The following is a 57,671-nucleotide window of genomic DNA, read 5'->3' as shown; positions in this document are numbered from 1 at the left end:
TTGAAGCTGTGGATTTTGATCTCCTTGAGCAAGCCTGCCATTTCTATGCCTTATTTGATCTTTGTGATGCTTCGCGTTCCTACACAGATTGGCAGACTACGCTTCAAGGAATGCTGACGAATCCAACCCATCCGATTCAGCCGGACCAGGTTGCAGCGCAGCTAACCGCCTATGCGGACGCCTATCTGGAGGAGGGAGTTACCGGCGACGGGACTGCCGAAGCCAGTTCTAACTTCAAGATCTACGCCAACGCCCTGCCGATCAGCAGAATCCGGTTCAGCCTGTTCCTGCAGCTGCTTGACGATGGTGCCCATGTGCCTGCACTCTCCCGGGCCGCCGAGGGCTACCGGCATGCAGGAGAGCAGTGGGATCTGATTAATCAATTTATAATCAAGGTGATGTGTTCCGGCAATAAGCCGGCTGCGCGTGTGAAGATTCATAAGAAGATGAGTGAGATCATCAGCTTGGAAGAGCAGCTTCTGGATGAATTGGTAGAGTTAACAATGATCATCAACAACCATTATTAACTCTCCTTAATTCTGCACAAGCACAAAAAAAGAAGACGCACAGGAATTAGGAGTTTCCTGCGTCTTCTTTTCATTGGTGATGCCACAGGGTGGAATCACGTAATCTAATTCTCTCTCCGAAGACCATCTACAATATTTACTTTATTTATCCTATACATCGGCCAAATCGCGGCGGCGAGCGACGTAATCATCGCACCCGCGAAGGCAATGCCGATACTGGCCCACGGGAATACCCAGGCTGTATCCAAAATGCCTGCGAAGAGTACATGTAGTCCATAATTCAGAGCCGTCCCTAGCAGAATACCGATCAAGGAGGCCAATAAACCATAGAATATCCCTTCTAAAATAATCATTTTCCTCACTTCATTCTGCATCATGCCGATGGCCTTCAGCACTGCAAACTCTTACGTACGAAGGATCAGATTCGTACTTACGGTATTCATAATGTTCAAGAAACCAATGAGCACAATGACACCGATGAAGCCATACAGCAAGATACTGAACGTCATGGCGTCATTTTTGGCCTGAGCGATTTCCGTCACCCGATCCGTATAATTAAATCCGGCATCCTTTTCATTTAATGATTTGAGATAGTCTGTTATAGGCAGGCTCGATAGCTCCGGATTAGCCAGGATGAAGATTCTGGAATAAGTATCGGTTCCCATGATCCTGGAATAGACTTCCGGGGAAGTAAAGAATGAAAGAACTTGACTGCTATTATATTCGTTCGACAGCAAATCCTGATCGACAATCCCCGCTACTGTCACGGTTAGATTTCCTTTAGCTTCCCGTCCATGGCTCGAATGGTGATGTGGTCTCCAAGGCCCGAAATAAAAAAGATTCGGGCAGTGAGGTGATGCTCTTTATTTTATTTGAACAACGGCATTGAGCGGAGATCAGATAGATCAAAACCATTTGCCATCTGCACCCCTCAAAAAAAAGCTGCTCTGCCAATACGCCAATAGTTGCAGATCCGGCTGCCGCCGCAAGCCTTCTCGGCATTTCCCCCAGAAACAGCATGACAAAAGAAAGAAGAGTTAATAATATCTCGACAGTCGAAAGTTGTCATGATTCCTCCCTTATATAAGCTGTTCGTGGTCTTGTACATAAGGACTAGCTCCAATCGAATACTCTTTTTCATTTCAATAAATGCCTCAGCTTATCTGGGTTCCTAATAAAGTACAGGTTGCAAATCGCATTTCTCTCAACGTGTATCAGCACAACAACTTCGATGCCCTCGCCTGAACGGACAACAAGCCCTGTTTGACCATTTATATCCGTCATCTCTACATGCACGCCTCCTTCGTAATGAGGAGCCTTACGAATTAGACCGAGAAGGAACCGGGCGACGGGATCGCGCGATTCAATAGGACGGACGGCGGCGAACGCTTTGCCCCCTCCATCAGAGACCAACACGACATCTTCGGCGAGTATGGATACAACCGTGTCCACGTTTCCCAGTTCGAGAGCCTTCAGGAATCGACGGACCCACTCTTCGCTCGCCGCTTCTGAGTGGACCTGCTCATCACGGGTAATCCCCATCTTCCCTCTCGCACGGCTGAACAGTTTGCGGCAATTTGCTTCACTTTTGTCAACAAGTTCAGCAATATCTGAATATTCAAAGCCGAGCGCTTCACGAAGCACGAACACCGCCCGTTCCGTATGGGATAGCCTTTCAAGCAACACGAGCATAGCGTAAGACAACAGCTCATCACGAACAACCGCTTCAAACGATTCATCATTGGGCGTAAGAATGGGCTCGGGAAGCCATTGTCCGAAATACAGTTCCCGCCGTTTACGCGCCGATTTGAATAAATCCCGACAGCGATTAGTCACCATTTTGCACAGATATGCTCTGGGTTTAACCAGACGCGCCAGATCTACGTCATTGATCTTCAGGAATACGTCCTGCACAACATCCTCCGCATCGGAAGCCGACCCGGTCAGTTGGTAGGCAAGCGTAAACAGCAGCGCTTTATACTGCTCATATAACTCTTGCATCTTCCCACTTCCAATCTTAGCCTCGAATCCTCTACTTAGTTACATTATTTTAACAGACTTGGCGCATCCCATGTAAATTTCCTCAGTCGCCAACCCAGCTTTCCCGTAAAAACAATATCTACCCCCAATATACGTGTCCATGCCATTCCATGCCCCGGACCTAAGCCAAAGCAGAAAAAGTCTATAAACCCCTTATGCGAAGGTGCAGGGCGCCCTTCAAGATCCGCCGACAAAATCTTCCCAAGCCTTGCCGCTTGAGCGGTCGCTTCCTTACACGTCTTCCCGTCCGCCCGTCCGCTAGCAGGGTCTACGATTCGGGCGCAGTCGCCAATGCTGTATACACCCTGAGTACCCTGAACCCGGTAACTTGCATCTACGATCACGTATCCTTCCGGAGTGACCGGTAACCCGATGTTTCGCAGCGTTGGATTGGGTAGAAGCCCCAGCGTCCAAACACATAGACCGACAGACATCGTTTCTCCGCTAGATAAGGTAAGCGTTCCCTCTTTCTCCTGTAAAACTCTGCTCCCTTGTAAGACGGTTACTCCGCAAGCTTCAAGTGAACGTTCCAGTTTAAGTCCTACCTTGGTCGGGCCATCCGGGAATAGCCTCTTGTTCGTGTTAAATAGTTTTATCCGCACAGCGCCCGGATCAAGTCCCCATTGCTGCGCATCTTCTCGAACGAAATGAGCCAGTTCGGCAGATGTCTCGATGCCGCTTATACCTGCTCCCGCAACGGCAATGGTCATTAATCTCTGACGCTCTTTCGCGTTTGTTTCCTTAACGGCTTTTTGCATATTCGTGCGCCACGCTTCTCTGATCTTCCACGCGGCATCCAAGCTCGCCAATGCCATCCCCCCCTGATCAAGGTCGGGTTGCCGTACGATGCTGCCTACCGTCAAAACGAGAATGTCATATTCCATCGAATTCTCAATTCCTTCGGCATCCTGATAAAGCAGCCTTCTCTTCTCTGATTCGATTTTGGTTACGGTAGCCTGAACGAATTCGACCCCCACGGGAAACAACCTTGTCAGTGGGACAATTATATCTTCGTTTCCAGCCGCAGGCTTAAAAAGCAAAACTTTACGAAGGTGATAGGGATTCTTATCGATTAGAATGAGTCGAAGCGGACGCTGGCTTGACTCACCCTTTAACGTTTTTCGAATCGCATTAACCGCATTGATGCCCGCATATCCTCCGCCAACGATGATGCATATCAATTCTTTCATTGCAACCACTCCTTATTTTGTTTTGCTTATAAAACGAGATAAGGGGTCGTGTTGTGACAACAGCGATAAGTTGACGACTGCTGATTATTCGTACTCACGGATATTAAACGGTATAAAACATGCCTTACCTTTGTCGGTAATTATTTTCGATTGAGAATTGAATCTTTATCATTTTTCCCTTTGTTTGCTGGATTTACAGGTGTAAAGACTTGAAGCATCTCAAAATGATTAGGTTTCAATCCAAAATCTTTTTACGACATTGCCATCTTCCTCTGTAAAGCTTGTGTCCGGTATTCCACCGTTGTTAAGAATCGTTTTCTCAGAAGCTATATTCCCTTCATCACATACAACCAGGGCTTTCTTGATACCAAGTCCTTTGGTTTCATCCAATGCCATAGCAAGTAATTTTGTAGCATACCCTTTTTGTCTCTCGGTAGGACGAATTCCGTATCCAATATGACCGCCACAATTAAATAATTTTTCAGTTAAGTCATGTCTGATATTTACTGCCCCTATGACCCTCTTGTCATCGGATACTAACCAGTATGTAGAACTAGGAACCCAATTTTCAGGGATATGCTCTCGATTTTCATTTTCAAGCAGAAATTGAATCATACCCTCAAAGTCAGACGGGTCTCTGCTCACAACCCACGGTACAATAGATTCTCCACTAGACCTCCATTCCTCGTAGAAAGCTATGTATTCGTTTTGATATTCAATACTCGGCTTTGCTAAAAATACGGTTCTCAAGAACAATCCACCCCTATCAACTATTTGCCAGTAGTCAAAAACAAATATAATCAACCATTACATTTTTCCCCAAAAATAGATGTGATATTGTGATTTTATACAATGATAACGAGGAGAGATCTGCGATTGGATAAAAACTTAAGTATAGCAAAGGAAGCATTAAGTAACTACTCCATAACATGTAAATCGATTGATTTCATTGCACAAAGCGGGAATACGATCTATAAAATCACTGACCTGGATAATAACAGTTATAGCCTCCGATTGCATATATCCAAGGGTGACACTCTTGAAAGTTTTTGGAGTAAGCAGGAAGTCATCCATTCCGAAATGGTCTGGCTTCACGCCTTAGCATTTGATACAGATTTAACCCTGCCTTCACCTTATAAGAATACCTGCGGAGAATTCATTACGAACGTAAACAATACGTGCTGCACTTTGCTACAATGGGTGGAAGGTGAGCAGAAACCCTTTATCCTTACAATAGATGACGCTAAATATATAGGTGAAATGACCGGTAAATTACATAGGCAAGCCTCTAACTGGCAAATCCCAAGTTTATTTGAACGTCCTGTCTTTGATAGTTCCCGTATATTACAATCACTGGGCAAGCTTAGGGAGCGGGCTAATGCAGGTCTGCTTCATACAAGTGATACCGAACTTCTTCAAATTGCAGGTGGACAGGTAATTACAATGATGAACTCTATGGAGAGAACGTCCGGTAATTGGGGAATGATTCATGCCGATTTGATTCCAAGTAATATTGTGTTTCATGAAAATGAGGCGCGGCCCATCGATTTTGGCGCTTGCGGGTTTGGTTACTATTTGCTTGATCTGGGCTGGACGTTCTCATATATACACCCTTCATTCAGAGAACAGTTACTGAAATCATATTCTAAGTATCATTCATTACCGGATAACTATATTGAGCTATTGGAAGGTTTTTTCGTTGCAGCACAGCTTGAAACCATGAATTTCTGGCTGGGTCTGCCCGATTCGCAGGATTGGTTGCCTAACCATATCAGTAAATTAGCCAGTAGAGAAATTAATGCCTATGTAAACAATGAATCGTTTCTCTTCACAGGTGTTCCGTATTGGGAATAACAATTCCTATACTATTGAACGCTCTAAATCTAAGTTTAAAAATACACAAAAGAGCCATGTAGAGAGATCTACATGGCTCTTACTCCAGAAGGGATCCGGAATCTTATATAGATTCCTGGCCGCTTCTGTTTATTTTTTACTCCCTCACTAGCAAAGCCACTGACTCCACATGCACCGTATGCGGGGTACGGTGTGTTTTTTTGTGGTTTGTTATAGTGTGATAATAACGATAATTCCATGTGTTTGACCCTAACAGTTCAAGCTGCTTAGGAGTACAAGCAATAATCCCATCCACTATAAAAATCCTTATACAGGCGTGATTCATTAATATAGCATACATTTTCAGCACCAGTTTAGCACCAATCAAAATAAATATTATTTGGTTTTTCCAGGCTCATACCGACTAGCCGAGAGTTTAGGTTTAGCATCTACAAATATAACGGTTGGCATACGTAATCCCTCTCGTTTGCAATTTAAAATCAAGTCTTTTAAGTCTGTTATACGCTTAATTGGTCCTCCATTGTCAAGTACAAGATAAATTCCATGCAACGTTTTTTCTGCTTTCTGATACTCAGCTATTTGAACAGTAAATCCATGTAAGAGTTGTCCATTTGTAGTTAGTTTCGACTCTACTACAACACGATTTGTATAACCTGTACTAAATTTAAAATCCACCGGTCCTCTTCCACCATTTACCTCTCTACTAATATCAATATTATTAGCAGCACAGTAAGCATCAGCAATACCAAAGAAAAGTTTTTGAGCAGCCTCTTCTTTTTTGGGCTTCACACCATCATATAACAAGGAATTCAATCCATTGTTCTCTATTAAATCTTTATATTTATCGCATATTGTAATTACAAAGTCCATTAAATCTTCTGGCGTTTCGACCTTTTCTTTTTTTAATTCCAGTGGGAATTTTTGCACTGTTTCCTTAGAAGCATAGTACCATACCACCTGTCCTGCCGGATCATTTATAAAATCATAAGTAGTCTGTGGTTTAACTTTGTAAAGCGTTATAAGATCTTCTAACAAACCAGGTTCCTTTAAAATCAATTCTTTTAAATACTGCTTTTGTTGACTCACGGCTTGTTTCCATGTGTCGCCTATAAGTTGATTTACTCGGTGTCTTAGCTCTTCATTGTGGGAGCATACGATATCAATATCACTCCAACTAAATGCTAACGGTAAATCCCTTAGAATGGTTTTAGGCAAAAGTAAAATTGCACTTTTATTATGAGGGTTCATTACCAATTTGTAACTTTCCCCTTCTATTGTTTGCTCGCTAGTCTCAACACCCATTTCGGAAAATATCCGTTGAGAGTAGTTAAGTATATCATCGCTAATTATGTTTGCTGTAATATCGCTAAGTCGATCAGGGCCAATATTACTTTCAAACAACCCTACCAACTCAAATATTTCTGGTTCTTCAATACCGCTGTCGATTATACTTTTGGCCGTCTCCAGCAATCTTTCTCTTAAACCTGGACCGATAGCACTCCCGCTAGTACCTTTATTAGAATAGCCTATGCACAACCCCTTTACTTCTGGGAATTTAAAGTACATTTCAGCCCGTCTCCAAAATACATCTCCTTTTTCTTTGGAGTGTCTCAATATTTTCAGTATATCTGTAAACCTTTGTCTCACTTTTTCGTAAGAATTCTGGAATTCCGGCACTTCACAAGCTGATAGCAGGTGGGGGTCAATGAACATTTTGCTATCAACATCCAGTATTGCATCAAACGCTCCAGTAGCATCAAATTTTTCTTTTTCAATTCCCAAAAAATCACACACAGAGATAGCCATATAACCCACCCTTTTCGCTATTATATCTAAATATAGTATCATATTTTTCAAACGATAGAGTAAGATTATGGAATATTCCACAGCTCAAATTCTTGTTAATAAAAAGCGCAGGCTTTCTAGACTAATAATTATAAGCGAGGACCATATCATGGGTCCCCGCTTATAATTACACATATTTAGATATTTCATCTATAAACTGGACTATATGCGTCGATCATTAGTCAGGATAAATAATTTCATTCCTTAAGATGATGCCCTGGCTAATGTATATTGGCCCATTCGCGACTTCATATGCTTCGTTCTCCAGCCTTTTCGTTACTACTTCCAGATCGTCAAACATCCATAACCATACCCACTTACGCAGGGCACCTAGGTCCAGTTGAGCCGCTCCCATGATACCAAATTCAAATCTATTGCCTGCTATTTGTTGCTCTAAGCTTTGCGTTTCCTCCTGGATGTTTCGCAGTTTCCGGTTTATATTCGCCCTGCCGTGTAATACATCACGAAGCTTGTCCAGATACTCCACCTGTATTACGGCCAGTTCATCTAGCGCGGGCTGCAACTCAACTAAAATTGTGCCATCTGAAATCAACTGCTGAATTTCCGATCTTACCCTTGAAGCAGCCCCAGAAAAGCCCTGGAGTGAAGTCGCGATGCCCAACTGTGCTAAAAGCTGCTGCTGTCTTTTTTCCGCAATCAGTACCTCCCCCTGCGCCTTACTTACTTCTATAGCTATTTCATCGGTGTAACCCCCTTGCGCTGCCCTATTTAAGACTTCATCGTAACGATCCTTTGAAGTCTTTACTTCTGCAGCAGCTGCGGCCTTCTTCGCATTATCTCCCTGACACTTTGCTTCATGAGCGGCGATATCAGCTTTCAATTTTTCATATGATTCAATTCTCACGGTATTTTCCTCCTCTAATTTGGGTGCTACACGTTTTGGCTATTGGAAGTGAAGCAGGTTATAACAGCCCATCCAATCCTGCCGCTCTTAACACGTTCGCGCCTTCCTTCGTCCGGCGGTATAGTATTTCCATGAATTTTTCGTACAGTTCTTCGCCGTCGTCTCCAGGGGCCGCTATGATCTGCACTGAACCTACCAGTTGTTCGATGTTAATCGGCTGGTTCAATTTTGCCGTCGTTTGCGGACCCTGTCCGCTCGTCAGCACCGGTTCATAGCGCTGAGTATTGTCGTTCCCGCTTTCCGCTTCAAGAGCGCCAGCGAATCGCTGGGCCGGAATCTGCGCCTGTACGTTGTACGTTACCGCCTGAACCTGCTGCTGGACTTCCTGAGAAGGAATCGCTGCAGAAATGATGCTGGCCAGCTGCTGTGTATCCCTAAAGGGCTGATACAAACCAGCTGTAGGATCGTACCGGCGGGACTCTGCAGCGGTTAAAACCCGTTCATCCCTATGCAGGGTCGCGGTGTAGCCGTCAAACGGTACGCGAGTTAAGCCGGTCGCGTGGCTGCCGTCTGTCTCAGGAGCTACGTCTGGAATATGTGGGATGCTGATTGCGAATTCCTTGCCGCCCAGCCATTCTGGCAGCTTGATATCCAAGGCGCCATTGATTTTGTCTATCATGCCGTTAAGGATATCGACGATAAACTGGACACCGGTCGTAAAGCCGGATTTGATGCCGTTCCAGGCTGTATCTAGCCCGGTGACCAGCCCATCCCAGATACCACGGATAAAGTCACCTACGAACGTAAAGACCTCGACGGCGGTGTCCTTCGTGCCGTTCCAGCTGTTAGCCATCCAGCCGACCACTGCACTGACGGCTGTCGTTATGGCGTTCCATATGATCCCGCCCCAGGTGACAAAGAAGTCGCCTATAGCGCCGAAGAAGCTAATAGCCGCGTCCCGGATAATGCCCCAGATATTCAGCAGCCAGGCGCTTACTGTGTCCCAGTTTTTAACCAGCAGGATAATGCCAGCGATCAGCAAGCCTATGCCAACCAGGATCAGATAAATAGGGTTAACGGACATGACCGCCGTCCAGGCGGCTTGCGCAGCGGCCCAGATACGGGTCGCTGCCGCTGCCAGTTTGGTGTAGGCCGCAACAGCTAACACCTTTAATCCAAGTGCTCCGAAGCTAATTCCCAACCCTATTATGATCGGACCGATCCAGGACCAGTTGTCTATGAAGAATCCGGCGGTTTCGACTGCTGCAGCTCCGATATCCACCAGGAATTCTTGTACCGGCCCCCAGTGATCTATCATCCAGGAAGCCGCGTCAATCGCAGCCACGCCGACCGCGACCAGGGCGTCCTGTACTACCGGCAGCCCGGTATCTATCAGCCATTGCAGAACCGGCTGGGCAGCGTCACGGAAGGCATTAAACGACGAAACCAGCCTATCCCCGACTGTCTGCGCCGTGGTCAGGGCTTTACCTCCGGCCTGCTCAGCGATTGAATCAAAAATCCACTTAATCCATCCATAGGCTGTCTGTACTCCGGCGCTCACTACCCGGAAAGCTGTAACGATATAGCCGCCAGCTGTAACAATGGCATTCCAAGCTGTACCGACATACCGCTGGACCCTGGCCATCCATTCGGCCAGCTGCCCGTTATCCTGGATTTTTTGTGTCCAGGAAAGCAGTTCGCCCAGGCCTACTTTCATTTTGTCAAACAGGGGTTTCCCCATTTCGCGGGCCATTGTTCCCACAAAGTCTTTAGCGTTTGACATCATGCCTTTAAAGGTCTGAGCTTGCATTTCCATACCGCCGCCGTAGCGCTGTTCCATCAAGCTAAACAGTGCAGCATTAAAGGCCGTTTGATCTGTGATCTGGCCTTTACTGTTAAGCAGCTGCGTTCCCATCTTCGCGCCCTGGGTTTCGATCATAGCTTTGGTGATCCCGAATTCTTTCAGGCGCTCCAGCTCTCCGGTCTGTGCATCGGCAATCGCTTCGACCGCTTGGTCCAGTGACTTACCCATGACGGCGGCCATGTCACCGGTGACGCCTAGGACCTTACGGGCTTCAATACCGTAGGAAGCCATCTTGGTTGTCGCTTCGACAACTTCGGGGATTTCAAACGGCGTAGTCGCCGCGAAGGTGCTGGCCCATTTCAGCGTTTCCGCTGCTTTGGTTTGATCCTTAAGGACAACCGCTAATGTATTCTGATAGGTTTCCATATCAGCATTAGCGCCGACCAGGCCGTCCCAGAGTCCCTTCACCGCGAAGCCGCCGCCTAGGACAGCACCGATTCCCATAATAGAGGCCCGCAGGCCGCCCATACTTCGGGTGGCTGATTCTCCGCGAATCCGTACCCGATCCAGTTCGGCCTGCAGGTGGCGAATAGCGTCATCGTCTATGTGGGGGTTAATAACAAAGTCATGCGATAGCAGTGCCGCCCTAATCCGGGCAATCTCCAGCGGTGGAATGTCTAGCCGTATGTCTATCGCGCCTATGTTGGCCGATATTTGGTTTTGCAAGTTAGGCAGGATCGTCGGAGCATCCAGCCTTATTTCGATGCTGCCCAGGCGGGACTGAATCTGTGAATGCAGCCGGGCGATCTGAACAGCGTCTACGTCCAGGCCAATTTCAGCATGTATACCACCCAGCTGGGACCTCAACCTGGTAACCGCGTCACTGTCTACGTTCAGGTCAATGTTAACCGGACTTAAGCCCGCCAGCTGGGTACGTAGGCTGGAGACGACGCCACTGTCCAGGTTAAGGTCGATTCCCAGCGGGTTAAGTGCGTTCAGCTGAGATCGGAGCGAAGCGACGCCCCCGCCGTCAAGGTCAGCCGTGATATTTACCGGACTTAATCCCTGCAGCTGCGTCCTGGCGACGGCAATCGCTCCGCTGTCTATGGTCAGATTGACGTCTACATTGGCCAGCGACGCCCGAAGCTCGGAGCGTATCTGCTGAATTGTCGCCTGGGCGACCTGCAGCGGTACGTCTAGGCCGCTTAGTTGCCCGCGTAACCGGCTTTCCGTTTGGTTGATACTGGACTGGGTAGCGGTTATGTCCAGGTTCAGGCTAGGGTGAATCACTTCCAGCTGTGTGTTAATCCGGCCGACGGCTCCCGGGTCTATGGTCGCGTCTACATTTATGTTAGACGTTAGGGCTGCGAATTGTTCCCCGATCCGGTTCACAGCGCTGGAGTCCAGCACCGCGTCCAGGGTAAGCACCGGCCGGATACTATCCACTTGTGACTGTACCCGGGCGATTGCTGCATCGTCCATAGAAGCGTCAACTTGGATAGAAGCACTGTGCAGCCCCTGTAGCGCTGTTCTGCTAGCATCTGACAGGCGCTGCAGTGATCCTTCGGCCGCTTCGACCGTGGCCCGGAATTGCTCAGTAGCTCGAAGCGCTGGCGATATGCCAGGAAAAAATCGGTCATTAAGCGCCAGTTTGACGCCCATTACAAACTCCCTTGCCATTTAATCACCCACAATTAGCTCAAATCGGTTTACCTCCACCGTTGAGGACGCCGATTTTAACCCAATCGTGGGGGGCACCGATTTAACCGAAATCGTGAAGGAAGAAGTAAAGACTTCTTTTTATTGGGCTATTTGCTTCATAAGCCGCTTAATTCCAGCCATAGGGCCATTAATGCTTGCGTATATCGAATCTATGGTAGCGTTACAGCCCCTTGTATACTCAGCCTTAGTAATCCCTAGAACCTGCAAAGCTTCGGCTGTCCGCATTTCCCGTATCCACTTGCAAGAAAGGCAGGTCCGTTCCAGGTTTGACAGCTTTTTTATGGCGTCGTCTAGCATGATCTTATTTAACCGACCTCCAGTTACGCCGTCGTAGTCCTTCGGGCTGCTGTTGGTTGGCATGGCATTTAAGGGTTTGTCACCTAATACCATGGCCGTGTAGTTGTCTAACCAACGTCGTATGTTATTTTTGGAAACGTATCCTTCAATGTACACCTGGTCATGTTCCTTTCTATTGCTATAGTCACAGTGAACCCGTTCGCGCAGTATGTTCATGTAAATAAACATCTTTTTCACACAGTGCATAAAAATGCAGGAGTAAGTACGGATTATTCTAAGGGCTTTTCGGCGGTTCTACTTTGTGCTTTCCCTCCCCAGCTTACCGTTATCCTGCTTTCGCTGGCTTGCTGCAATTCCTTATTTATCGCCGTCAATAGATCGTCACCCGATTCCTGGGTAAGCCTTGCATGCTTCTCCACTAGCCTTCCAATTGTTTCTAAGTTTCGGCTAACTACGCGATCCTCTGCCGTTGCAGCGTAATAATAAGCCCTCTCGTTTCCATCCTTAAACCATACGCGTGTAGCTTCTTCACCCTTTTCCTGTCGAACGCTTTCCCATTTTTTCAGATAGGTTAACAATTTGGCCTTCCACATATGAATTTCATCTTCCAGGGTAACTACCATTTGCATTCGTAATTTCTCATAAGTTGTCTTCTCTTGACCATGTAGCGCAGGACTGTAAAATCCATGTTTTCTAGGGTTTTGGCTAACCGCCGCCTTACCACCATCAGTTTTAGGACCTGTACTTTTCCCCCCACAAAATTTACAACGGCCATACCCTAAATGCTCCGTTCCCATACCGGCAAGATTTTTACACCTTGCGTTTACACGCTTCCGTTTAGCGCCACATAAGAGCACTGGCCTATCCCAGCGTGTGCTTATTAAATTCATAGCGTCAGCCTTTTCGTGCAGATTCCGTGCATTCTCTAGTTCAGATTGTTGCACGCTATCCCTCCCTTACAGCATTTTCGCACTTGTCCCACAATTCAATTATCCGATCAGCAATTAAGTTCCAGGTAATTATGGCAAATGAAAGAAGTGTTAGGTCCTTCCATTCGTACAAAATTTCCAGGACCCTATTAGACGCCTGATGGAGTAACCTTTCTAACTTTCTAGCTTGAGGATTTTCCTTGGACACATACGCAATCCAGCGCTTTGCCAGCTTTAAATCCGGGTCGAATAAACTTCGCAATTCTACAGCGTTTGTAAAGCTGTCTTCCGCTTGTTCTTCATTCCACTCTGGCCACCAGCTTTCAGGCTTATCGTCTTGCCCACCTCTTAAAAGTGCTATCTGCCTATCCCTTTCTTCAAGCATAGCTGGAAGCTCAGCTTCATAAATTGCACGCAGTTGTTTTAAACTCCATGGTTTATCAGTCGGTGTATATCCCATACAATCCCCCAGAAGATTCATAAGTTTGTTTCGAAAAATGTAGGATGGACTCCAAAACCCCTTTTTTCCTTTAATGATTTTCGACTGGACTGGCCGACACCACTGGCTGCATCCCTAAACGACGCGCCCAATAGCGTTCTTGTTTTTCCCGTTCTTTTTCTGGATTCTTTTTGCGCCATTCACGGGAATACTGTCGCATGTATTCCCTCCGATCCGTCTTATTCGATTTGTTTTTTTCCATTTTCAGCGCTCCTTAAAGGTAAAATAAAAAGGCTTCGCCAGCATTGGAAGCCTTTTTCTAGCCGCTTCCTAAATGCTGGCGAAGCCTTTGACACCTCTCCGCCTATCGTTACGATTTATCGGGTCGCTTAACGATGAAACCGACCACTACGTATGCTGCTTGTGTTCCTAAAAACAGGCTAACATTGGCTTTTACACCTGTCAATCCCCCTTATGTAAACGTTACCCACAAGCTACGGTTAATGCATAACCCCATATAATCCCAAGGTTTATTCTTGGAAAAACTATTATAGTATTAGTAATCAAAACATATCCCGTGTCCGAAGCGGTTTGAAGAAAGGAGCAGGAAAGAATGGAGAAAAAGGCAGTGAATGAGCATTACGAAAGTACAATTTCTTCTGCAGAGATAACATACAATGAGTTGGGACAGAAGGTCCTCAAGTATCAGAGTCACGGCTACAACGTTACTGCGACAGTGAAGAACCAACCGTCAGAGGAAGCACTAAAGGCTGCAAACAGAGCGTACATGAAGCACTTCTATAAATTCAACCCACAGTAGGGCCTAGCCACGAAGGACACAGCCGCCTTTTATCCAAATAATCCCAGAAGAAATTCAAAAAATAAACACTATATAATATATATATTAAATTATAATAATAAATAATATTTATTATTATATTATTAATTAATTACAATTGATTATCATTCTTTTCTCTTCCCATGCTGTAATGTTCAGGGGGCGGCGAAACGAAAATAATATAATGGGTCACTGATTTTTCATAGGGGGGTCCATTTTGTTTTTTACTCAACCGTTTTGGAATTCTCTTTAGTACCCCTCACCTGAAATTCGCGCAAATTATGTATTCCGAACATGTGTTCTCATTTCTACAGCGAATTTCTCTGGGACCATCTGCAAGCAAAAGGCCGCGCCCCGTTACCAGGACCGGCCCCGACTTCTTATAATGGTTTGTGCTGCACTTCTATCCTGGCGCTTTCCGCGCTATCGTCGTTGAGGTCGCGGCGATGCATGCGGCCCGCTTATGGCCGTAGCCGCCTACGCCTACGCCTGGGCCTGGGCCTGGGCCTGGCTATGTACCAGTTTCTTCCCGGCTTCCACGCCCTGGAGGAACGCTTTACGGATCGCGACGCCCTGGGCTAGCGCCAGTTCGATTTCGACTTCCATGAGTGCTTCCCTGCTGGCAGGGTCCAGTTGTTCAATCAAGCTATCCAGATGGCGAATTGCTTCGCTCATATGCATTCTGTACTCCTTATCCTCCATAGCTGCAACTTCGATCCGTTCTACCTTTTTTTCATCCATCGTATTATGCCCCTCTCTAAAATTATCGGATAATATCGTCGCGTTTTTGCTGTAACTAGGTGATCCGTGCCTGTAAATTTCACTGCCCCTTATTCTTGCTGCTTTGCCCCTTCGTTTTGCTGAGTTAAGTCGAAATCAGCCTCCCGACCATTTACGGAAACCTTATTAGTCGGTTGATTCTCTAGCCAGGCTTCCAACTTGTCTTTTTGGAATAAATAGCGATTCCTTACTTTAATGTGCGGTATGCAACCTTCCCGGCCTTCTCTAATTTCTAAATAGACAGTTGATTGACTTACTCCCAAAAATTCCGCTGCTTCTGCAGCCGTCATGAGTTTACTCATATGATCGCCTCTTTCAATGATATTGCAATATTATTGCTGTTGTAATTGAATGATACATCATCATTATTGTTTTTGCAATTATAATTATTGCATTTGTTATTGAATGCGTATATTATTTCTCTTATAGGAGGTTGATATATTTTGGACGCGACAGAATTCGGACAATACTTAAAAGCACTTCGTAAGGAAGCAAAGTTATCCATGGCAAAATTGGCTGAAGAATCGGGAGTCTCACAACCGTATATTTCACAAATAGAAAGAGGAGAACGTGGCGTACCATCGCCAGAAATTCTTAAAAAGCTCTCAGCAGTATTAGGAAAACCATACATTGATTTGATGGCCAAGGCAGGTTTTCTTCCAGTTGAAACAATAGCAGATATTGACCGGGTGAATGAATTAAAGGGGCTAACGCAGACACTGCAAAACACAACCCACACAATAAAAGATGCAGACCTGAACCTCAAAAGCGCTAAGAGCGAATTGCAGCAGGCTGAAAAAGAACTACAGCTTTTAGAAGAGATTTCAAAAACTAGGGAGCTTAAAGAATTTTTAAAAATTCATGATATCACCTATCGGGGTAAGCCCCTGTCTACCCATGATCGTGAACGTATTACTGGAATTTTAGAATACCTATTTGCCGAAGAAAGGGAGTAAATTTATGGCTAATATCGTAAAACGCGGAGACTCCTGGAGACTGACAGTTACCAGTGGAAAGGACTCAAGTGGTAAATATATTCGTCACACTAAAACAGTTAAATGCAGAACGAAGCGCGAAGCAGAAAGCGAATATGCAAAATTTAAAACTGAAATTGAAGCAGGCCAATACATTAAGCCCCAAAAAATGACCTTTTTAGAATTCGTGAAAATATGGCGTGACAAATATGCTATTGAGCAGTTAGAGGAAAGAACAATGTATACCTATGAATCGAACCTTAAACTGCGAATTTTACCCACCTTTGGTCATCTACAGCTAGAAGATATAAAACCAATGCATATCGTCAGTTATCTAAAAGCTTTAGGTGAAGACGGGGGGCGAGAAGACGGTAAAGAAGGTGGCCTAGCATCAGGAACTATCCAATATAATCACCGAATTTTAAAAAATATCTTTTCACGCGCTGTAGAATGGGAAGTTATTAAGCGTAACCCTGCAGCTGGCGTACAAAAACCCAAAGTAAGCTATAAAGACGTTCTGCCTTACGATGAAAACGAAGTTCAGACGCTTATGCAGGCATTAGAGAAAGAACCATTCCACTGGCGCGTCATGATTAAGTTGGCCATTCATACCGGTCTACGTCGCGGTGAATTGTTAGCCCTGGAATGGAAGCACGTTGACTGGGAGAAAGGATTACTAAACGTTCTTCAAAGCGTTTCAACTACTACAGCAGGTGTAGCCCGTGTTAAGGAGCCAAAGACACGAAAATCCAGACGCAAAGTAGGGCTATCCGAACCAATGCTGGAACTATTGCGGGACTACCAAGTTCAGCAAGGCAGAGAACGGGATAAGCTCGGGGATTCATGGGAAGGCGGGGAACATTTATTTATTTTTGCCCATCCAGATGGGAAGGCATTTCACCATGAACGCCCTTACCTGTGGTTTCGCGGATTTCTTAAAAAGAACAAGCTACGCTATATCCGATTTCATGATTTGCGGCATACTGCCGCTACTCTATTAATAAATAAGGGCGTACATGCTAAAGTCATATCAGAGCGCCTGGGGCATGGGAATATCACAACGACAATGAACATTTACGGTCATGCATTGCTGGAAGCTGATAAAGATGCAGCGAACAAGGTAAGCGATGTACTATTCTTACCCAGTACGCGCAAAACAAAAGCATAGAAAAAGACGACGCATTATGAGCCATGACGTCGTCCTTTAAATTAATAGCACCAGTTTAGCACCAAACCAACAAATCCCCTGCTGTTACAACAATTCAGGAAACCCTGTATCACAATTAAAATCCTTTATATATAAGGGATTTATCCCCTGTACTAACTCTTCACCAACAAAGCCACTGACTCCACATGCACCGTATGCGGGAACATATCCACCGGAGTTACCTCCACTGTCTTGTACCCGCCATCCTCCAGCACCCGCAAATCCCTCGCCAGTGTCGATGGATTACACGACACATACACCACACGCTCCGGCTTCATTGCAAGGATTGTCTCTAATAACCTAGGATCGCAGCCCTTACGCGGCGGATCAACAACGATCACGTCCGGTGTGATGCCCTGCTCTTTCCAGTTCGGGATCACGTCTTCGGACGCGCCTACCTCGAACACTACATTCTTCATCCCATTCAACTTAGCATTAGAACGCGCGTCTTCAATCGCTTCAGGCACAATCTCAACACCGTACACCTTAGCCGCGTGCTGTGCCAGGAACAGCGAGATCGTTCCGATGCCGCAGTAGGCATCAATTACCGTTTCATTTCCTGTCAATCCGGCGTATTCTACGGTTTTACCGTACAGCACCTCAGTTTGTGCCGGGTTCACCTGATAGAAGGAACGGGCAGAAATGGCGAACTGTACATCTCCGATGTAGTCGTAGATGACGTCTCTGCCCCACAGGACACGGGTTTCGCTGCCGAAGATCACATTCGTCCGCTGGGTGTTCACGTTCTGGCAGATACTCTCCACTTGCGGCAGCGCCTCACGGATGCTGCCAATCCAGGCCTCCAGATGCGGGATATCGCGGCCGTTGGTTACCAGTACGAGCATCATCTCGCCGGTGCGGAAGGCCTTCTTCACTACGACGTGACGCAGTAGCCCGCGTCCGGTTTCTTCATCGTAAGCAGAGATGCCAAGCTCTTTGCCGATTCGCTTCACTGCAGCTACGACATCGTCGTTATGTTCATGCTGGATCAGACAGGTCTCCATGTCGACAATCCGGTGGCTGCCGCGGGCGTAGAATCCGCCCACAAGTCCGCCTTCGGTGACCCCGATAGGCACCTGGGCTTTGTTGCGGTATCGCCAAGGCTCGTCCATGCCAAGGGTAGGCCGTACGATGATGCCGTCAGCCTGTGCCCCCGCAGCACTTGCGCTTACACTCGACACGTTATCCCCATCAGACGCCCCAATTTCCGCCTCGGCAGTGAGGTTCGCCGCTTCAGCGGCTCCTTCTGCACCCCCGCTTCCAGCTATAGCACCTCTCCCCGGTGCCCCCGTAATCTGCAGCTTCCCGATCCGCTGCAGGTTGTCCACCACCAGCTGGCGTTTCCACGCCAGCTGAGCCGTGTAGTCCATATGCTGCAGTTGGCAGCCACCGCATTGGTCGTAGATCGGGCAAGGCGGCTGGGTCCGGTCGCCGCTGGCCTGCACAAGCTCAAGCAGCTTGGCATAGCCATACTGCTTCTTGGTCTTAAGTACCCTGGCCCGGACCTTCTCACCGGGTAGCGCGCCCTGCACAAAAAGGGTAAAGCCCTCTACCCGGCCTACCCCCTCGCCTTCATGGGTCATGCCGATAATATCGAGCATCACCTCGTCATTCTTATTCACTGGCAGTCCGGCGGCAGGTGCCGAGCCGTCACGGCGGCTTGCGCTGCGTCCACTGCGTTGTTTACTCATCTATGGGTTCACTTCTTTCATTAGCTTCACTATTAAGCTTCCTAACTATGATCCTCGGAAGCACCTATATCATACATTTAATTGGAATTCCTCCAGCTTATTATATCTCATTGTCATTTTAGAAGCACTTAAATGGAAAAACTCCAGCTAATTCGCCGGCTCAACATTCAAAGAAGAGCTTGTTACACGAATTAAATGGAGCAATTCCAACTATTTCAGCGCACAGAGACTTTCCAGCCTATTTAGTTGGAGTTTTTCCCGTTATTGAAGGATTCCCGCTCAATTATTCTGTGCAAAAATCCGCAGATGCTGCGGCAGTATACTGAAATTACCCGGCAAGGTGCCGCCAAGCTCGCCGTCCAGATTCAGCTGAACATAGCCTGGGGAGGTAACCTCCATGGCATCGGTGCGGAAATAGACAACCTTCTTATCCTGCAAGTGCTCACCGCGGATCGTCAGGCTGACCAGGCGGATAAATTCGGCCAGGTTACATTTCTTGACCGCGATTACGTCGAATAGTCCATCGTCGATCCGGGCATCCGGAGCAAGCTTCTCAAAGCCGCCTACGGAATTGGTATTGGCGATCAGGAAGAGCATGAACTCGTCATGGATCAGCTCTTGACCGTTCGCGCGGATGTACAGCTCCTGCGGAGAGAGACTGGCCATTTTTTCAATCCCCTTCAGGTAGTACGCAAGCTGGCCCATCATAGTCTTCAGTCGGCTGGGAACCTCGTATGTCAGCTCAGTCAGTTGTCCGCCGCCGGCTATATTAATGAAATAACGGTCATTGGCTTTGCCAAGATCAATTAGGCGCGACTCCTGACGCAGAATCAGATCACATGAATCCTCCCAGTTCTTAGGGATACCCATCGCCCGGGCAAAATCATTGGTAGTCCCCACCGGAAATACACCGAGAGGAGGACGATTCGGCTTCTCGGCCATACCATTGATAACCTCATTCAGCGTACCGTCGCCACCCGCCGCTATGATCAGATCATAACACCCGCGTTCGACGGCTTCCGCTGCGGCTGCTGTAGCATCGCCCTCTCCGGTTGTTGCATGGCACGAGGCTTCAATGCCGCCAATATCCAGCCGGTCCAAAATATCGGCAAGCCGCTTCTTCATTTCTTCCCGACCAGAAGTGGGATTATAGATCAATCTCGCAGTTTTCATTACCGGACGCCACCTGTTTATATAATTGATAACTTTACTGATTATACCCAATTCGGAACCACACAAGCAATGACGGCAAGCAGAATGCATAAATCAATGTATGCAGGAGGAGATGAAATCAATACCGGAAATGCTATCTTTTGCTGCAAAATCTTCTTAACAGCGTTCCCGAATCCGTTCCAGCATAACCTTCACCTGCTGCTCAATCCAGTGCGGCAATAAGGGATGCGGCAGCAGCGTTTGTCCTGAATAGGCATACTTCAGGCCGCTGAGCCGCCCGGGAATAACATGCTTGGTGAAATAGCCTTCACTTAAAAAAAGCGGAGCCACCAATACATCATGGCCCTGCCCCTGCCAAAACTCCACCTTGCTCCGTACACTGTCCGGGTTCAGCAGACCGTAGTCCGCTGCTGCTGCACCGCTAACCCGGCACACACGCTCAGCCAGCGAGGATATCCCCTGCTGCCAGCGCTGCCGGAACCCGTCATGGACGCTGCCATGGCCCACCAGCAGAATCGTCTCCCGCTCCGGATGCTTGGATAGCCCCCGCAGCTTGTCCCAGATCATAACAGCTATATCCGGATCGTCATCGACCGGGTAGCCGTAATGCACCCTGGCCTTGACGGCAAACGGTTCAAGGTCGGTCTCCTTCTCAGGCGCAGGCTTGGCGCCCAGCGCATACTCTATTTCATCGACGTGTGTACTGCCGGAAGAAACAAACAAGGGGATCACAATAATATCTGTGACCCCTGCATGTTCCAGACTATCTATACCATCCTGAATCAAACGGCCTTCTACCAGCTCCAGAAAAGAAACCGCAACGGGCATCTCTTCCTCCAGCGCCAAATGGCTTACAGCTTCCTCGACAATCGACACCCAGGCCTGATCGCGGGAGCCGTGACTGATAATCAGTACGCCCGTCTTCATCAATTATCGTCCTAAACGTTCCAGCGTTAATTTGTATCCGTCATTCCCGTAGTTCAGGCAGCGCTTCACACGCGAAATCGTCGCAGTGCTGGCTCCAGTCTCTGCCTCAATCTGATTGTATGTAGACCCTTTGCCCAGCATACGCGCCACTTCCAGACGCTGCGAGAGGGATTGAATCTCATTCACCGTGCACAGGTCATCAAAAAACACATAGCATTCTTCCATATCTTTTAAAGTTAAAATGGCTTCGAATAATTGGTCTATACTTTTATCGTTTAGCTTCTTAAGCTGCATCGATTATCATCCCCTAAAAGTTTGGTCAGTGCTGACATCACTGATGAGATATCCTTCAAAAAAAAGAGTTCAAAAGCCTAAATGTAGTGACTATCTTGCCTCTACTATATTGTACTGGAGCACATTTTTCAAGCATTAACGGTTTCACGCTGTAAAGAACGAAATCGACGGACAAACGTCCACCCCACGCGTACAAAATGAATCCTGCATTCAGACTCCTAATCTGAAATCGCAAGATTTACTGCCTTAACTATAGTACTACATAAGCGCCGAAAATCAAGCATGGTCACGGTTTCTTCACTTCCGAACTGCCAGGTGGGCATCCGCCCTTTTCCGCTGCTATCCCGGTAAACCGGGCGTTCGTCTATACCTTATGTTCGCCTATGACATACAGTATATCAAACCACTAACGAAGGAATGTGATGTTATGCCTGATCATTACTATAATCATTCCCGCCGGGGCGGGCGTTCGCTGGCCGAGCCGTATCCTTCATCGCCGTATCCCGGGATCAGTTCATATGGCCAGCCCCCCTTCTACGGGGAATCCGGAATGCTTCCTGCCGTAGGCACAGAAGCAGCCGCAGAGACGGCTCTGGCCGTCCCCGTTACCGAAGCTGCTGCCGCCAAACCCGGCGGACTGCTCGGAGGACTTGGCAATCTTGGAAATCTCGCCAACATGGAGCAGATCAAGGGCATCGTTGACCGGCTGGGCGGCGTTGACGGCATTGTCAATTCCATGGGCAAGGTGCAGAAGGTTATGCAGGGATTTCAGCAGATGGCCCCGATGATGAAGCTGGTCATGGGCAGCTTTGGCAAGAAGAAGGGCTCGGGGGCAGGCGAGCTGGCAGCTGAAGAAGACGCGGCACTCTACAGTCCCAAACGGCGCAAGAAGAGACGCCAAGGGTCACAGCCACGCAAAAAAAAGGCTCCGAAGAGCCGGCGCAAATCCTCCCCAGCCTCCGTTAAACGCCGCCGCAAGTAGGCGGCGTTTAACGCTTTTGGCGAACAGCCTTTAACGGTTCTGCCGTACATCGCTTCGCGGTATAGCTGCAAGCTCCAAACTAAAAAGCGTACCTCTCAAGGTACGCTTCAGTCAAATCTGGCGCTTGTTGAATACTAATATCCCCTTTACTTAAACCAGCCGCTGCGCCGGAACCAGCGGAACATGCCCACGCCGAGCACCAGCATCAGCAGCAAGACTCCAAAGTAGCCGTATTTCCAGTCCAGCTCCGGCATTACCCGAAAATTCATGCCGTATATTCCGGCGATCAGGGTCAGCGGCATGAAGACGGTTGTGATAACCGTCAGGGTCTTCATGATCGAGTTCATCCGGTTGGAGTTGAGCGAGATGTAGCTGTCACGCAGATCGGCAGTCATTTCCCGGTCCACTTCGATCATATCGGTCAGCTTCAGCAGATGATCATAAATATCGCCAAAATAGATCCGTTCCTCACCGTTGCTCTGCACATGCTGTGAATTGACGATCCGGTACATCAGGTCACGCATCGGCACGATGGTCCGGCGCAGCTTAAGCAGACGGCCGCGTACATTGAATACCTGGCTCATGAGCTCTTCCACAGACTCGCTGCCGCCCTGGCTCTCCAGATCGGCAAGCTCATCCTCCAAACCGTACAAGCTTGGAAAATACCGGTCCACCAGCTTATCCATCACGGTATACGCAGCCGCCATCGGACCGCCTGACCAGCCTTTGCGGCTATGAATTTCCGCCTTTACCATCTGCCAGGCTTCATCCATCTCCGGTTTCTCCTGATGATGATAGGATACGAGAAAGCCTTTGCTAAGGAACAGGTCAATCTCCTCGGCTTCCAGCGTCCGTTCATTAAGCGCATGCAGCACAAAAAACTGCACGTTCTCATAATAATCCAGCTTCGGGCGCTGCAGGATATGCATGCAGTCTTCAATCGCCAAGGGATGAAAATGAAAATAAGTATCCAGCAGCAGGGTCTCCTCCGCTGTAGGGGTGGAAAAATCGGCCCAGATCCAGGCATAGTCTGCCAGGGTAATATCCTGAAGCGGCAGATCCGTCAACACCTCACCCTTATGTGTAACTGCAAGCGTTCGTATCATATAAGTCCCCCGTCTATTGCATCTTCCACTGCTCAATCTTACACCTAACCATTGTACAGTAAGAAGCGCCTTCCCCCCAAATGGTAGACAGCTGCCCCCCGGCCAACAAAAAAAGATGTCCGCAGCCATTCTTGGCTTCCGTGACATCTTGATATGCAGCCATGCTGCTTAGAATATGATTTTGAAAATAATCCCTGCCAACACGGCGCTGATCGGAATGGTAATAAACCAGGTGATCACAATGCGTCCGGCGATTCCCCATTTTACAGCAGAGAAGCGTTTGGCTGAGCCTACACCGAGAATAGATGATGTGATGGCATGTGTTGTACTTACCGGCAGATGCAGAAGTGTAGCCGAGAAAATAACAGAAGCGGCGGAAATATCGGCCGCGAAGCCGTTAATAGGCTCAATTTTGAAAATCTTCGTTCCCATGGTCTTGATAATCTTCCAGCCGCCAATGGATGTCCCCAGCGCCATGGACGTTGCCGCAGCGATTTTAACCCATAAAGGAACTTCCATGGTGTCCAGACGGCCTGAGGTCACGAGTGCAAAGGTGATAATCCCCATCGCCTTCTGGGCGTCATTGGTACCGTGCGTGAAGGATTGAAGCGCCGCAGTAATGACCTGCATGGACCGGAAGCCCTTGTTCACGGTATGCGGACTGCGTTTGGCGAAGATCCATTTTAGGATCGTCATGACAATATAACCAATGACAAAGGCAATCAGCGGGGAGAATACGAGCCCCTCGACGATTTCGATAAAGCCATGCCATTTGATATGCTCCGTACCGGCACCTACGTAGACCGCTCCAGCCAATGCACCGATAAGCGCATGGGAGGAGGAGGATGGAATCCCCAGCCACCAGGTCACCAGATTCCAGATAATCGCGGCGATCAGTGTAGCTATGACAATATCTACCCCGTTGTCCAGCAGGGCCGGATCGGTGATGCTGCCCCCGATTTTTTTGGCTACCCCTGTAAACATCAGCGCCCCGATAAAGTTCATGGAAGCCGCCATAAGAATAGCCGTCCGTGGGCGAAGCGCCCGTGTGGAGACCGAGGTAGCGATCGCATTAGCCGTATCGTGGAATCCGTTGATGAAGTCAAATGCAAGGGCTAGAACAATCACAAAACCTAGCACAAATATTGATGTTTCCATATTCCAGGCCCCTTATGAGTTGCGCATGATGATCGATTCCAGCATGTTCGCTACATCTTCGCATTTGTCGGTTGTAGTTTCAAGCCGCTCGTACAGCTCTTTGCGCTTAATCAGCTCAATCGGGTCTTTTACCGTTTCAAACAGGGCTTTGGTGCAGATGCGGAGTACTTCGTCGCCCTGGTTCTCCAGATCGTTCAGACGAATGGTGTACTCGCGGATGGCCAGCAGCTTCTTCTGGGAGAGCAAGTGGACCGCTTTTTGAATTTCATAGGCGGACTGGCGGAGAATCTCTGCGAACTGCACGATATATTCGTCCGGGTCCAACAGGTTGTACATATAGAAACGTGAGGCTGAAGCTTCCAGACCATCAATAACATCATCCATACTCGTGATGAGGTCCATAATATCGTCGCGTTCCAGCGGTGTGATAAACGTCTTGTTCAATTCCTTGATGACGGTGTGCGTGTACGTGTCGCATTGGGATTCATATTTCTTCATCACCGCTGCGAAATTCTCGACATTATCCCGCAGAGTCGTAATATTCTGAGCGAAATAATCTGCCGCCTGGACAATGGTATCGGCCATATTTTCCAGTGTCTCAAAGAATATGTCCTTTTTTCTCAACTTCATTAGTTTAAACCCCTTTACATAAAATGCAGCCATTCATATGTAAACAGCATGAAAATGAATGACAACCCTTGTTATCTTATCATATCAATTGAAGGTATAGAAGTAAAAGAAACGAACTTTTTTACACTATAATAACAATTCCCTGTAATCGTGAAAATAATCATCCTAACGGCTTCTTTTGGCGTCCGTATCAGGTAGGAACGGGGATCGGTGCATATTCGATATGACTGCTGAAGGAAGGGCTGTTCGGTACAATCAGAATATGGGTAATTCCGGGATACATCAGCGCCTCTGTGCCATCCTTCTTCACGAAGCGGATTACATCTCCAGGCTTGCGGGACCATCTTCCCTTCTGCACTTGTCCACGTTGAAACAGCACGGCCTCCCCTCCCAGCTCGATGTCGATCTGCAGTCTACCCACATCGTCTAGCACTTTATGGTCAGCCCCCATCACCATTACATTGGCCGCCTCGACCGGATTTCCGTCATTCAGATCCAGATGCGGCTTGCCGTTCACCCAGCGCAGATAGGTCCTCCGCTCAGTGCTATATTTATACCCCACGGTATAGCTTTTCAGCAAAAAGTTGACATTGAACTCTGCCGCAGCCCCTCCCCCGGCCGGCAAATCATCGGAATCTGTAAAAAGATACCCGGGAACCTCTACCGTTCCGGCGTATCCCAGCTTGTCCGCACCCTCACGCAGCTTGGCGGCATTGCTGTACAGATTATGCGGAGCTTTGCGCTCCTTGTCGCGCCAGAAATAGGCTCCGGCTCTGCCGATCTCGTCCATGTCGTCCTTTTTCCCCTTCTGGAGAATGGCATACGCCGCCTGACTCCCTCCCGCATGTACCGTCACGCCGCCATAGCTTTCACCGATGTCGATAAGATACGGGCGGATGCTGCGGATCGGCCCGATCTTGACCACGCCGGTATGGCTCTGAAAAATCCCGATCAGCCGCGTAATTCCGCCTTCAGCCAGCACCTCATACAGAATATCCGCCTCGCTGATTCCTGATTGGGGCCGTGCAGCCGGCGCATTGTTGATCATCACTGCCAAGGGACGGGGCAGCATGCTCTCTTCCAGCGGAAGCCCGGTCAGCCCGGAGGTGATCCCCCCGATCACAGGCTTGGCATCCGGTGACGGCTCAGCAGAGACAGCAGGGGATGGCGCAAGGGTAGGCACTGCCGCAGGTGAAGGCGCAGGAACGCTCTCCGCCTCCTGATCCCCACAGGCAGAGAGCAGCAGGGCCGCAAGGAGACAGCCGGAGATTAGTCGGGAAGAATAACGGCTTAGGGTCATATGTATTTTTTCCTCCTAAAAGTTTTGTAAGCATTGTCTTCGTGAATCAGCTTCGACAAAACTGGCTTCGTAAGCATGCGCTTAGTTTTATGGAGCCTTTCATCCTGATCCTTCTACGTAATAAAACTGGCTTCGTTCTTCCATTTAATCATAGCGGAGTTCATTTGTCTTGATTCCCTACCAAGTGGAAACGGCTTCGCCGTCCTTTTAAGGACGGTATCCGTTTCAGCGAGAAATATAAGGATAATTTATTGCGTGAAACATATAAATTCTTATATTTTAAAAAGGACACAGCCCCTCTTCAGGCTGCATCCCCCATGTATCGTATGTGTAATTTAGTCAATCATCCAGCAGTTCAGGCTAAGCGTCCCGTATTGGTAGGCTTGAATCATGAGCTGTGCGCGTCTGCCCTCATCGGCTGTTCCCATTACATAGAAGATCGGCACAAAATGCTCCCGTCCATAGCTGGGAACCGCATCGCGTACATGCGGTGCTTTTTTCTCATAAGCGAACAGTGCAGGCAGGTTCCATGCTTCAAGACCGGCGGCTATCCAGGCATCGAAGTCAAGCGCCCATTGCTCAGGCTGGTCGTCCTGCTTCAGCTGCCGCAGATTATGAACCAGTCCCCCGCTTCCGATCAGCAGAATACCCTCATCACGCAGTGGAGCCAGCATCCTGCCGATATTATATTGTTCCTCCGGGGAACGCAAGGAATCGACAGACAAGGCCACTACAGGGATATCGGCAGCCGGGAACATCTTTTTCAGAATGACCCAGGTTCCATGATCAAGCCCCCGTCCCAGCACCGGCTGGTGGGGAAGATTGTTCACGGTAAAGAGTTCCGAGATTCGGCGGCTGAGTGCGGAATCCCCAGGTGCAGGGTAGGTCAGCGAATACATCTCGTCCGGGAATCCATAGAAATCATGCAAGGTTTCGTGCTGTCCATCTACTGTAATCAACTGCTCAGGGCTGTCCCAATGCGCAGAAAAGACTACAATGCCGCGCGGTTTCCCCAGATCAGCCCCCAGCCGTTCCAGGAAACGGGTATATTCGTTATTCTCAAGGGCAAGCAGCGGAGAGCCATGTGCAATAAAAAATGCCGGTAATTTCATAGGGTGCCCACCTCCATAACCCAGTATATGGTCTGCATTTTTATTTTACCGCTTATTCTGAGTTAATGCGAGTGGAGGACAAACCCTAAATCATCCAGTTCTGCCATTCTTCCTGCACATGCTCCTGTTGATTCATCCAATCCTTAGTCCGCTTCAGCAACTGCGCCTGCGCCGGACCTGATGAGAAGGTATGATCCCCCTGAAAAATCACCTCTTTGTCGCAGCGGCCCTCCGGGCGTGTCCAGAACAGCTTCTGGTAGAGAAAGGCGTAGTCCACTGGGATCACATCATCGGAGGTACCGTGGATCACCAGCACATCGCCGCTGAATTTGCCGGCTTCCTGAAATGGCTGAAAAGCGGCAAGCGAGTTGAAATACAGCGGAGTAAACGAATAGCCGGCAAAATCCGATGAACCGCTGTTCACTGAACGGTCATAAGCTTCCCTGCCCACGATCTTTACGATATCATTGAACGGGTAGCCTACCGCCGCCCACAGGACCAGATTCTTGACCCGGCGGTCCCGCACTCCGGTGAGCAGGGCTACCGCACCGCCAAGACTGTGCCCGATCAGCGTCACACGCTGAGGATCTACATCGGCGGAGCTGATGCCATAGTCAAGGACGGCCCGGGTCTGGGCAATCATCGATTCCATGTCTTCACTGCCATAGTTCCCGCTGCTCTCCCCGCAGCCCACATAATCAAAACGGATCACCATATATCCGTCAGAAGCCAGCTCGCGGGCTGCTTTGACAAAAATCCGGTCGACTCCGATCCGGTTGCCGACGAATCCATGGCAGATCACCGCAAGCGGCACCCTTTCCTTGCAGCGTCCGGAGCTTCCCTTTTCCCTCGATGGATAATGGATGCTGGCGGTTAATTCTTCCCCGTGATGACGAATGATAATATTCCGTTCCATTGCCGAAGCCCTCCTCTAAAAAGGCACATTATTTTAAATTATAATTATCCCGATTAAATTAGTCAGATTAATATCTTCATTATACGTTTTGCGTTCTTATTGTCAATAAGCAGCAGGAATAAACAGCCGTGCAGGCTTAGCAAAAAGCCCCTTCTGCTCATCATGGAGCAAAAGAGGCCCAGCACTGGAGGAACTGCGCTTCATTTACTATTCATTCATAGCTTTCGTGAAACATATCATGCGTTTGCCGTCTGCCCTGCCAGCCTTCCAGGCCATTCTCAGGCGTGTCCAGCTCAGAATCCCATAAGCTGAATCCGTCGGAATTGCCCCAATCCCCCACTTCACCCGCAAGTGGAGGCGCGAAGCCGTCACCCACGAATTTGCCTGTCTCTTCTCTGTCATCAGTATCCATAACGCTCCCTGCCTTCCTTGAAGCTATAGTGGTGAAGCTGAACCATTAACAGTGTTCACTCTTCCAAACGGATTATTCATCCCGGGCAGAGAAATGCTTGTCCTTGCACACAACCGCCACCCAAACGTATACTCTAGGTTAAAGACCTATTTAAGACCACCACTGGAGGTTTATATTTTCACTATGAAAGTCAAAGCTATGATTAAACAAAATAACGTGCTGCGTGAGCAGATGACACCGTTCAACCGCTCTTATTATGAAGATATGCTGCTGGCGCTCCGTGCCAGCAAAGTAGACCCGGTCCGTACCGAGGAGCTGCTGCTGGAGGCGGCCGCACTTCTGCTGGAGGGGCAGGGCAAAGGTAAAAATGCCAAACAGATTTTTGGCGAACATCCTGAGGACTATTTCAAAGAGATTACTGGCAGCGCCTCTGTCCCCAAAGTACGCAGCAAGCTGAATCACTACCTGATGATTTCCTGTGCCGCACTGACAGGGCTGTTCAGCGTGTATGCCATCGCTGGTCTGCTCCTGTTATGGAGTACAGGGGATGCGGGCCTGTTCAACCGGATCAGTATATTTACAATCCTTGTCGTAGGTGCAGGGGCTATTGTCCTTATGGAGATGATCATAAGATGGATGTCCTCCTTATCCGAGGATGATGCGCCAAAGCCCAAGGCATTCGATATCAAGGCACTCGGAATTTATGTAGGCATTGCTATCCTGGTGGTATTCCTTGGTGTGTTTCTTGACAACCTGTTTCCGGTCATTTCTATCTCCCCTTGGGTAAGTCTTGTTCTCGCTGTGGCCGGGGGGCTCGGATTAAAGTTAGTATTTTTCAGATCATAGATGTCAGGGTTCCAAGTTCAACTCAAACAGGGGGAAACGTCCATGAAAATGAAAATAATTCTTCTAGCCGCCGCTATAACTGCTGTTCTGGGACTGCCTGCAGGGATTAACGGACATGTTCTGGCTGAGGGTGTATCCACCGGAACCCCTGGAGCTTCCACCCCTGCCCCTGGAAGCAAGGTGACCGCTGAAGCGGGCAGCAGTCATGCTGAAGCGGTGTACAAGGCGGCTCTGCCGCTGCTGGCCTCTTCCGCCAGACTTCCGGAGGCAGTCCGGTTCCTGAACAGCAATATCTATGCGGTCAGCCCTTATCAGGCAACCGTATTGACCCTGAAGCTGGAGAATCTCCATAAGGCTGCCATGAAGACCTGGGAGAGCAAATTCAGCAGCAGCAGTGTTCAGCGGAAGCTGACTTCAGTCTACAAAGCAGGCATCAGCATGACCAAGCTGGCCGAGACCACGCAGGATGTTTCATTGCGGGACCTGCTGAAGAGTGCGGGGGAAAGCGGCTATAAGCTGGAGACGGCTGAAGGCTCCTTTTTTCCGGTGATTGATTATGGGGCTTACCGCAAATATAAAGTTTACGTTACGAATGACATCCGTGATTATATTTCTATTATGGCTACGGAAGCAGACCTGCCTTCCTCCAAAGATAACGGACTGGTCATTTCCTGGGGGGATGTTGCCGCCCGGGCGCTGGCTCAGGAGGAGTTCATCCAGAGCCACCCCAAATCGAACCGTATGTCGGCGGTAAAGGCCTTGTATTCCCAATATGTGATCAATACCTTTTATGGACAAAACAATACCCCTCTTTTCCATTATGACAATCTGGAGATGGATCTGGAGGCACAGAAGGCATACAGCAGCATTCTCTCCAAGAGCAATGAGAGCAGCCCTTTTCTCCTGAAACTGGAGGGCTTCATGAAGCTGCTGAAGGAGAATGGCTATAAGCTGGATGATGGCGTTACCGATTACCTGAAGACAGAGGTGCCTCAGTCCTGAATTCCCATATTATGCAGAAGGCCCGCCCCATAGCTTCCTGGGACGGGCCTTCTGCATCTGTATACAATGGATAGAGGATTAGATCAGCATATTAAACAAGTTGGGATCCTTATTGATTTCCAGATAATCCACACCTTTTTGCTTCATCCGTTCTATGAGCGGGGTGTAATCCTCTTTATGCTGAAGCTCAATTCCGACCAGCGCCGGACCGTTCTCCTTCTCATTCTTCTTCGTATATTCGAAACGTGTAATGTCATCCCCGGGTCCAAGCACCTCAGCGAGGAACTCGCGCAGGGCACCAGCGCGCTGAGGAAAGTTAACCATGAAATAATGCTTAAGACCTTCATAGATCAGCGACCGTTCCTTGATCTCCTGCATCCGGTCAATATCATTGTTCCCGCCGCTAATGATACACACCACCGTCTTGCCGCGGATTTGGTCGCGGTACAGATCAAGCGCCGCGATGGGCAGTGAGCCTGCAGGCTCCACAACAATCGCATTCTCGTTGTACAGCTCCAGAATGGTCGTACAAGCCTTGCCCTCCGGCACCTTAACCACATCGTCAAGGCGGCGGGAGCAGATATCATAAGTCAATCCGCCCACCCGTTTCACGGCAGCGCCATCGACAAATTTATTAATCTCTTCCAGGGTGATCACTTCTCCGCGCTTCAGCGCTTCGCTCATCGACGCCGCGCCGGAAGGCTCAACACCAATAACCTTTGTAGAAGGGCTCACCGTCTTCACATAGGTGGCAACACCCGCTGCCAGGCCGCCTCCGCCAATGGTAACGAACACAAAGTCAGCGGGCTTGTCCAGGCTCTCCATAACTTCCATCGCAATCGTACCGTTTCCGGCAATAATCCGCGGTTCATCGAACGGATGAATCAGCGTCATACTATGATCAATGCATGCCTGCAGCGCCTCATCGTAAGCATCATCGAAGGTGTCGCCCCTTAGAATAACCTCAACATACTCCCCGCCGAACTTCCGGACCTGCTTAATCTTTTGATTAGGAGTGGTGGTTGGCATATATATCTTCCCTTTAATGCCCAGAGCCTTGCAGGAGTAGGCTACACCCTGCGCATGATTCCCCGCGCTTGCACAGACAATGCCCTTGGCTCTGTCCTCTGCAGACAAGCTGCGGATCATATTATAGGCCCCCCGGATCTTGAAGGAGCGGACAATCTGCAGATCCTCACGTTTCAAATACACATTACAGCCGTATCTGGCCGACAGCACCGCATCCAATTGCAACGGGGTACGGACGATAACCTCCCGCAGCACATGATGCGCACGCACAATATCTTCCATTCCTACGATCGGGTCTTCGCCTTCTCTCATTTTCCTTCGCCTCACTGTCTCTAACTTATCAATTTGCTTCTTGTAACATACTCTTCCGAGGACATTTTTTCAAGCATTGTCCTCTCCGGGCTGTGCTTGATCTCTTCTCTCCCGGCAATGCCTGTGTAATCTGCCCTACATTCTCAGAAGCGCGCTGAAGCCGTTCGCGGACCTTGATGCTGATATCCCTCTACCGTTTCACTCCAAAAGAGCATACCTTAACAAGCGTTCACCTTTGTAAACGCCTAATTCGAAGCCGGTTTATTGGATTATACAAGAATATAAACCTATTTATATTAGGTTTATGTCAGGGAGATTGTCACATTTGATTAACAGGGAGGTTATGGAGAATAATTTAAGGTGGGGTTATAGCAGAGGCGTTGTACCACCGCAGGTATTGTATTGCTTTTTCTCCAAATAATAGCCTGCGGCGTAAACGACCTGCTGTTCCATTCGAGCATGTCCAAGTATGCTGGTGCATCTGATAGAGAGAATAACTGCGAAGGGCGGTGTAATGCGTAGAGTGCTTCCACGCTCCCCTTTAGGATGCGGAGTTTGCGGTCCGGTACAGCTGTGCATGCGTTGGCCATAGCTCTTCGGCTGCCAGCCTGCTGCCGGCTGCACCTGATCTTTTTTTCACTTGGGCGACGTTGCTTCGGGTGTATTGATTAATCAGTTCGTCGAGTACCATCGATTGATGAAGCACAGCCGGATGATCCAGATCGTACTTGTATTGCAGATTGTTCAAATCTTGCCGGGCTTGTTCCAAGGTTTGTTTCAAACAGTCCTCTTCTCTCACTTCTATCCCTCCTCTTTTAGTATTTTAGAGGGCTATGTCTTTTTCGGGGTGAAAATTTTTTCAGATAATTTTTGGGGGAGAATTGAAAAAGGACCAGTCAAAAGACCTGATCCTTTTCCGAGCTATATCGTCTACTCCAGAACTATAGTAATAGATTAACCCCCATGATTATCGGACTGAATGACGAAGGAATGTGAGGTACTCGAATGAATTGGAACAACAAGCACCAGGGCAAAACTAGCTACGACCAATAGGGATGCCAATTTTCTTTTCATGTTCTTCTTCCTCCTCTTTTAATAGGTTCTGATATCTATGTTGTATTTCATGGGGTGCAAATGCTCTGTATCTCTCAAATAACCTCACACAGGCGAGAATACGGGTCTCGTTGTTGATGAGAGATGACGTGAACAGACTAGACAATAAGTAATCAAAACCTATCTGGAATAGGCTTTGTCTCAGATAGTACAGGGCCACTCCGTATAGAAAACGGGCATGCTGCTCAGAGACCACTTGCTTCGTATATACACCCACAGCCTCTTGATGTTTTATCTGCATGTAGCCGTTGATTTCAGAACTAAAATACTGCAGGATGTGATCCACATTGAGATCAAACAGATTGGCCGCCTCTGTAATATTTAATAAACCAACCAGAAGCTCGTCCTTGTTCTGTTCGATATAGAAAACATAATCGGCTAGCACACTTGCATCCCCGCGCATCAGTTTGGATACGTAGATGTTGGCCTGTGCCCATCCTTTATACAGTTTCAGCCAATGCAAGGTGTCCTCATCGGTTTCCTTGACCCAGCTCAAGTCTTCATAGGCGTATGTATATTGGATTCCCTGCTCATAATCGTTCCTGGAATCGCAGACACTCCCACGAAGCAGATAAGAGAAAGCCAGATATACAAACATCGGTTTCTTAGGTTTCTTAGGTTGCTCCCGTTTTGCCCTCGCTGGCTGAGGTATCGTAAAAAGCTGGATACGTGCTAGCCGTTCCATCTCCTCGGCTATCGGTTCCACTTTGTCCCAACGCCTCAGTGAACGGTAGGTATTCGCCAGATCCCTAAGCGCATCAAGCTGATCGATTTCGTCAAGCCGGTCTACAAAAGGCTCAAACTGGAGTGCACACTGGAGGTTGTCCTCCTGATTATTGCTTAACCGAAGCGTAAACAGGCGATACTGGCAAAAGGCCAGGCGTTCGGAGTGCTGCCTCCTCTCACTCAGAGCAACGCTCTCATAGAGCAAGATTGCTGCGGCGCGTCTGCCTTCCACGAAGAATTCCTCAGCCGTCTCAAACAGCAAAGGGGAATAGGTCAGATTGTCCAGGAGCAGCGGCAGAATCCGCTTGATACAATCCAGCTTGTCCAGCTCTGCACAACGGTAGAGAAAGGGTCTGACTCTGCGCCAGTTCGGTACGGCTTCAACCATACATTCCTGAATATACTGCTCGTAGAAATGTCCTTTGGGCAAGCCGAGGACAGCAGTCATACGGTCCAGCTGATCCACGCCCATAATCCGGTTACCCTTTAGAATAGAGCTCACGGTACCTGCATTAAGCCCCGCAAGCTTTCCCAACTGGCTGAAGCTCAGAGCCTCACGTTCGATAAAACGCTCCAGCTCGGTGCGAATCGTGGTTGCATGGTTCAAAAAAAACACCCCTTAGAACCGCTTCACAATGGCGATATTTCCCGATGTAACTTCGCTAACATTTGATAATATTTTCTAATATATTGCAAATATAACCATATTCCCTTGTCAGGTCAAATCTTTTTTTTGCATTCTACTTTTTTCTGCATCATGTTATATAATGCAACATTTTTCGCGCGAAATTCAGACATAAAACACAAAAAAATCACAGCCATATCCGGCTGTGATTTACATTTCTGTGTTCATCCCTACTGCTTCAGCATCCATTTCAGCAGATCAGGTACGCTCGCCCATAGGCGGGAGTGCATAATAACATATTCAATCGCTTCATTGGAATCACCCATTCCGACAAAATCAGGGAGGTTATGCGGCAGCCGCTTCACACCCAGCAGATAATCGGGCACATGCTTGTTCACACCCCGTGCCACGCGGTAGAGCATTTTGAGCTGGGAGGTGATTCCGTTCTTCTTGTATTCCAGAATGATGCGGTCATAGGCAAAAGCAGCTGCAGCATCATCCTTGCCGAACTTCTCCAGCACCTGCTCAGCCTGCTTCAACTGGTTGCTATACAGGTATACGGCAGCAAGCAGATAACGCGCACCGGTATTATCTTCCGTATTCAGCTCAAGAATATGCTCCAGGATTTGCGCTGCTTCTTTGGCATTGCCGCCAAACCAGCAGGATTCAGCATAGCTTTTACAAATCCGGATGTATGGACGGGTCTCATGAAGACCCCAGAAGTATCCCTTATTCTTCTCAAAAAAGAGTTCACCCAGCTCTCGTTCACCTGCAGCGATCCCCGCCTTGAGATGAGCCCGTGCGTCATGCTCATTCTCCGATTCTTCAGCCAGGATCAGATAGGCGTCTGAGCTGTCGGGATACAGGTCCAGTGCAGTCTGCGCCAGCTGTATTCTCCGTTTGGAGGACGTTGCTTCCATGGCTTTGTACAGCAGAGCCTGGGCTTTATCCTTGGGTGTGCCCGGGCCGTTCATTGCCAAAAGCTCATCTGCCTCGCCGCCCATGCCATACTCCTCGATATAGTTAAGCATTTCTTTGACCTTGCGTGAAATAGTAGCCGTCGTGACCTCATATTTGTCAGCGAGATCGGCCTGTGTAATATTGAAGCCGTATTCCTCAGACAGCAGATACTCGATTGCCGCACAGAAGGAGCCTGTCTTCTTTACAGCAGGTCTGGTCTGGCGGGAATACCCGTTCCACAGCACCAGGGCTTCAAAAATCAGCTCCCGCTCGTATTGATTTCTCATACTCTCGATAAGCTGCAACGCCAACTGTTCGTGAGCCGGGTGCTCCCATTTTAGTTCACGAGCCACCATCTTTTTCAGCTTGGTCAGGGTAAGCTTGTTCTCAGGCCGAATTGCGGTTTCCTGGACTGCCTCTTCCATTTCCGGCAGCAAGGCTGCCGCCTCCTGTGCGGCCGCTTCCCCCGTTGTTACCAGCCGCAAGATGGATTCTACTGCAGAGGATTCCTTGTCCAGGCAGCATCTCTTATATTTTTTCCCGCTTCCGCATGGGCACAAGTCATTTCTTCCAACCTTACTCAAAAGTAATTCCCCCTTAAATCTGTAACTAACCATTCGCATGAGCGTATTACTGCTTTAGCACTACAGGTATCATTTCCGGGCACGAGGCATTCTATATGACTTGCATTTCTAATGATTTAAAAAAGGCCTTTCCTGAAAGGAAAGACCCTTTATCTGTATATATCCGCACATTTTTCCCCCGTACGAGTTGTATTATAGCACTTCTTCTATCACTTGTCAGTCCTTTTTTAGGACTAATAGCGTAAAAGGGTTCTCTAATACAGTTCTTTGTCCTCAGACCAATGCCTTCATAGCAATGTCGGTGCGGCTGTGCATTCCGGGAAATGAAATCTTTGCCGCACTGGCATATGCTGCTGAACGCGCTTCGGCAATGCTGGCTCCCATGCCAACTACGCCCAGCACCCGTCCGCCATTGGTCACCCATGTCCCATCTTCCGTACGCGCAGTTCCGGCATGAAAAACCAGCTCATTGGAGTGGTCCCCGAGCCCTGAAATTGGCACTCCTTTTGGATAAGGGCCCGGGTATCCTTCAGAAGCCAAGACTACGCATACCGCGGCTTCCTCGCTCCATTCAATCTCGATATCTGCGAGTCTTCCCTCGGTTACCGCAAGGAAGATCTCCAGCAGATCACTCTTTAATCTTGGAAGCACGACTTGTGTCTCGGGATCGCCAAAGCGTGCGTTAAATTCAATGGTCTTCGGTTTGCCCTCCGGAGAGATCATCAGACCGGCGAACAAGACGCCGCTGAATGGACGGCCTTCTGCCACCATTGCCCGTGCAGTCGGCTTAATAATCGTTTCCACGGCTTCCTGAATAATGGCCTCGTCAATATGGGGCAGAGGTGAATAAGTACCCATTCCGCCTGTATTGGGACCTTTGTCACCGTCAAATGCAGGCTTGTGGTCCTGTGCAGCAGCCATCGGACGCACAGTTTCTCCATCAACAAAGGCAAGAATCGACATTTCCTGTCCGGCCAGAAACTCCTCAATGACCACCTGTGCACCGGCTTCCCCAAACACCTTGGTCACCATGATATCCTGCAGGGCAAGCTCCGCTTCTTCACGGGAATAGGCCACAGTCACACCTTTTCCGGCCGCCAGCCCGTCCGCCTTAATGACAATCGGCAGTCCTTGGCTGCGTAAATAGGCGAGTGCAGCCTCATAATCGCTGAACTTCTCATAGGCTGCGGTAGGAATGCTGTATTTATGCAGGAGGTCCTTCATAAAGGTCTTGCTGCCTTCAATTTCCGCCGCATTCTTGCGGGGGCCGAATACAGGAATATGTTCCGCTTCAAATGCATCGACTATGCCTGCGGCAAGCGGATCATCCGGTCCGATAACGACATAGTCAATGTTCTTGTCCTTGGCAAAAGCGGTCAGCTTATCGAACTCGAACACGTCGATCGGTACACATTCCGCAAGCTGTGCAATCCCGGCGTTGCCGGGTGCACAGTAGATTTTGCCGGCTTTGGGACTGCGGGACAGGCTCCAGATGATGGCATGCTCCCGGCCGCCCCCGCCCACTACTAAAATATCCATTGAAATGAGTCCTCCCAGCGTTCTAGTGTTTGAAATGGCGAACGCCGGTGAAGACCATGGCAATACCATATTCGTTAGCAACCTTGATGGACTCCTCGTCCTTGATGGAACCGCCTGGTTGAATGACTGCGGTTATCCCTGCTTTTGCTGCCATTTCCAGCGTATCGCCCATCGGGAAAAAGGCATCGGATGCGAGTATGGAGCCCTTAGCTTTCTCCCCGGCTTGCTCAATGGCAATCTTCGCTGCACCGACACGGTTCATTTGGCCTGCGCCTACGCCGACTGTCATATCATCTGCCGCCAGCACAATCGCGTTAGATTTCACATGCTTAACGACCTTCCACCCGAATAGCAGCTGCTTCAATTCTTCCTCTGTTGGCTTACGGGTAGTTACTACCTGCAGCTCCTCAGGATTGACGGAATGCACATCGCTCTCTTGAACAACCATGCCGCCTTCAATAGAGGTCACCACAAAGCTCGATTTCCGGGCTGCAGCCGTGCTGAGATTGCCGAGTTTGAGCAGCCGGATGTTCTTTTTCTTCGTGAGAATTTCCAGCGCTTCGTCGGTAAAGCCCGGGGCCAGCACGATTTCCAGAAAAATATCCTTCAGCATATTGGCCGTATCGGCATCAATAATCCGGTTCGCGGCTACAATTCCGCCAAAGATGGAGGTTGGATCGGCATTATAAGCTTTTTGATAAGCTTCATATACACTTGCCCCAACGCCTACGCCGCAAGGATTCATATGCTTAACTGCTACAACAGCCGGCTCTTCGAACTCCTTCACAATCTGCAGAGCCGCATTGGCATCATTGATGTTGTTGTAGGAGAGCTCTTTGCCATGCAGTTGCTCCGCGGCCGTGAGTGTATCCTTGGCAGCTAGAGGTTTGCGGTAGAAGGCAGCCTTCTGATGCGGATTCTCCCCGTAACGCAGATCCTGAATCTTCTCGTAGGTTACCGTATAGCGCTCCGGCAGCGGTTCACCGGTGACATTCGCCAGATAATCGGAGATCAGGGCATCGTAAGCCGCCGTGTGGCGGAACACTTTTGCCGCAAGACGTTTGCGGGTCTCGAGAGTCGTATCTCCGCCTGCGCGTACTTCCTCAAGCACGGTAGCATAATCAGCTGCATCCACTACCACACTGACAAAGGCATGGTTCTTCGCCGCCGAACGCAGCATCGTCGGTCCGCCGATATCGATGTTCTCGATGGCTTCCTCATACGATACATCCGGTTTGGCAATCGTCTCCGCGAACGGATAGAGATTTACCACGACCAGATCGATGTAGTCCAGACCCAGTTCCTGCATCTGACGCGTATGCTCCTCGTTGTCACGAACCGCCAGAAGGCCGCTGTGTACAGCCGGATGCAGTGTTTTAACACGTCCATCCATAATTTCCGGAAAGCCCGTCACATCAGAAATGCCGATGACCGGTACGCCTTCTTTGGCCAAAAGGGTGCTAGTGCCGCCTGTGGAAATGATTTCTACGCCCAATGCAGACAACTCGCGGCAAAAATCCACGATGCCCTGTTTGTCCGATACGCTGACCAGCGCTCTTTTGATGCTCACTTTGAATAGTCCCCCTCCGGATGATGCTGAATTTAGTTACAGGTGAATCGGTACTGAAGCACTGCTATGTGAAAATTGACCTTAGCATTATAAGTTGAACTTTGGGTGGTCCTAATGGGTTCTGGGCGTAACTGCAGGGAATGTTTGGACCTCTATTCACACAACAAAATTCGCACATAACCCTCCTGCTGCTCGACATCTGCTCCACGCTTGTGCAATATTTCCCGAGAAATATCAGAACAGGTCAGGCTCGTCTGAGAAAGTCGATTCATGCGCTTATGAAGCTGCCTCTTGGACACATCCCGGACCAATATGCTATTCGCGGATAATGGTCTGTCTGCCCTCCAGCGTAACCTTCCCCTCAGCCAATGCACGCACAACCTCGGGATACAGCTCATATTCGATCTTATGGATGCGTTCTGCCAGTGACTCCGGCGTGTCGCCAGCATTGACGACCACACTGCGCTGGGCAATAACCGGACCGGTATCCATCCCTCCATCGACAAAATGCACGGTGACTCCCGTCAGCTTAACGCCATAATCCAGAGCCTGGCCAATAGCGTCCTTACCGGCAAACGCAGGCAAAAGCGAAGGATGAATGTTAATAATCCGTCCTCCATAAGGTTCAAGCAAAACCGGGGTAATCAGCCGCATGTATCCGGCCAGAACAATCAGACCGATGTCCCGGCGCTTCAGTTCAGTTACAATCTCAGCCTCATATAGCTCACGGCTTGCAAAATCCTTTGGCCGCAGCAGGAGGGAGGAAATCCCCGCCTCCTCTGCCCGCTTCGCCACTGGCGCTTCTGGTCTGTCGGACACAAGTAGCTCAATTCGGCCTCCGCCAAGCAGTCCTGCCCGCTCCGCCTCTGCCAGTGCGGCAAAATTGCTGCCCTGCCCGGAGGCAAAAACAGCGATCCGGCTCCACTGCATCAGACTTCAGCTCCCGTAAAGGTAACGATACGTTCCCCTTCCGTTACGGTGCCAATCCGGTAAGCTTCTTCTCCGGCAGCCTTCAGCAGCTCCAGTGCACGCTCTCCGTCCGCTTCAGCTACAACCATCACCAGACCTACGCCCATATTAAAGGTGGTAAACATATCCCGGTTGCTCACATTGCCCTTTTTCTGCATCAAATCGAAAATCGGTAATATCGGCCAGGAGCCGTAGTTGATCTCAACATTCACATGGTCCGGCAGTACACGCGGAATATTCTCAATGAACCCGCCTCCGGTAATATGCGCCATCCCCTTGACCGGGAGCTGCTCCAGCAGTGCCAGCAGCGGCTTCACATAGATCTTGGTAGGTGCAAGCAGCACATCTACCAGCGGAGCGCCCAGCTCTGGAATCACAGCGCTCAGTTCATAGCCATCTTCCTCCAGCAAAAGCTTACGCACCAGCGAGAACCCGTTGCTGTGCACCCCACTGGAAGCCAGACCAATGACTGTATCTCCAGGCGCAATGTCCGCACCTGTTACCAGCTTGGCCTTGTCCGCCACACCCACCGTGAATCCGGCGATATCATATTCGCCTGCTGAATACATACCCGGCATCTCCGCAGTCTCGCCGCCGATCAGTGCGCAGCCTGCCTGATGGCAGCCTTCAGCGATCCCGGCAACAATGGCCTCGATCTTCTCCGGCACCACCTTATCGCAGGCCAGGTAATCGAGGAAGAACAACGGCTCTGCACCCTGTACTACAATATCATTCACACACATGGCTACGGCATCAATACCAATCGTGTCGTGGCGGTCGGCAGCGAAAGCGATTTTGAGCTTCGTGCCCACCCCATCGGTTCCCGATACGAGCACCGGCTCTTCATACTTGTCTTTATTGAGACCAAAGAGCGCTCCGAAGCCGCCCAGCTCCGTCATGACTTCCGGACGGTACGTGCGCTTCACATGCTTCTTCATGCGTTCAACCGCTTCATTGCCAGCCGCAATATCCACTCCGGCGTTTTTGTAAGCTTCTGACACTTGGGACACCTCATTTGAATTAGTTTAGAGCGCGTGTGGTCGGGGCGGCAGGGATTTGAAGCTGGGGTGGTTATTATCGTGATTACAAGGAATGTTTGGACTTCCGATTGCTGTTATGGTTGGATTTCTTTGATTTGAACCGCTCTTCGCGGTAGAAATCCACCCATAAAGGCAAGCGCTACGCTTCTCCAGTTCCAAACTTCCTCTCCATCACTCCAACCACCGGGTTCAAACCCGGCCGCAAGCCGAACTTACGCGCCTTGCACAGGGCAGTCAGTCGGCGCTCTTGGCGAAGCCAAGCGCCTCCTTTAGCGAGAGCACCCCCGCTTTTGCGGAGCAAACAGGACGGGGGCTTGAGCCTTTGGTGTTGGCGCACGGGGCGAAGCCGTGCGCTCCTCAGGCGAGAGCCCTCCGCTTTTGCGAAGCAAACAGGACGGGGGCTCGGGCCTTCGGTGTTGGCGCACGGGGCGAAGCCGTGCGCTCCTCGGGCGTGAGCACCCCCGATTTTGCGGAGCAAACAGGACGGGGGCTTGAGCTTTCGAGCCCGGCGAGGCAGCATGCCGCCAGGGCGCGGTGCGCCGTTAAGCGTGTCCGCAGGACAAAGCGGGCACCTGCACCCACGCCCTCTTAGAAAGTTAAAAGCAAACTCCTACCGCCAAACTTTCGGGTGGCCGGAGGGCAGCGCCCTTCGGAATCCCCCTTTGCAAGGGGGACTTAGGGGGATGTCTAACAGCTGCATCCGTCCTTCTCTTCCCCGCCGAAATCCACCTGCGTCGGATAATCATTATCGAAGCAGGACAGGCACAGGCCGCCTTTGTAATCCCCGCTGTTATACCCTCCGATGGACTGAATCAGGCCCTCCGGGGAGAGGAACGCCAGGGAATCAGCATTGATCTCTTCGCACATTTCGGCAATCGTCTTGTAAGAGGCGATCAGCTCGCGGCGGTCCGGTGTATCGATCCCGTAGAAGCAAGGATTCTTGAATGGCGGTGAAGTAATCCGCACATGGACTTCGGTTGCTCCGGCTTCGCGCAGCAGGTTGACGATCCGGCGCGAGGTAGTGCCGCGCACGATGGAATCGTCAATCATGACTACGCGCTGGCCTTCAACGACGCGGCGGACTGCGCTCAGCTTCATCTTTACGCCCTGCTCACGGAGTTCCTGGCTAGGCTGAATGAAGGTCCGGCCCGTGTATTTGTTCTTGATGAGGCCAAGCTCATAAGGAATACCCGTCTGTTCAGCATAGCCAATGGCTGCTGAGATACTGGAGTCCGGTACCCCCGTTACGATGTCTGCATCCACGAACGCTTCCAGGGCCATACGGCTGCCCATCCGCTTACGGGCGGAGTGCAGGTTGGAGCCGTTCAGGTCGCTGTCGGGACGGGCGAAATAAATATACTCCATGGCACACAGTGCTTTGCGCTGCGGCTCGGCGAAACGGTCTTCCTTGAAGCCGTTCTGATCAAGCACCAGCAATTCCCCGGGTTCAATGTCACGGACGAACTGAGCACCAATGACCTCCAGTGCGCAGGATTCTGAAGCGAAAACATAAGCTTCACCTACACGTCCCATCACTAGCGGGCGGAGGCCATGCGTATCGGATGCTACGATCAGCTTGTCATTTGTCATCAGCAGGAAGGCAAAGCCTCCTACGAGCTGCTTAAGCGCATCTTTGGTAGCTTCGACAAAATCCTTCTGCGACCGCGCAATCAGATGCGCCAGGACTTCCGTGTCACTTGTGGTCTGGAAAATTGATCCGCCCTGCTCCAGCTGCTTACGGATCAGCGGCTCATTGACGATGTTCCCGTTGGTGGCGATCGCCAGATCCCCGTCACGGTATTTGAAGACCAGAGGCTGCGCATTAGTCAGCCGGCTGTCGCCACTGGTGGAATAGCGCACATGGCCAATGGACATATTGCCAATCAGCGAGGCGATTTTGTCCTTGTCGAACACTTCTTTGACCAGTCCCATCCCCCGGTGGTAGTTGAAATCGCGTCCATCTGCCACGCAGATGCCTGCGCTCTCTTCTCCCCGGTGCTGCAGAGCGTGCAGGCCGTAATACGACATGGAGGCGGCCTCCGGGTGTCCGAAGACCCCGAAGACGCCGCATTCTTCTTTTAGTGTGTCAAAAATATCTCCCGAGCCCGTTCCTTCGTTGTAAAAGTCGCCGGTCCACAGGATAGGGGTCTCCTGCTTGTTCCCGGTCTTTATTTCATAAGACATGGAATAGCATCCTCCCAAGTGGTTTTTAATGCTGCTACCGCCTCGTCCAGCGCGGATGCGCCATCCAGAGACACACGAAGTCTGTCGCCACCGACGGTGCCGATGATTTCAACCGGTACACCGTAAGCAGTTATGGCTGCTTTCAGCTCTTCTGCACGGTCAGGTGCCGATGTCAGCACAATGCGGGACTGGCTCTCGCTGAACAACGCCACATCCGGGCGCAGTCCGCCAGCAGACAGCTCCACATTCGCGCCGAGCGAACCGCTAATACAGCTCTCCGCCAGCGCTACAGCTAAACCGCCTTCCGAAAGGTCATGCGCCGAGCGGACCAATCCACTTCGAATGGTGCCAAGCACAGCATCCAGCAGCTTTTGCTCAGTAGCCAGATCCAGTTCTGGCGGACGTCCTTCAGTCAGACCGTGTACGGCATACTGGAACTCACTTCCGCCAAGCTCTGCTTTGGTTACACCCAGCAGCAGAATAGCATCGCCTTCTTGCTTGAAGGCTTGTGTAGTAATGTGATCGGTATCTTCAACCAGTCCCACCATACCAACAACCGGGGTCGGATAGATGGCGCCGGCAGCATTTTCGTTGTACAAGCTGACATTCCCGCCGATAACCGGCGTATCCAGCACACGACAGGCTTCAGCCATCCCGTCTACCGCCCGTTCCATCTGCCAGAAAATCTCCGGCTTCTCCGGACTGCCAAAGTTCAGGTTGTCCGTAATCGCCAGCGGCTTCGCCCCGGAACAAACGATGTTGCGCGCCGCTTCACTTACCGCAATGCGTCCGCCCACTTCAGGGTCCAGATAAACATAACGTCCGTTGCAGTCTGTAGTCATTGCCAGGCCCTTGCGTGTGCCGTGAATCGTTACCACTGCCGCATCCGAGCCTGGACGCACCGCAGTACTGGTCCGTACCATATAATCATATTGGTTATACACCCATGCTTTGCTTGCCACTGTCGGTGAAGCCAGTATAGTGCGCAGTGCGCCGCCAAGATCAGTTACCTCGTCATAGCGCAGCGTGTCAACCGTAGCGTTCTCCTCATAGTACGCAGGAACTGCAGAAGGTTTGTTGTAGATCGGACATTCATCCACAAGAGCCGTTACAGGCATATCACCGACAACCTCGCCGTGATGGAACAGCTTCAGACGTCCATCATCCGTTACCTTGCCCACCTTGCGGCAAATGACACCCCAGCGGTCAAAAATCTCCTGTGCCTGAGCCTCATCCTTAGGCTCTACCACAAACAGCATCCGCTCTTGTGATTCAGAGAGCATCATTTCGTAAGGCGTCATACCATCTTCACGCTGTGGCACCTGATCCAGATAGAGTTCAAGACCATTGCCCGCTTTACTTGCCATTTCAGCACTGGAACAGGTCAATCCGGCTGCGCCCATATCCTGAATGCCCAGCACGATGCCGCTGTCGATCAGCTCCAGGCAGGATTCCATGACCAGCTTTTCCATAAACGGATCGCCAACCTGCACTGCCGTCTTCTTGGCTTCCGATTCTTCACTCAGCTCAACAGAGGCAAAGGTTGCCCCGTGAATCCCGTCACGTCCGGTAGGCGGACCAACGTAAAACACCGGATTGCCCACACCTTTAGCGACACCGCGCTGGATTTTATCATGATCAATGAGTCCGACACACATCGCATTGACCAGCGGATTGCCGTCATAGCTGTTGTCGAACATAATTTCGCCGCCTACAGTAGGAATTCCGATACAGTTACCGTAGCCTGCGATACCGGATACCACATGCTCGAACAAATATTTTACCCGGTCGCTCTCAAGCTTCCCGAAACGCAGGGAGTTGAGTAGCGCTACCGGTCTTGCACCCATGGAGAAAATATCGCGGATGATTCCGCCCACCCCGGTTGCCGCTCCTTGATAAGGTTCAACTGCCGACGGATGGTTATGGCTTTCGATTTTGAATACCACTGCCTGGTTGTCACCGATGTCTACGATTCCCGCACCTTCACCAGGTCCCATCAGTACACGCGGTCCGCTTGTAGGGAAACGGCCCAGCAGCGGTTTGGAGTTCTTATAGGCGCAGTGCTCAGACCACATTACGCTGAATACACCGATTTCCGTATAGTTTGGCTTGCGGCCCATGAAAGAAGTGATGAGCTCATATTCGCTGTCCGACACACCGAATTGACTGTAGATTTTCTGCTCCGCGATTTGCTCTGCGGTCGGCTCCTTAACGGATACTTGCTGCGTCATAACGATCCCTCCATGTCTTGAGAATGGATGTGAACATCCGTTTGCCGTCTTCCGAACCCAGCAGGCTGTTCGCCGCGCGTTCCGGGTGAGGCATCATGCCAACTACATTGCCCTGCACATTGCAAATGCCCGCAATATGTTCCACAGAACCGTTAGGGTTATCGCTGTAAGTGAAGACGATCTGATTGTTAGCTTTTAGTCCGGCCAGAGTCTCTTCATCGCAGTAGTAGTTGCCTTCACCGTGCGCGATTGGAATGACGATCTCTTCATCCTTCGTATAATCAATAGTAAACGGGGTAGTGTTATTAACCACCTTAAGCACCGAATCATGACAGCGGAACTTCATCGACATGTTGCGGCGAAGAGCTCCCGGCAGTAAGCCTGCTTCGGTCAAAATTTGGAACCCGTTGCAGATGCCCAGCACGTATTTGCCCTGTTCTACCGCTTTGGCCACTTCGGCCATGACCGGAGCAAACCGGGAAATCGCGCCACAGCGCAGATAATCACCATAAGAGAAACCGCCTGGTACAATAATGCAGTCATAGTCCGACAGATCCGTCGCCGTATGCCACACGTAATCTACAGGCTCACCAAGGCTGTCTTCTACAGCTTTGTAGCAGTCAATGTCACAATTGGAGCCCGGAAAGACAAGTACAGCAAATTTCATGACTTTTAGTCCTCCAATTCGTAGCGGTAATCCTCGATCACCGTGTTGGCCAGCAGCTTTTCGCACATTTCTTTAAGGCGTCCTTCCGCTTCAGCGCGGTTATCAGTATCCAGAGTCAGTTCCATATACTTGCCGATCCGCAGGCTCTCCACTTCCTGAAAACCTACGGAATGCAGCGCTCCTTGCACGGCTACACCTTGGGGATCGAGTACACTTTTCTTGATGGTGACATAGACTGTCGCTTTTAACATACGCTTGTAGTTCCTCCTAAAATTTAATGAGCTTGACTTGGCGTAACTATGACCACTTACAATCTATAAAGACTTGCCGGTGAGACGATGATAAATGTCCAGATAACGGCGTGTTGTCTCTTCCACTACTTCAATAGGCAGCGGGTCAGGCGTACTGTTCTTATCCCAAGAGGATGCGGACAAGTAGGTCCGGACCGGCTCCTTATCCATGCTGTCGATCTCAATATCCAGTGCGTAGTTATCCTTAGCCCAGAAGCGTGAAGCATCCGGTGTAAAAATCTCATCGATCAGGATCACTTTGCCGTCCAGCAGACCGAACTCGAATTTGCAGTCCGCCAGGATAATACCGCGCTCTTCACAGTATTCTCTGGCAAAAGCGAACAGCTTCAGGCTCTTCTCCTTCAACTCCAGTGCCAGCTCAGCACCAATCAGCTCCTGCATATTCTCAAAAGGGATATCCTCATCATGACCGACATCATTTTTGGCAGCAGGGGTGAAAATCGGCTGGGCCAGTACTGCATTTTTGCGCAAGCCTGGGGGAAGCTCGATTCCGTTAACTTTCCCAGTCTCCTGATATTGCCGCCAGCCTCCACCGGTGATGCAGCCGCGCACGACGCATTCAATATCAATTCGTTCCGCCTTGCGGACGACCATGATACGGTTTTTGAGCGCCTCCCGGTCTTTTGCGATCTCTCCCAGCTGGTCCACATCGATATGAACGACATGATTCTCCATCAGTTCCTTGGTTAATCCGAACCAGAAGGCGCTGAGGCGGTTGAGCACATTGCCTTTCTCCGGCACCGCCGGATCAAGGACATAGTCGAATGCGGATATCCGGTCCGTGACGACGACCAGCATTTCTTCCCCCAGATCGTATAATTCGCGGACCTTACCTTTGTAGAGCAGCGGTGCATTTACCAGATCCACAGCCGTGGATACGGCAGGGTATGCCATGACCTTTCCTCCCTTGAACTAATGATCTTGCGTATATACTTGAGCAAAAAGAGCTGGGACGTCTTCTTTTCTTCGATTCGAATCCACAAAATTGAATACTCCTTGGGGTTAATAGGTTCACTGCAAGAAATGTTTGGACTTCCGATCGCTGTTATGGTCATATTTCTCTGATTTAACCGCAAGCTGCGGTAGAAATCTGACCATAGCATATGCTTCCGAAGCGAGCTTTCCTACGGAAAGCTTTCAGGCGAACGCTGACGCTTCTCCAGTTCCAAAATTTCTTTCCGCTCCTCATTAACCGACAATTCGCCTTTAATTCTGTCGCTAACGCTCCTGAACAACAACTGTCCTGCTTTCCGCTCGTATTATTCTCGAGCTCCTCAGTTCACCACTAACTTACCTTTATTAAATAAGCTCCAGCTTGCGGAAGATGGTGTCCACATGCTTAAGGTGCCAAGAAGGATTAAAAGCATCCTCAATCTCTTCCGGGCTAAGTACGGCAGTGATTTCCGGGGTAGCTTCAACGATATCGCGGAACTGGGTTTGTTCCTCCCAGGCCTGCATCGCCCGCGGCTGCACGGTATCGTAAGCCTGCTCACGGCTGAAGCCTTTGTCGATGAGCTTGGTCAGAATACGGCCGGAGAACGGTACGCCGAAGGTCCGGTTCATGTTGCGCTTCATATTTTCCGGGAATACGGTCAGGTTCTTCACAATGTTGCCGAAGCGGTTCAGCATGTAGTTCAGCAGCATAGTTGCATCCGGCAGGATAATCCGCTCCACGGAGGAGTGCGAGATATCGCGTTCATGCCACAGCGGCACGTTCTCGTAAGCAGTAACCATGTGGCCGCGAATGACGCGCGACAAGCCGGAGATGTTCTCACAGCCGATGGGATTGCGTTTGTGCGGCATTGCCGAGGAACCCTTTTGGCCTTTGGCAAAAGCTTCCTCCACCTCGCGGATTTCGCTCTTTTGCAGTGCCCGGATCTCGGTGGCGAACTTGTCCAGGGACGTGGCGACGAGCGCCAGGGTAGCCATATATTCGGCGTGACGGTCACGCTGCAGCGTTTGTGTAGAAATGGGCGCCGGGCTGGTGCCGAGCTTGCGGCAGACGAATTCTTCAACAGACGGATCAATGTTGGCGTAGGTGCCGACTGCGCCGGAGATTTTGCCGAACTGCACACCGTTCGCAGCATGGCGGAAACGTTCCAGGTTACGCTTCATTTCCTCGTACCAGAGTGCCATTTTGAGACCAAAGGTAGTTGGCTCTGCATGCACGCCATGGGTGCGTCCCATCATCGGAGTGTCTTTGTATGCCAGCGCCTTGTCTTTGAGAATTTCAATAAAGTTCACGATGTCCTTCTCCAGGATTTCGTTGGCCTGGCGCAGCAGGTAGCCGAGCGCCGTGTCGACAACGTCCGTGGAAGTGAGTCCGTAATGCACCCATTTGCGCTCCGCACCCAGGCTCTCGGATACCGCACGGGTAAAAGCAATCACATCATGGCGCGTTTCCAGCTCAATCTCATTAATGCGGTCGATGTCGAATTTGGCATCCTTCCGCAGCTTCGCGGCATCCTCATGCGGGATTACTCCCAGCTCGGCCCAAGCCTCACAGGCACAAATCTCCACTTCCAGCCACGCGTTGAATTTATTTTCTTCGGTCCAAATGGCCCGCATCTCAGGTCTGCTGTAACGTTCGATCATATCTGGTCAGTTCCTCCAAAGTTTAGTTTGCTCTACCCAGGACAGCCCGTCGCCGGTATCCTTGCAGAGCAGGTTGATATGGCCCATTTTACGGCCGGTTTTGCTCTCGGTCTTGCCATATATATGAAGCTTGGGTGCTACACCAAGCCGGTTTGCTTCTTCATTCACCGTGCTGACTGCCTGAACAGCCCCGTCCAGATGCTGGCCAAGCACGTTCACCATGACCACTGGGGTCAGCAGTGAGGTGTCGCCAAGCGGCAGATTGCAGATGGCACGCACATGCTGCTCGAACTGCGAGGTTACGCAGGCGTCCATCGTATAATGCCCGGAATTATGCGGACGCGGCGCCAGCTCATTCACGAACAACTCGCCCTCTTCGGTCACGAACATTTCCACGGCCAGCAGTCCAACGGCATTCATCCCGGCAACAATCTGTTCGGCCAGCTCGCAGGCCCGCTGCTGAATCTCCTCAGGCACTCTTGCTGGTACGATGGACAGGTGCAGGATGTTGTTCACGTGAATGTTCTCCGCAGGCGGGAAGCTCTTGACCTCGCCGGAGGCGCTCCGGGCGGCAACCACAGAAATTTCGCACTGGAAAGCGACAAATTTCTCCAGCACCAGCTCAGGTAGCGCCCCCCCGGCAGGCGTTCCGGGAACTACCTGCCGGAAAGCGGCCTCCAGCTCTTCAGAGTGCCGGATGACGGCTTGTCCCTTGCCGTCATACCCCCCTGTGGCTGTCTTCAGCACACAGGGCAGGCCCAGATCGGCAGCCGCGGCCGTAAGCTCCGCCAGGCTGCCGACCTTGCGGTACGGGGCAACGGATACGCCCGCTGCCTCGATGGCGGCTTTTTCGCGCAGCCGGTGCTGCGTCGTATACAGCAGCGCGCTGCCCTGCGGCACGTACGACTCTGCCGTCAGCAGCGCGGCCACGCCCGCGTCGACGTTCTCGAACTCGTACGTGATGACGTCTGCGCGCTGCGCCAGCTCACGCGCTGCGTCCCGGTCGTTGTACGCCGCTGTAATCTGCGGCGTCACCTGTCCGCAGGGCGCATCCGGCGCGGGGTCCAGCGCCACGAAGCGATAGCCCATGGCGCTGCCGGCCAGCGCCATCATACGCCCGAGCTGCCCGCCGCCGAGCACGCCGATGGTTGCTCCTGGCAGGAGCGTCCGGGGTGTGCCTGCACCTGTCACGCCCGTGTCTGCCGGAGCAGCAATCCCTTTACCCTCTGCCTGCAGCATTTCCCGGCTCCCTTGCCCCGTTATGCCGGAGCCATCTGCCTTCAGCTCTTCCGGCCTCATAGGCTCTCGCTGCTTTCCAGCACTTCGCGCTGAATGGCATCGCGCCGCTGCTGCGCCCGGATCTGCACCTCAGGATCGAACGCGCCGATGATCTGTGCGGCAAGCAGCCCCGCATTGGTCGCTCCAGCACGGCCAATCGCTACCGTGGCTACCGGGATGCCTCCCGGCATCTGCACGATAGAGAGCAGCGAGTCCAGGCCGTTCAGCGCCTTGGACTGCACAGGGACACCGATCACAGGCAGCATCGTCTTCGCTGCCACCATACCTGGCAGATGCGCAGCTCCGCCTGCCCCTGCAATAATCACGCGTAGACCGCGGCCTGCTGCCTCTTCGGCGTAGCGGAACATCAGATCCGGTGTGCGGTGTGCCGAGATCACCTTTTTCTCATACGCTATGCCCAGCTCCTCAAGCACAAGACATGCTTGCTCCATCGTTTCCCAATCTGATTTGCTGCCCATGATGACACCAACCTGCACAGACATGATTCAACCTACCTTCCGCTTCTCTATTTTAGAGACTCATGTTGCTATAAGTTTGTCCTGTTTCCATTCAGTTTTCCATAAATCCGAAAAAAAAAGCCCGGATTCCAAACGCATTTTGCTGCGGGTGGACCCAGACTACTGCAGGAATTAGGAGTGCCGCATCGGATATATGGCTGCAGCGGCATGTAACAGGGACAAGCGCACAGCTCGCCGCCCCGGGCACGAGGCGGCGCTGACGGCCGTTCTAGTCATCCTATTCCCTCGTAGTCCGGCAATTTACGGTTACCGGGTAGAAACTTCCGGGCCCTATCCCCGGTTTTATACGAGCTCTTCATAGGTTCATCTTAACAATGGCCTACACTTCATGTCAACTTAAACACGAACATTGTCATATAAAGGAGATGAAACGTTCGCTTTTGGGCACATTTGGATTTTCTTGCCGGCACGGGATTTAGCTGCCTATAAGAAAAAGGGGAACGCATAGCGCTCCTCCAGGAAATTATATTATTTAACGACCAAAACCGGAATGCGTGCACTCTGAACTACATTGTGGCTGACACTGCCCAGAACGAATTCACGAATTCCGCCAAGCCCGCGGCTGCCGATCACGATTACATCCGCACCATGCTCCTTAGCATAACTCAATATCACTTCAGCAGGAGATCCCTGCAGCAGCTCAACCGTTGCGTTCAGTCCTTCCGCTTCCAGACGGCTCTTCACTTCTTCGGTGGTTTGTACCGCCAAATCATAATAATCCTTGTTCACTGATGCCGGCAGAGGCGCGAGAGCTTCCCCGATAAAAAACCGCGGGAATTCGAAAGCGTGTACGACGTAAAGGGAAGAGCCCGGAGTTACCTTAGCCAGTTCGATTGCGCGCTCCAGCGCCTGATTGGAAGCCTTGGAACCGTCATAGGCCAGCAAAATTTTCGAGAATAACATGTACGCCACCTCTTCTTCTGTTTTGTCTATCCCAAAAAGTAACCATAGAGCAAGATATTCAGCAGCAGCAAGAGCGGAATTCCAATCCTGAAGGAAGTATGCCTGGTCTTGTGACGTTTGCGGTACATGGCGATAAGAACACCCAGCGCTCCGCCCATGAATGCCAGCAAAAACAAAGTTTTTTCCGGCACCCGGTCCCGTCTCTTACGGGCCCTGTTCTTGTCCTCGGACATGACCACATACCCGATAATATTAATCAGTGCGAACCACAGCAATACAACCTGGACCATGCTTTCCAGCCCCTCCTCCACACAGCCTATCTACTGTATATTATATTACCCTTTTGGACAAAAAACCAATAACCCTTACATCAGCTGCCAAGTTTCTGCTCTGACTGCCTGACTTGGTCACCGGCTCTGCCCGCATCCCTGATCCATACCCAGGAGAGCAATGCGGCAAGAGCTCCCGCGATCCCTCCCAGCCAGAAACCACCCTTTAATCCATAAGCTGAACTCATCCATCCCGCCACAAAAGGTCCACCCGACATACCAATAGCATACACTGCCTGATAGAACCCCATTGCCGTCGCCCGTTTGAACGGAGCCACCCCGGAGACTGATTTGCCCAGCAGCAAAGGAAAGATCAGCCCCTGCATAAAACCATTCCCCACCTGGGTCGCGCACAGAGCAATGAGTGTCGGCATTGACGGAATTAGCAGAGTGAACAGTGCACTTCCGGCAAAACCAAGCAGCAGCGTTCCGCGGTCTCCGAGCAGCCTGCCGAACCAGCGGGAACCATATAACGTAGCTGCCGCATGGGGCAGCATGAAGGCCAGCGTAAGCCAACCTAAGCTTTCCTTACTCGCTCCAATGGCAAGCGCCTGATTCGGGGTATAACCGAACATCGTAATGAAGAGCACACAATGCGCCAGCACTGATAAAAGCGACACTTTGACCAGCAGCGGTTCCTTGATTACTTCAGCAAGGTCCTTGATCTTTATCGTATTTTCGCGTTTGTCCTGCAGTTGTTCCGGCAAGCGGAGTGCTAATAACAGTGCAGCCGCCGCAACCACTCCGCCAATGATAAACGGGGCATTCCAACCCCAATGCTCTGTTATGTATCCACTGATCATCATGCTTGCCAGCTGTGCAATCACCGTTGTGAACTGCAGCATACCCATGGCTCTTCCAGCCTGCTCCTTCGGAAAATATCCGGCAAACATCACCGAATAGACAACCCAAGCTGAGGCAGCAATTCCGGAAACCGCCCGTGCGGCTAGAGCCCAGCCAGGACTTGCACCCGCGAGGAACAGCAGACAGCTGGAGCCGCTTGCGATCAGTCCCAGATAGATAAACGGCCTACGCCGGTTCAGAACATCCGAGCCTATGCCGATTGGCAGCCGGAACAGAATCTGCATCAGCCCATATATCCCAAGGACCGTTCCTACCATTACATAAGAGGCCCCCAAATGCTCCACATACGGGGAGAGCACCGGAACATAGATATAAGATGAGAACCAGAACATAAACACAATTATCAAAAAGAAAAAACGGCTCCCGCCCCAGCCTGCCTGAATTCCCGCCGTTTGTTTTGCATCAATCCGCCCGTGATCCGCTACCACACAATCACCCACTCATTATCTATTTTCCCGAATAAGCTATCTTTCTCATTTTCAACTTTAAGTAAAACATATCTGGTTTGTATTGGACAGTCCAGAATAATTATCTGCTCTGCACGCAGCACAGAAAATAGATGTCATGAAACATAACACATTTATAGGGTGAATTTCTCTACATTAGAATTTAATAAATCCTGAAAAAAATTAATCTTAATTCTTTTTCAAGCCTGTCTGGTCCCCATTCGTCGTCCTTCCACGATAGTCCGTTCCGTTAACTCCCCAAAAAAAGAAGACTGCTATACCTCCCGCAATCTTCTTTGCATTAATGATATATACCAAAACCAGCTCACACTCTACTCACATCAGTCTGGTCGTGGAATTCCTGTTTTTTGAGTATCTGCGTATCTGCCTATTTGCCCTTCTCCTTGGCTTCCATCGCTGCTTTGAGCAGATCCCCCAGGTTAGATCCCACACTTTCAGGCTTGCTGTACTGCTGTACAAGCTTCTGCTGCTCGCGCTTGTTGATATGCTTGTGATCCTTGTCCATGGTCTCCGTTATTCCGCATCCGAGACACTGGACATAGAGACCAGCTTTACCCTCTTTAAGCTCCATCTTCTTGTGGCATTGCGGGCATCGGCGGTTAGACAGCTGCTTCTCTCCAGCCCGGGTATATCCGCAGTCATCTGCCGGGCAGACCAGCAGCTTACCGCGCTTGGTTTTCTTCTCCAGCATTCTCGTTCCACAGTTAGGACAGTGACTGCTCGAGACGTTATGCGGCTTGTATTCCGCACCACTGTTCTTCACACCAGACACCAGCTCCTGGGCCATACTGCGTATCCCTTGCAGAAAAGGTTCCGGCCGTCCCTGTCCGCGGGCGATCTTCTCCAGTTCCGCCTCCCAGCGCGCTGTCAGCTCCGGTGTACGCAGTTGTCCTGCCACCAGCCCGATCAGCTGTTTGCCCTTACCTGTCGGATGAAGAAGATTGCCCTGGCGTTCAATCGTATCGGAGCTGACCAGCTTCTCGATGATGTCAGCGCGTGTAGCTGGTGTTCCCAGCCCATGCTTCTCCATCTGTGTCAGCAGTGATGCTTCATTGTAGCGCTTCGGCGGTTGCGTCCGGCCTGGCCGGATCATACAGCGCTGAACGGTAACGGCTTCGCCCTCTCGCAGCTCCGGCAGTTTCACACTGCTCGGAGCTGGTTCATCTGCAGCATTCTCTTCTTCATCATCGCTGCTCATATCTCCGCCATAGACCTCGCGCCAGCCTGGATCTTTTACCGTTGTTCCTTTGACATGGAAGCTCTCGCCTTCCACGCTAACGGTTACAGCAACTGCATCATATCGCGCCGCTGGATAGAACAGGCTAATGAAGCGCCGCACAATAAGATCGTAGAGCTTCCGTTCCTCAGCACTTAGCTGATTTAAAAGTACAGTCTGCTCCGTAGGAATGATCGCATGGTGATCGCTCACCTTGCTGTCGTCTACAATCCGCTTAGTAATCGGCAATGGCTTGCGCAGCAATGGTCTTGCCAATGGTGCATAGGGCCCAACAGCTACGCTGTCCAGCCTTTCCTTGAGCGTACCTGTCATATCGGAAGTCAGATAGCGGCTATCCGTACGTGGATAGGTTACCAGCTTATGCTGCTCATATAACTTCTGGAGTACGCTGGAGGTTTGCTTGGCCGAGAAGCCAAACTTACGGTTCGCATCACGCTGCAGCTCCGTAAGATCATAAGCCAGCGGATGCGGTTCACTTTTCTCACTTTTTTGCACCTTGGTAATTCGTCCGCTGCGTCCAGTGAGCTTCTCTTTCAGCACTGCCGTTGTATCCCGGTCAAAAATACGCCCATCCCCGCCCTGGGCCCGCCAGCCTGCCTGGAAGCTGCCAAAATCAGCCGTCAACTGGTCATATTCTTGAGAACGGAAGCTGGTAATTTCATTTTCCCGGTCCATAATCATTCCTAGAGTCGGTGTCTGTACCCGGCCAGCAGATAGTGGTGCGCCGAACTTGCAGGTCAGCGCCCGGGTCACGTTAAGCCCGATCATCCAATCCGCCTCAGCTCGGCAACGGGCCGATTCATACAGACGGTCGAAATCCCGGCCCGGACGGAGCGACGCAAACCCTTCCTTAATCGCCTTATCCGTCTGCGAAGAGATCCAGAGCCGCCGGAACGGCTTCTTCCAGCCAGCCATATTCATGATCCAGCGCGCCAGCAGTTCGCCTTCACGCGCAGCATCCGTAGCCACAATCAGTTCTTCAATGTCCTGCCGTTTCATCAGCTGCTGCACAACCTTATACTGCTGGTTCGTTTCCCGCAGCACCTTCAGCTTTGCCTTATCCGGCAGAATCGGCAAATCCTCCAATACCCAACTGGCATATTTATTGTTATAGTCCTCGGGCTCAGCTAGGCCCACTAAATGCCCCAAAGCCCAAGTAACCACATATTTAGGTCCTTCAATATAGCTCTTCTGTTTGTTCCCACAACCCATCACCCGCGCAATTTCACGCGCAACTGACGGCTTCTCAGCAAGTACCAATACCTTCATCGCTCTCTCCCTTCCCTGACAACACCCTATTATACCATGATCCCAAAGTCCAAATATTTCATCTGGCTAAGTAGGCATCTCTTATTATAGTAAATATCCTATCCTTGAACTAAAAGGAGCAGTCTAGGCCTCAAATAGTATATTTATACCACCGACTGAGTTGCTACCCTGTAACAACGACTATATTTGCAACCGGCACGGTCTTTTAGATTCCTCAGAATTCCAGGCAAGCTGTAAAAAATACTTTATCTCCTCCTGAACCCTGCATATATATTCCTTCATTCGTTAAGGCGGAACGCTGTATCTGAAGTACATCGCCTAACCTAGCTTCCTGTACATAGGTTATCCGGAAACGCTTCAACTCCTTGACTCCCCATTCCTCCAAAGAAAGAGCATCACAGCAGATTTCGCCATACCTCGCATTATTCAAATGCAAATTACTATCCAGGCTACTGAACCTTACCTTGTAGGGATATGCCTCTTGAAGACTTATATCATCTGGAATCGTTGCCTTATCCGGCATAATGCCTACTGAATCACCACTATAGTGGTTCACAGGCACCGGTATAGCAGCTGGCCGCAAAATCTTCCGCTTTTCAATATCCACTAAAGCCCAGACAGAACGCACTGCAGCAACCTCTATATCATTCTTGTCGTAAATCCGATAATCCCGCTGCCACAATGCTCCTTTGGTTCCTTTACTCCATGTGTGCACTGTTAACTGATCATTTAGCCGCGGCATACGGCGGATCTCAAGATCCAAAGTAATCAGCATCCAGCCCATTCCATTCTCCAGCATTTTTTCCAGACTCAAGCCCAGTGCGTTAACAGCTGCGTCAGCTGTACGCTGCAATATTTCTAAAATGAAAGAGAGTTTTGCCTGCGAACGGCAATCCGTATCGCTTGCCTGAACCTCAAATTGCTCTGTCCACAGAAGATTATTTAATTTATCCACTATGCTATCTCCTTTGTAACGCAAAAACGTTAAATTTAGTATCAAAAAATCTTTGTATCCACAATTATTCTACACTATCCACATAAACTGGGGAGTACTTTGACTTACATTGTATTAATACTTCCCTTATCCACATGTGGATAAGTTTTCACACTATTCTTCTTAGCACCTATAATATCTACAAATCTTAATTCCTGAAGAAATCTTTTACTTAATAAAACAACAAAAAAGCCATTGTCGATGACTCAACAATGGCTTCATGTGCTTGGCAACGTCCTACTCTCCCAGGACCCTTCGGTCCAAGTACCATCGGCGCTGGAGGGCTTAACGGTCGTGTTCGGGATGGGTACGCGTGGAACCCCTCCGCTATCGCCACCAAACGGGCATTTACAGCGTAAATGCTTCAGGAACCTTCATTCCTGAAAACTGAATCCGAAACGAATCTGCGTTTTAAGATTTGGATAAGCCCTCGACCGATTAGTATTGGTCAGCTCCACACGTTACCGTGCTTCCAC

53 protein-coding genes, 1 rRNA gene and 1 riboswitch (1 of these 55 running past the window's edge) are annotated in these 57,671 nt (G+C 50.1%); of the genes, 8 read left to right on the top strand and 46 right to left on the bottom strand.

Annotated features, from left to right (window positions below):
* Positions 1 to 527: the 3' portion of a hypothetical protein gene (locus tag A3849_RS18395; RefSeq protein ID WP_074112731.1), read on the top strand. 460 nt of this gene lie to the left of the window's left edge; 527 of the gene's 987 nt are visible here — the last part of the coding sequence; the start codon falls outside the window, past its left edge; the stop codon is at positions 525 to 527.
* A gap of 104 nt (positions 528 to 631) precedes the next feature.
* Here A3849_RS18395 and A3849_RS18390 read toward each other — a convergent pair whose 3' ends face one another.
* The 5 genes from A3849_RS18390 to A3849_RS18370 form a co-directional block, all read right to left on the bottom strand.
* Entirely contained in the window at positions 632 to 922 is a 291-nt protein-coding gene (locus tag A3849_RS18390) for an ABC transporter permease (protein WP_143191857.1), read from the bottom strand.
* 9 nt (positions 923 to 931) lie between these two features.
* Positions 932 to 1,294 carry an ABC transporter permease family protein gene (locus A3849_RS18385; RefSeq protein WP_074112729.1) on the bottom strand — a complete coding sequence of 121 codons (363 nt, stop codon included), beginning with the start codon at positions 1,292 to 1,294 and terminating at the stop codon, positions 932 to 934.
* A 370-nt stretch (positions 1,295 to 1,664) separates the two neighbouring features.
* On the bottom strand, positions 1,665 to 2,528 hold the full coding sequence (locus A3849_RS18380) for an RNA polymerase sigma-70 factor (RefSeq protein WP_074100328.1): 864 nt from the start codon (positions 2,526 to 2,528) through the stop codon (positions 1,665 to 1,667).
* A 44-nt stretch (positions 2,529 to 2,572) separates the two neighbouring features.
* Positions 2,573 to 3,757, bottom strand: a complete 1,185-nt coding sequence (locus A3849_RS18375) for an NAD(P)/FAD-dependent oxidoreductase (protein WP_074112728.1) — start codon at positions 3,755 to 3,757, stop codon at positions 2,573 to 2,575.
* Positions 3,758 to 3,985: 228 nt separating this feature from the next.
* Positions 3,986 to 4,507, bottom strand: a complete 522-nt coding sequence (locus A3849_RS18370; protein WP_074112758.1) for a GNAT family N-acetyltransferase — start codon at positions 4,505 to 4,507, stop codon at positions 3,986 to 3,988.
* Between the two features lie 126 nt (positions 4,508 to 4,633).
* On the opposite strand from A3849_RS18370, the gene A3849_RS18365 reads away from it, so the two are divergent.
* A complete protein-coding gene (locus tag A3849_RS18365) occupies positions 4,634 to 5,611 on the top strand; it encodes a phosphotransferase enzyme family protein (protein ID WP_074112727.1) in 978 nt (325 codons plus the stop codon).
* Positions 5,612 to 5,986: 375 nt separating this feature from the next.
* Here the strand turns inward: A3849_RS18365 and A3849_RS18360 are convergent, their stop codons facing one another.
* The 6 genes from A3849_RS18360 to A3849_RS32975 form a co-directional block, all read right to left on the bottom strand.
* Positions 5,987 to 7,417: a hypothetical protein gene (locus A3849_RS18360; protein WP_074112726.1), complete on the bottom strand. Its 1,431-nt coding sequence runs from the start codon at positions 7,415 to 7,417 to the stop codon at positions 5,987 to 5,989.
* A gap of 217 nt (positions 7,418 to 7,634) precedes the next feature.
* Positions 7,635 to 8,321, bottom strand: coding sequence for a hypothetical protein (locus A3849_RS18355; RefSeq protein ID WP_074112725.1), 687 nt, complete (start codon positions 8,319 to 8,321; stop codon positions 7,635 to 7,637).
* Positions 8,322 to 8,379: 58 nt separating this feature from the next.
* Complete coding sequence (locus tag A3849_RS18350) at positions 8,380 to 11,787, bottom strand: tape measure protein (protein ID WP_143191856.1); 3,408 nt, start codon at positions 11,785 to 11,787, stop codon at positions 8,380 to 8,382.
* 626 nt (positions 11,788 to 12,413) lie between these two features.
* Positions 12,414 to 13,088 (bottom strand): hypothetical protein, encoded by a 675-nt coding sequence (locus A3849_RS18340; protein ID WP_074112722.1) that lies wholly within the window; start codon positions 13,086 to 13,088, stop codon positions 12,414 to 12,416.
* Between the two features lies 1 nt (position 13,089).
* On the bottom strand, positions 13,090 to 13,533 hold the full coding sequence (locus tag A3849_RS18335) for a hypothetical protein (RefSeq protein ID WP_074112721.1): 444 nt from the start codon (positions 13,531 to 13,533) through the stop codon (positions 13,090 to 13,092).
* 70 nt (positions 13,534 to 13,603) lie between these two features.
* A complete protein-coding gene (locus tag A3849_RS32975) occupies positions 13,604 to 13,774 on the bottom strand; it encodes a hypothetical protein (protein WP_178382735.1) in 171 nt (56 codons plus the stop codon).
* 351 nt (positions 13,775 to 14,125) lie between these two features.
* Here A3849_RS32975 and A3849_RS18330 point away from each other — a divergent pair, with 351 nt between their 5' ends.
* Entirely contained in the window at positions 14,126 to 14,332 is a 207-nt protein-coding gene (locus A3849_RS18330) for a hypothetical protein (protein ID WP_074112720.1), read from the top strand.
* Positions 14,333 to 14,833: 501 nt separating this feature from the next.
* On the opposite strand, the gene A3849_RS18325 is transcribed toward A3849_RS18330, so the two are convergent.
* Both A3849_RS18325 and A3849_RS18320 read right to left on the bottom strand, forming a co-directional pair.
* Positions 14,834 to 15,091, bottom strand: coding sequence for a hypothetical protein (locus A3849_RS18325; RefSeq protein WP_074112719.1), 258 nt, complete (start codon positions 15,089 to 15,091; stop codon positions 14,834 to 14,836).
* Positions 15,092 to 15,180: 89 nt separating this feature from the next.
* Positions 15,181 to 15,432, bottom strand: a complete 252-nt coding sequence (locus A3849_RS18320) for a helix-turn-helix domain-containing protein (RefSeq protein WP_074112718.1) — start codon at positions 15,430 to 15,432, stop codon at positions 15,181 to 15,183.
* Positions 15,433 to 15,573: 141 nt separating this feature from the next.
* Here A3849_RS18320 and A3849_RS18315 point away from each other — a divergent pair, with 141 nt between their 5' ends.
* Positions 15,574 to 16,086 (top strand): helix-turn-helix domain-containing protein, encoded by a 513-nt coding sequence (locus A3849_RS18315; protein WP_074112717.1) that lies wholly within the window; start codon positions 15,574 to 15,576, stop codon positions 16,084 to 16,086.
* A gap of 4 nt (positions 16,087 to 16,090) precedes the next feature.
* Positions 16,091 to 17,272, top strand: coding sequence for a tyrosine-type recombinase/integrase (locus A3849_RS18310; protein WP_074112716.1), 1,182 nt, complete (start codon positions 16,091 to 16,093; stop codon positions 17,270 to 17,272).
* A gap of 152 nt (positions 17,273 to 17,424) precedes the next feature.
* Here the strand turns inward: A3849_RS18310 and rlmD are convergent, their stop codons facing one another.
* From rlmD to A3849_RS18290, 4 genes are all read right to left on the bottom strand, one after another.
* The gene (gene rlmD, locus A3849_RS18305) at positions 17,425 to 19,002 is read right to left on the bottom strand and encodes a 23S rRNA (uracil(1939)-C(5))-methyltransferase RlmD (RefSeq protein WP_074112715.1); all 1,578 of its coding nucleotides are present in this window, start codon (positions 19,000 to 19,002) and stop codon (positions 17,425 to 17,427) included.
* A gap of 279 nt (positions 19,003 to 19,281) precedes the next feature.
* Complete coding sequence (locus A3849_RS18300; protein ID WP_074112714.1) at positions 19,282 to 20,175, bottom strand: diacylglycerol kinase; 894 nt, start codon at positions 20,173 to 20,175, stop codon at positions 19,282 to 19,284.
* Positions 20,176 to 20,331: 156 nt separating this feature from the next.
* Complete coding sequence (locus A3849_RS18295; RefSeq protein ID WP_074112713.1) at positions 20,332 to 21,105, bottom strand: sirohydrochlorin chelatase; 774 nt, start codon at positions 21,103 to 21,105, stop codon at positions 20,332 to 20,334.
* Positions 21,106 to 21,396 carry a YerC/YecD family TrpR-related protein gene (locus tag A3849_RS18290; RefSeq protein WP_020428424.1) on the bottom strand — a complete coding sequence of 97 codons (291 nt, stop codon included), beginning with the start codon at positions 21,394 to 21,396 and terminating at the stop codon, positions 21,106 to 21,108.
* Between the two features lie 427 nt (positions 21,397 to 21,823).
* Between A3849_RS18290 and A3849_RS18285 the strand changes: the two genes are divergently transcribed.
* Entirely contained in the window at positions 21,824 to 22,378 is a 555-nt protein-coding gene (locus tag A3849_RS18285) for a hypothetical protein (RefSeq protein WP_074112712.1), read from the top strand.
* A gap of 146 nt (positions 22,379 to 22,524) precedes the next feature.
* Here the strand turns inward: A3849_RS18285 and corA are convergent, their stop codons facing one another.
* The 7 genes from corA to A3849_RS18250 form a co-directional block, all read right to left on the bottom strand.
* Complete coding sequence (gene corA / locus A3849_RS18280) at positions 22,525 to 23,484, bottom strand: magnesium/cobalt transporter CorA (RefSeq protein WP_074112711.1); 960 nt, start codon at positions 23,482 to 23,484, stop codon at positions 22,525 to 22,527.
* Between the two features lie 168 nt (positions 23,485 to 23,652).
* Positions 23,653 to 24,642, bottom strand: coding sequence for an inorganic phosphate transporter (locus A3849_RS18275; protein ID WP_074084262.1), 990 nt, complete (start codon positions 24,640 to 24,642; stop codon positions 23,653 to 23,655).
* A 12-nt stretch (positions 24,643 to 24,654) separates the two neighbouring features.
* Positions 24,655 to 25,272, bottom strand: coding sequence for a DUF47 domain-containing protein (locus A3849_RS18270; RefSeq protein ID WP_074084261.1), 618 nt, complete (start codon positions 25,270 to 25,272; stop codon positions 24,655 to 24,657).
* 190 nt (positions 25,273 to 25,462) lie between these two features.
* Entirely contained in the window at positions 25,463 to 26,572 is a 1,110-nt protein-coding gene (locus A3849_RS18265; RefSeq protein WP_074112710.1) for a DUF3048 domain-containing protein, read from the bottom strand.
* A 335-nt stretch (positions 26,573 to 26,907) separates the two neighbouring features.
* Entirely contained in the window at positions 26,908 to 27,684 is a 777-nt protein-coding gene (locus tag A3849_RS18260; protein ID WP_074112709.1) for a DODA-type extradiol aromatic ring-opening family dioxygenase, read from the bottom strand.
* Between the two features lie 85 nt (positions 27,685 to 27,769).
* Positions 27,770 to 28,600: an alpha/beta hydrolase family protein gene (locus A3849_RS18255; RefSeq protein ID WP_074112708.1), complete on the bottom strand. Its 831-nt coding sequence runs from the start codon at positions 28,598 to 28,600 to the stop codon at positions 27,770 to 27,772.
* A 211-nt stretch (positions 28,601 to 28,811) separates the two neighbouring features.
* The gene (locus tag A3849_RS18250) at positions 28,812 to 29,012 is read right to left on the bottom strand and encodes a hypothetical protein (RefSeq protein ID WP_074112707.1); all 201 of its coding nucleotides are present in this window, start codon (positions 29,010 to 29,012) and stop codon (positions 28,812 to 28,814) included.
* 183 nt (positions 29,013 to 29,195) lie between these two features.
* Here A3849_RS18250 and A3849_RS18245 point away from each other — a divergent pair, with 183 nt between their 5' ends.
* Complete coding sequence (locus A3849_RS18245; RefSeq protein ID WP_074112706.1) at positions 29,196 to 29,858, top strand: DUF1129 family protein; 663 nt, start codon at positions 29,196 to 29,198, stop codon at positions 29,856 to 29,858.
* Positions 29,859 to 29,900: 42 nt separating this feature from the next.
* Positions 29,901 to 30,860 carry a hypothetical protein gene (locus tag A3849_RS32155; protein ID WP_083613573.1) on the top strand — a complete coding sequence of 320 codons (960 nt, stop codon included), beginning with the start codon at positions 29,901 to 29,903 and terminating at the stop codon, positions 30,858 to 30,860.
* A 78-nt stretch (positions 30,861 to 30,938) separates the two neighbouring features.
* Here the strand turns inward: A3849_RS32155 and ilvA are convergent, their stop codons facing one another.
* The 22 genes from ilvA to rrf form a co-directional block, all read right to left on the bottom strand.
* A complete protein-coding gene (ilvA, locus tag A3849_RS18235; RefSeq protein WP_074112705.1) occupies positions 30,939 to 32,201 on the bottom strand; it encodes a threonine ammonia-lyase IlvA in 1,263 nt (420 codons plus the stop codon).
* 541 nt (positions 32,202 to 32,742) lie between these two features.
* Positions 32,743 to 33,000 (bottom strand): aspartyl-phosphate phosphatase Spo0E family protein, encoded by a 258-nt coding sequence (locus A3849_RS18230; RefSeq protein WP_074112704.1) that lies wholly within the window; start codon positions 32,998 to 33,000, stop codon positions 32,743 to 32,745.
* Between the two features lie 237 nt (positions 33,001 to 33,237).
* Positions 33,238 to 34,656: a helix-turn-helix domain-containing protein gene (locus tag A3849_RS18225; RefSeq protein WP_306010716.1), complete on the bottom strand. Its 1,419-nt coding sequence runs from the start codon at positions 34,654 to 34,656 to the stop codon at positions 33,238 to 33,240.
* A gap of 239 nt (positions 34,657 to 34,895) precedes the next feature.
* On the bottom strand, positions 34,896 to 36,209 hold the full coding sequence (locus A3849_RS18220; protein WP_074112702.1) for an SEC-C metal-binding domain-containing protein: 1,314 nt from the start codon (positions 36,207 to 36,209) through the stop codon (positions 34,896 to 34,898).
* Positions 36,210 to 36,482: 273 nt separating this feature from the next.
* Positions 36,483 to 37,748: a phosphoribosylamine--glycine ligase gene (gene purD, locus A3849_RS18215; RefSeq protein WP_074112701.1), complete on the bottom strand. Its 1,266-nt coding sequence runs from the start codon at positions 37,746 to 37,748 to the stop codon at positions 36,483 to 36,485.
* Between the two features lie 22 nt (positions 37,749 to 37,770).
* Entirely contained in the window at positions 37,771 to 39,318 is a 1,548-nt protein-coding gene (gene purH, locus A3849_RS18210; protein WP_074112700.1) for a bifunctional phosphoribosylaminoimidazolecarboxamide formyltransferase/IMP cyclohydrolase, read from the bottom strand.
* 315 nt (positions 39,319 to 39,633) lie between these two features.
* Complete coding sequence (purN, locus tag A3849_RS18205; RefSeq protein ID WP_178382732.1) at positions 39,634 to 40,248, bottom strand: phosphoribosylglycinamide formyltransferase; 615 nt, start codon at positions 40,246 to 40,248, stop codon at positions 39,634 to 39,636.
* On the bottom strand, positions 40,248 to 41,288 hold the full coding sequence (purM, locus tag A3849_RS18200) for a phosphoribosylformylglycinamidine cyclo-ligase (protein ID WP_074112698.1): 1,041 nt from the start codon (positions 41,286 to 41,288) through the stop codon (positions 40,248 to 40,250). Before purM ends, purN begins: the two co-directional genes overlap by 1 nt.
* Positions 41,289 to 42,014: 726 nt before the next feature.
* On the bottom strand, positions 42,015 to 43,511 hold the full coding sequence (gene purF, locus A3849_RS18195; RefSeq protein ID WP_074112697.1) for an amidophosphoribosyltransferase: 1,497 nt from the start codon (positions 43,509 to 43,511) through the stop codon (positions 42,015 to 42,017).
* Positions 43,496 to 45,742, bottom strand: a complete 2,247-nt coding sequence (purL, locus tag A3849_RS18190; protein ID WP_074112696.1) for a phosphoribosylformylglycinamidine synthase subunit PurL — start codon at positions 45,740 to 45,742, stop codon at positions 43,496 to 43,498. The genes purF and purL overlap by 16 nt, the downstream gene beginning before the upstream one ends.
* The gene (gene purQ, locus A3849_RS18185) at positions 45,720 to 46,409 is read right to left on the bottom strand and encodes a phosphoribosylformylglycinamidine synthase subunit PurQ (protein ID WP_074112695.1); all 690 of its coding nucleotides are present in this window, start codon (positions 46,407 to 46,409) and stop codon (positions 45,720 to 45,722) included. Before purQ ends, purL begins: the two co-directional genes overlap by 23 nt.
* 5 nt (positions 46,410 to 46,414) lie before the next feature.
* The gene (gene purS, locus A3849_RS18180; RefSeq protein ID WP_019913657.1) at positions 46,415 to 46,660 is read right to left on the bottom strand and encodes a phosphoribosylformylglycinamidine synthase subunit PurS; all 246 of its coding nucleotides are present in this window, start codon (positions 46,658 to 46,660) and stop codon (positions 46,415 to 46,417) included.
* A gap of 63 nt (positions 46,661 to 46,723) precedes the next feature.
* The gene (locus tag A3849_RS18175) at positions 46,724 to 47,614 is read right to left on the bottom strand and encodes a phosphoribosylaminoimidazolesuccinocarboxamide synthase (protein ID WP_074112694.1); all 891 of its coding nucleotides are present in this window, start codon (positions 47,612 to 47,614) and stop codon (positions 46,724 to 46,726) included.
* Positions 47,615 to 48,019: 405 nt separating this feature from the next.
* Positions 48,020 to 49,315, bottom strand: coding sequence for an adenylosuccinate lyase (gene purB, locus A3849_RS18170; protein WP_074112693.1), 1,296 nt, complete (start codon positions 49,313 to 49,315; stop codon positions 48,020 to 48,022).
* A gap of 6 nt (positions 49,316 to 49,321) precedes the next feature.
* Positions 49,322 to 50,614 carry a 5-(carboxyamino)imidazole ribonucleotide synthase gene (purK, locus tag A3849_RS18165; RefSeq protein ID WP_256700819.1) on the bottom strand — a complete coding sequence of 431 codons (1,293 nt, stop codon included), beginning with the start codon at positions 50,612 to 50,614 and terminating at the stop codon, positions 49,322 to 49,324.
* On the bottom strand, positions 50,611 to 51,096 hold the full coding sequence (gene purE, locus A3849_RS18160; RefSeq protein WP_074112692.1) for a 5-(carboxyamino)imidazole ribonucleotide mutase: 486 nt from the start codon (positions 51,094 to 51,096) through the stop codon (positions 50,611 to 50,613). The genes purK and purE overlap by 4 nt, the downstream gene beginning before the upstream one ends.
* Positions 51,097 to 51,340: 244 nt before the next feature.
* Positions 51,341 to 51,442, bottom strand: a riboswitch (purine riboswitch).
* Between the two features lie 158 nt (positions 51,443 to 51,600).
* The gene (locus tag A3849_RS18155; protein ID WP_074112691.1) at positions 51,601 to 52,035 is read right to left on the bottom strand and encodes a universal stress protein; all 435 of its coding nucleotides are present in this window, start codon (positions 52,033 to 52,035) and stop codon (positions 51,601 to 51,603) included.
* Between the two features lie 26 nt (positions 52,036 to 52,061).
* Positions 52,062 to 52,325, bottom strand: a complete 264-nt coding sequence (locus tag A3849_RS18150) for a DUF1294 domain-containing protein (RefSeq protein ID WP_074102819.1) — start codon at positions 52,323 to 52,325, stop codon at positions 52,062 to 52,064.
* Positions 52,326 to 52,405: 80 nt separating this feature from the next.
* Complete coding sequence (locus A3849_RS18145) at positions 52,406 to 53,668, bottom strand: MFS transporter (RefSeq protein WP_256700818.1); 1,263 nt, start codon at positions 53,666 to 53,668, stop codon at positions 52,406 to 52,408.
* A gap of 394 nt (positions 53,669 to 54,062) precedes the next feature.
* On the bottom strand, positions 54,063 to 56,201 hold the full coding sequence (locus A3849_RS18140) for a DNA topoisomerase III (RefSeq protein WP_074112690.1): 2,139 nt from the start codon (positions 56,199 to 56,201) through the stop codon (positions 54,063 to 54,065).
* Between the two features lie 214 nt (positions 56,202 to 56,415).
* A complete protein-coding gene (locus A3849_RS18135; RefSeq protein ID WP_143191854.1) occupies positions 56,416 to 57,156 on the bottom strand; it encodes an acyl-[acyl-carrier-protein] thioesterase in 741 nt (246 codons plus the stop codon).
* Positions 57,157 to 57,419: 263 nt separating this feature from the next.
* Positions 57,420 to 57,536, bottom strand: a 5S ribosomal RNA gene (rrf, locus tag A3849_RS18130).
* Positions 57,537 to 57,671 lie beyond the last annotated feature (135 nt).

The sequence above is a fragment of the Paenibacillus sp. P46E genome (assembly GCF_001909095.1).
Classification (GTDB): Bacteria; Bacillota; Bacilli; order Paenibacillales; family Paenibacillaceae; genus Paenibacillus_AQ; species Paenibacillus_AQ helianthi.
This window is presented reverse-complemented; position numbering and strand designations above follow the sequence as displayed.

Excerpts from the sequence above, each read along its gene's own strand:
- A3849_RS18325 (WP_074112719.1), bottom strand. The coding sequence starts at position 15,091 with ATGGATGAAAAAAAGGTAGAACGGATCGAAGTTGCAGCTATGGAGGAT.
- A3849_RS18290 (WP_020428424.1), bottom strand. The coding sequence starts at position 21,396 with ATGCAGCTTAAGAAGCTAAACGATAAAAGTATAGACCAATTATTCGAA.
- corA (WP_074112711.1), bottom strand. The coding sequence starts at position 23,484 with ATGATACGAACGCTTGCAGTTACACATAAGGGTGAGGTGTTGACGGAT.
- A3849_RS18350 (WP_143191856.1), bottom strand. The coding sequence starts at position 11,787 with ATGGGCGTCAAACTGGCGCTTAATGACCGATTTTTTCCTGGCATATCG.
- A3849_RS18245 (WP_074112706.1), top strand. The coding sequence starts at position 29,196 with ATGAAAGTCAAAGCTATGATTAAACAAAATAACGTGCTGCGTGAGCAG.
- A3849_RS32975 (WP_178382735.1), bottom strand. The coding sequence starts at position 13,774 with ATGGAAAAAAACAAATCGAATAAGACGGATCGGAGGGAATACATGCGA.
- A3849_RS18285 (WP_074112712.1), top strand. The coding sequence starts at position 21,824 with ATGCCTGATCATTACTATAATCATTCCCGCCGGGGCGGGCGTTCGCTG.
- A3849_RS18275 (WP_074084262.1), bottom strand. The coding sequence starts at position 24,642 with ATGGAAACATCAATATTTGTGCTAGGTTTTGTGATTGTTCTAGCCCTT.
- A3849_RS18330 (WP_074112720.1), top strand. The coding sequence starts at position 14,126 with ATGGAGAAAAAGGCAGTGAATGAGCATTACGAAAGTACAATTTCTTCT.
- A3849_RS18155 (WP_074112691.1), bottom strand. The coding sequence starts at position 52,035 with ATGTTATTCTCGAAAATTTTGCTGGCCTATGACGGTTCCAAGGCTTCC.
- A3849_RS18250 (WP_074112707.1), bottom strand. The coding sequence starts at position 29,012 with ATGGATACTGATGACAGAGAAGAGACAGGCAAATTCGTGGGTGACGGC.
- A3849_RS18175 (WP_074112694.1), bottom strand. The coding sequence starts at position 47,614 with ATGGCATACCCTGCCGTATCCACGGCTGTGGATCTGGTAAATGCACCG.
- A3849_RS32155 (WP_083613573.1), top strand. The coding sequence starts at position 29,901 with ATGAAAATGAAAATAATTCTTCTAGCCGCCGCTATAACTGCTGTTCTG.
- purD (WP_074112701.1), bottom strand. The coding sequence starts at position 37,748 with ATGGATATTTTAGTAGTGGGCGGGGGCGGCCGGGAGCATGCCATCATC.
- purN (WP_178382732.1), bottom strand. The coding sequence starts at position 40,248 with ATGCAGTGGAGCCGGATCGCTGTTTTTGCCTCCGGGCAGGGCAGCAAT.
- A3849_RS18310 (WP_074112716.1), top strand. The coding sequence starts at position 16,091 with ATGGCTAATATCGTAAAACGCGGAGACTCCTGGAGACTGACAGTTACC.
- rlmD (WP_074112715.1), bottom strand. The coding sequence starts at position 19,002 with ATGAGTAAACAACGCAGTGGACGCAGCGCAAGCCGCCGTGACGGCTCG.
- A3849_RS18360 (WP_074112726.1), bottom strand. The coding sequence starts at position 7,417 with ATGGCTATCTCTGTGTGTGATTTTTTGGGAATTGAAAAAGAAAAATTT.
- A3849_RS18270 (WP_074084261.1), bottom strand. The coding sequence starts at position 25,272 with ATGAAGTTGAGAAAAAAGGACATATTCTTTGAGACACTGGAAAATATG.
- purS (WP_019913657.1), bottom strand. The coding sequence starts at position 46,660 with ATGTTAAAAGCGACAGTCTATGTCACCATCAAGAAAAGTGTACTCGAT.
- A3849_RS18265 (WP_074112710.1), bottom strand. The coding sequence starts at position 26,572 with ATGACCCTAAGCCGTTATTCTTCCCGACTAATCTCCGGCTGTCTCCTT.
- A3849_RS18150 (WP_074102819.1), bottom strand. The coding sequence starts at position 52,325 with ATGGTCCAGGTTGTATTGCTGTGGTTCGCACTGATTAATATTATCGGG.
- A3849_RS18375 (WP_074112728.1), bottom strand. The coding sequence starts at position 3,757 with ATGAAAGAATTGATATGCATCATCGTTGGCGGAGGATATGCGGGCATC.
- purB (WP_074112693.1), bottom strand. The coding sequence starts at position 49,315 with ATGATCGAACGTTACAGCAGACCTGAGATGCGGGCCATTTGGACCGAA.
- A3849_RS18380 (WP_074100328.1), bottom strand. The coding sequence starts at position 2,528 with ATGCAAGAGTTATATGAGCAGTATAAAGCGCTGCTGTTTACGCTTGCC.
- purK (WP_256700819.1), bottom strand. The coding sequence starts at position 50,614 with ATGAGGCCGGAAGAGCTGAAGGCAGATGGCTCCGGCATAACGGGGCAA.
- A3849_RS18320 (WP_074112718.1), bottom strand. The coding sequence starts at position 15,432 with ATGAGTAAACTCATGACGGCTGCAGAAGCAGCGGAATTTTTGGGAGTA.
- purQ (WP_074112695.1), bottom strand. The coding sequence starts at position 46,409 with ATGAAATTTGCTGTACTTGTCTTTCCGGGCTCCAATTGTGACATTGAC.
- purE (WP_074112692.1), bottom strand. The coding sequence starts at position 51,096 with ATGTCTGTGCAGGTTGGTGTCATCATGGGCAGCAAATCAGATTGGGAA.
- ilvA (WP_074112705.1), bottom strand. The coding sequence starts at position 32,201 with ATGAGAGAAGGCGAAGACCCGATCGTAGGAATGGAAGATATTGTGCGT.
- purL (WP_074112696.1), bottom strand. The coding sequence starts at position 45,742 with ATGACGCAGCAAGTATCCGTTAAGGAGCCGACCGCAGAGCAAATCGCG.
- A3849_RS18300 (WP_074112714.1), bottom strand. The coding sequence starts at position 20,175 with ATGAAAACTGCGAGATTGATCTATAATCCCACTTCTGGTCGGGAAGAA.
- A3849_RS18335 (WP_074112721.1), bottom strand. The coding sequence starts at position 13,533 with ATGGGATATACACCGACTGATAAACCATGGAGTTTAAAACAACTGCGT.
- A3849_RS18260 (WP_074112709.1), bottom strand. The coding sequence starts at position 27,684 with ATGAAATTACCGGCATTTTTTATTGCACATGGCTCTCCGCTGCTTGCC.
- A3849_RS18255 (WP_074112708.1), bottom strand. The coding sequence starts at position 28,600 with ATGGAACGGAATATTATCATTCGTCATCACGGGGAAGAATTAACCGCC.
- A3849_RS18140 (WP_074112690.1), bottom strand. The coding sequence starts at position 56,201 with ATGAAGGTATTGGTACTTGCTGAGAAGCCGTCAGTTGCGCGTGAAATT.
- purF (WP_074112697.1), bottom strand. The coding sequence starts at position 43,511 with ATGTCTTATGAAATAAAGACCGGGAACAAGCAGGAGACCCCTATCCTG.